Origin of the sequence: Paenarthrobacter ilicis (assembly GCF_016907545.1) — a bacterium.
Classification (GTDB): Bacteria; Actinomycetota; Actinomycetes; order Actinomycetales; family Micrococcaceae; genus Arthrobacter; species Arthrobacter ilicis.
In genome coordinates this window covers 1891901-1948470 of the sequence record NZ_JAFBCD010000001.1, presented here as the reverse complement: position 1 = coordinate 1948470, position 56570 = coordinate 1891901, and the positions used below count along the sequence as shown (strand labels likewise).

Sequence of the window (56570 nt, the reverse complement as noted above, 5' to 3'; positions counted from 1 at the left end):
CGCATTGTGCGAAGAACTCCTGGTTCCGCTGGGGGCAGAGATCGTCAGCCCGCGCGACGCCGCTGAGCGCGGCTCCCACATCACGGTGGATCATCCGCTTTTTGCGGACGTCACCGCCAAGCTATGGGAAAAGGGCGTCATCCCGGACTTCAGGCCACCGCATGGCCTGCGGATCGGCCTTTCTCCCCTGAGCACCAGTTTTGCCGAGGTGGAACTCGGGGTGTCAGCCATCCGCGACGCGTTGTCTGAACTGCTGTGAGGCGATAGTGAGTGCCGTTCTTGACGACATGGACTCCCGTCCCGGGAGTACAACATCGTTGCTGAGGACTGTCATTGGCCTCTATCTTCGGGAGGCCGGCGGGTGGATGTCCGCGAAGGACATCGTTGCCCTCATGGAGGCACTGGGCACGTCCGGCACTGTCACCCGAACCGCCCTGGGCCGCCTGAGGAAGAAAGACGTTGTACAGCAGGAGGCACGCGAGGGCGTGGCAGGTTTCATCCTCACCGAAGGAGCTGCTTCCATGCTGGCGCGGGGTGACCGCAGGATCTACAACCCCCGCAACATGTCTCCCACTGATCCGTGGTGCCTGATCTCTTTCTCCATCCCGGAAACGGAACGGGAGAAGCGGCACCAGCTACGCAGGAGGCTCCACTGGATCGGGTGCGGCACAGTGGCGGCTGGTCTGTGGATCTGCGCCGACTCGCTGCGTCCCGAAGTTGAGGAGATCCTGGCTGACCTGCAACTCAGGGATTTGACCACGATTTTCGTGACGGAAGCCCCGCTGGTAGGTGGGAGCCTGCAGGAGGCGGTGGGCGGTTGGTGGGACCTGGGTTATGTGGCCACGCTGCACCGGGACTTCATCCGTGAGCATGGCCGCGCTGTCACCCCGGGCTCCAGCGCCCCGGTGGAATCCTCCGCGGCTGCCTTCGCCACGTATGTCAGGAGTATCGACACATGGCGGATCATTCCGTACCTCGACCCCGGACTGCCCGCCGACTTCCTTCCGGCGGACTGGCCCGGAGCCGAGGCTGCCGGACTGTTTCAACAGATCATTGCTGCATATGCCGAGCCGAGCGCGGAGTTCGTCAGCAAATCCCTGCAGGGAGCTGTCACGGTTTCCTGAGTGCAACTCCGCGCCAGTACGGTTCACCGAGTTCGTCAATGGGGGTTTTTGCCGTCTCCCGTGAGAAACACACTGCCACTCCGGCAATCGCCATGCACACCACCGCAAAGCACGCTACCGGGATCCAACCGTCCTGGCCTTTGCCGAGCAGCAGGCCAGCGATCAAGGGTGCAAACCCTGCCACCACCAAACCGAGTTGGTTGCCAAGCGCCATTCCGGAGTACCGGACCGGAGCGGCAAAAAGTTCCGCAAAATACGCGGGCCAGATGCCGTTAAAGCAGGAGTACAGCAAGGTCATATTGACGAACGCAGCAATGAACACCAGGACGATGTTTCCAGTGGACAGGGCCGTGAAGTAGGCGAAAATCGTTGCCGAACACCCTATGGCGGCCGTGAGAAGCAGTGGTCGCCGCCCCACCTTGTCCGAGAGCTTTGCAGTCAAGGGCATCACGAACATGGACAGGCCAATGGCGACAGCGTTGACCGTGAGGATGGACGCCTTGTCAAAGCCTGCCGAACCCGTGGCGTAGGACAATCCGAAAACAGTGAAAATTGTTTGCATCACCGACATGACGGACATGCCCACTACGCGCGCCACATCCGCGAGCTGGAATCGAAGGACCTCCCGCAACGGCAGGGGGGCGACGGCCTGGTTCTCCTTGGCTTCCTCGAAGACGGGTGTCTCGTCCAGGTGCGTCCGGACCCAATATGCAATGGCCAACACCACAATGGACAACCAGAACGGGACACGCCAGCCCCAGCTCATCAGCGCATCGGTGGGCAAGGAAGCCACGGGTATGAACACCAAGGTGGCGAGCACCATCCCTGATGCGTAGCCCGTCATGACAAAACTCGTGAAGAAGCCACGCCTGCCCTCCGGCGAATGTTCGAGCGTCAGGGTGGAAGCGCCCGCCGACTCGGCGCCGGCGGAAAAGCCCTGTGCCAGACGGCCAATGACCAGCAGGACCGGGGCCCAAACACCGATTTGGTCGTATCCGGGCAGAAACCCGATGCCAAGGGACGACAACCCCATGACTCCAAGGGTGATGAGAAGGATTTTCTTCCTGCCGAGTTTGTCCCCGAAATGCCCCATCACCAGGCCTCCGATAGGACGGGCGACGTACGCAACTCCGAAGGTGGCGAAGGCGCCGATCAAGCCGACGGCAGAATCCTCGGAAGGGAAAAAGAGCGGCCCGAACACCAGCGCGGCGGCGGAACCGTAAATGAAAAAGTCGTAGTATTCCAGCGTGCTTCCTAGAAAGGAGGCAAACGCCGCTTTCCCGGGGGTCTTGCGCAGTGTTTCAGGCTGCTGTGCCGTGGTTGGCATGGCTATTCTCCTTTGAATGGCGCACCGTGTTGCCTTTAGAGGTGGAAATCGACGGCGATGATGGTGTCGCTGTTGGGCAATGAGTACTTCTTCAAGGGCTCATGCAAAGGGTGCGAGTTGTAAACCTCGAGGTCTTCAGCCGCATCAAAGTCGGCCACAATCGCGTAGTCGAAAGAGCGCTCGTGCTGAAAGACGTCTGCGCCGTGGGTGAGCTTCACCATGCCGGGGATGTTTCCATCCATCCGGTTCACCCCGGCTACCCAGGCAGCCTTCTCCTCAGCCGGAAAGTCCGGCTTCCACTTGAACAGGACGGTGTGGCGGATCATGCCACAACCCCCTGGGCGAGCCGCGCGCCGTCGTACCTGGCGGGCTGGCCGGATATGGTGCGGCCGGCCAGGTAGCCCATGGTCATGATCGGCCCCAGCGTGGCGCCCGCGCCGGGATAGCCCGCAGCATACGCATTCTCGGCAGTATTCCCGGCGGCAAAGAGCCCGGCAATGGGCTGTCCGTCCACGTTAAGAACCCTGGCCAGACCGTCCGTTGCCACACCGCCATTGCTGCCGAAGGCACCATTGACAACTTCCATGGCATAGAAAGGTCCTCTGTGGAGCGGGCCGAGCGACGGATTTGGCCACGGGCAGTCGTCGTCGCCCCAGTACTTGTCATAGGCGCTCTCACCGCGGCCGAAGTCCGGGTCTTCACCCTTGATCGCGTACTCATTGAAGCGGGCCACCGTTGACGTCAGTTCCTCCGCGGGGACGTCGATCCTGGCAGCAAGTTCTTCCAAGGTGGGAGCTTCCACCAGATATGCCGGAGTGGGCAAACCGGCCCGGTGCGCCAAAATCCCGTAACGCTCCAAGTAGCTGTGATCGAAAACCACGTGCGCTGGGGTGTTCAACGTCTGGTTCCTGGGCGAGTCCCACGATTGCAGGCACCTCGCGAGGTCATTGTAGTTCTGGGATTCGTTGGCGAAGCGGTGTCCGTGGCGGTTGACCATTAGGGACCCCGGCCCTTGCCGCTCGAACCGCAGCAGCGTGCCCACGGGCTCACCGTCCCGGGTATCGCCGGTGATCGACATGGGAGCCCACCAGGCCTCCCGCGTGCCCCGGGTTTGGGCGCCAATCCGTTGCGCCATCTTCAGGCCGTCTCCTGTGTTGGAGGGGGGTGAGCACATGATGTGGAGCCGGGAGGCCAGCAAGGAGTCGGCCAAGGATTTGTCCCATTCAAAGCCGCCAGTGGCAAGGACCACCCCGTCGCGGGCATGGAAGAGCTCACCGGATTCGAGCTCGACGCCGGTCACCCGGCCGTCGTCGACCAGCAGCCGCTGTGCCCGTGCGCCCACCACCAGCCCTGCGTCGTCGCGCACCAGGCTGGCCAGCAGCATTGACACCAAGGCCTGGCCTTTGGCCACAAGGCCCTCGGCCTGCCGTTGTCCGAGTTCATCCCACGGGAACTTGGTGAACGCACCCCAGGTTTCATATTCCTGCATGGTGAACGGCGCCCGGCCATCGGAGCGTACGTGGGCCGCGAGCCCACCCAGTGCTTCGCGGATGTTGTAGAGCGCGGGTTCCACTGTCCTGCCGCCCTCAACTGAGCCCGGGAGGTCCTGGCGGTAGTCGGGAAAATTGTCCAGGAAGATGAAACGGACACCGCATTCTGCTTCTGTGAAGCGGAGCATCGTGTCCCCGTACTCCAACGCGGCATCCAGCAGGTCACCACGGCCACGGCCCCTGGCCACTGCCCTGACATAACGGGCGGCTTCCTCTTTTGAGTCAGAGACACCGGCGCTCCGGGCGTAGTGATTATCAGCTACCCACAGCATGCCACCGGATACGGCCGTGGTTCCGCCGAGCAACCCGGTCTTTTCGAGAACGACGACGGACTTGCCGGCCCGGGCGGCCGTCGCCGCGGCGGTGAGGGCTCCGGCGCCGGAGCCAACAACAACGACGTCGTAGGTATCTGTGGGAGAGCCATTCAGGAATTTCATGGTCAAGCCTTTCGTGGAAGGAAAAGGGAAGGGTGGCCTCAGGCGCAGGATCAGACGGCGGTATAGCCGCCGTCGATCACCAACTCGGCTCCTGTGGTGAAACGGGATTCATCCGAGGCGAGGTACAGCACCCCATAGGCGATCTCGTCAGGTTTTCCTTGCCGCGGGAGCGGGTTCCCGCCCACCAGCTGCTGGTAGTACTCCTCGGCCCCGCCCTCGGATTGTTCCGCTGAAAGCCGGCTCATTCTGGTGTTCATGGAACCGGGATGTACGGAGTTGACCCTTATCCCGTGGATTCCATAAGCGGCAGCGTCCGACTTGCTCAGCAGCCGGACGGCGCCCTTGGTGGCGTGGTAGAGCGGTACATTGCGGCCGCCGGTCAGTCCGTGGATGGACGAGAAATTGATGATGCTGCCGGACTGTTTTTCGATCATGGCCGCTACAACATGCTTGGTCATGAGCCAGACGCCTTTGACGTTGACGTTGAAGATGAGATCGAAGTCATCGACGGAGGCCGTGTGGCTGGCCCCGGCCCGCCCGATAATGCCGGCGGCGTTGACCAATATGTCGGGGCTGCCGTGCTCTCCGGTAAGCTTGCCGACGGCAGCCGCAACGCTGGCCTCGTCGGTCACGTCCACGTCGTACTCGGTAATGCCGGGGTGTCGGAACGGGGCAGGTGTTCCTGCCCTGTCAAGGGAGGCCACTACTGCCCCGTGATCGGCCAGCAGCCGGGCCGTCGCGCTGCCGAGGTCTCCCCTTCCGCCCGTCACTATGGCTACCTTTCCGGCAACGCGTTGTGACTTTGTTTCCTGCTTTCCATCCCTTGGTGTTTCCACGGTCTGTGGCTTCATGGCAAACTCCTTCTGCCGCTTCGTCGCGGCTTTCCCTGCTCCACGTGGCTGGGGTTTGTGGTCAAACGGGGTTTGTGGTCAAACGGCGCAGGGCATCGCGGAAGAAGGCCTTTGCGACCGTCAGCGTGTTGGTGATGGGCTGTTGCCCGCAGGACTCCATGCCTGGGGGCTTACTGCCCGAAGCGGATGGTTGGTGATTGCCACCGATCCGCGATGTCTGCTCTGCGTTCCACCGTGCCAGCGCTCCTGTGAGGGGAACCACAGCATTACCGATGAACGGGAATCAGATTCTACCGTTGCTCTGCCGGAGTGCGCCCTTGAGTTCTCCCCGCCAGCCCAGAACGCGCGATATGCCCCGTGCCGCAGTCATGAGGACAGGCACCCGTGCGGCTGCGTTTTCCTCGTTGCGGGGAACCACCACACTGAGGGCCGCGACAACAGTATTTGTGCGGTCAAAAACCGGAACGGCAATACCGCTGGACTCCGGAACAATGATCCCCGGCATCGACGCAAACCCGCTTTGCCGGATAGCTGCGAGGTGGCGGCGCAGCTCAGCCGGCTGGGTGAGGGTGGCTTCAGTGAACTTCTCCAGAGTCCGGGACAGAAAATGCTCCTGGTAGACGGCTGGAGAGTAAGCCAGCAGGACCATGCCGGACGAGGTGCCATGTACCGGCAGGCGGCCGGCAACTTTGGTGATGTCCACCATGGAATCCCGGGACCCGATCCGCTCGATGTAGAGGACGTCGCCAGCATCCAAAATTCCCAGGGTGGTGGAATGCTGGACCACGGACTGGACGTCCTCCATGAATGGCAGGGCAGCTTCACGAAGGCCCACCATCCGGGAACTCCTGGACACCAGCTCCCACAGCCGGGTCCCCACCCGCACCTCTGCGTTGTTTTCGCGTTCCAGCAATCCCTCGGCCAACATCTCGTCAACAAGCCGATACGTAGTGGTCACCGGGAGGCCTGTGCGGCGGGCCAGCGCCGCGACGCTCATGGTGCGGTGCATGTCATCGAAGGCGCCCACCAAGCGAACCACGCGGTTGATGACAGACTCACCGGAGGAAGAGTTGGCCACGTCAGTTCCCGGCCTTGACGTGGGAGACGAACCTGAACCGGTCACCGCGAAAAGCACTCCGGGTCCACTCCACCGGCGTACCTGCGGTGTCACGGGCAAGCCGGTGGACCACCAGGAGCGGAGCCCCCATTTCGATGCCCAACAGCCGGACATCGCCGGGTCCGGCAAGCGCGGTTTCCACCGTGTCCTCAACGTCGGCGATCCGCACGCCGTAGACGTCGGCCAGGACGGCGTAGAGCGAACCAGACGTGGCCAGGTTGGACTCAAATTCCGGCAGGCTGCCGGGCAACCAGGCAACCTCATGGGCGAGCGGTTCCCCTTCGATGATGCGGAGGCGCTCGAGCCGGGTCACGGAGTACCCTTCGCGAAGCCCCAAGCGTCCCGCCACCACGGCATCGGAGCTGACCACTTCCAAGGAAATCGTTGTGGAGTCGGGCGTCAAACCCTGTGCCCGGGCGTCGTCTGAAAAAGAGGTCAACTGCCGCAGATGCGTGACTTTTGGTGGCGCCACAAAGGTGCCATGCCCCTGGATGCGCCCCAGCCTGCCCTCCGCCACGAGTTCGCTGATCGCTTGCCGCACAGTGGTCCGGGAAGTCTCGTATTCTTCGGCCAGGGCGCGTTCGGTGGGGATGAGGGTGCCGGGCTGGAGACCGCCAATGAGCGCCAGGATGTGGGTCTTGAGGCGGTAATACTTCGGCGCTGCGTCGGCTGGCATATTGGACATCCTACTTGTGGACAAGCGTATTGGTCTATGCCAATGTTGGAGGGTCCCGCACACCTACAGAAACGGCGGCGAACCCTTGAGCCCTGCAGTTCTTGGCCTCCACATCGGCGGCTCCAAAACCCATGCCGTCCGCTCCGTGGGATCATCGCCCAGCGACGTGGATCGGGGCAAGGCAGGGCAGGCGGCCGCCGACGTCGAAATTACTGAAACAAGCGCCAGCCTGTCGTCAGTGGGACACCAGGGTGCGGACGCCGTTCTTCGCCGCATAGCCGCAAGTGCAGGCAGCGGCGTCGAAGCCGTTTGTGCCGGCGCCGCGGGTGCCGATACCCCGGCAAGCCGCGCGGTCCTGTCAGCCCTGCTCACCGAGCACTTTCCTGGGGCCAGGATCGAAGTGGTTCACGACACCCGCATAGTCCTCGCAGCGGCCGGCCTGGACGCCGGCGCCGTCCTTGTGGCCGGAACTGGTTCGGTAGCCTGGGGCAAAAGCGGTGACGGCCGGGAGGCCCGCAGCGGCGGCTACGGATACTTGCTGGGTGACGAAGGCAGCGGCTATGCGGTGGTGCGTGACGCCGTCCGGGAAGCATTGCGCGAGTTCTACGCCGGGCTGGAACCCGGACTTCTGGTGAAGACGCTGATGGCGGCAACTGCCAGCGTTGATGCCCTTCAACTCATGGATTTCTTCTACGCAAAACCTGAGCCGGACCACTGGGCCAGGCTTGCACCACTGGTCCTTGACCTTGCTGCGGACGGGGATCCTGCAGCGGTGCGCATACAGGCCGAGGCAGCCCATGCCCTGGCCACCCTGGCCCGGCAGGTACTGGGCGAACTCGGACTTGACCTGCCACTGGTGATGGCCGGTGGCTTGTTGGTGAACCACAGCCAGCTGGCGGGTTCCGTGGCGCGGAAGGTGTCCTTGGAGGATCCGTCCGCTGTGACGATTCTGACGCAGACACCGGTCCATGGCGCGGTGGAGTTGGCCTGGCAGCTTCTGGCCGCCTGACCCCCCACTTTGTCGTAGGCTCTTCCCATGGCCAGATTCTTTGATGTGCACCCGGAAGACCCGCAACCACGCGCCATCGGCCAAGTGGTGAACATGCTCCAGGGCGGCGGCTTGATCGCCTACCCCACGGACTCCTGTTACGCGCTGGGCGCGCAGATCGGAAACAGGGAGGCCTTGGACCGGATCCGGACCATCAGGCACCTGGATGACAAACACCACTTCACCCTGGTGTGCAAGGACTTCGCCCAGATGGGTCAGTTCGTCATGCTGGACAACGATATTTTCCGCAGCATCAAGGCCGTCACGCCGGGCAGCTACACTTTCATCCTTCCCGCCACCCGCGAGGTACCCAAGCGTCTCCTGCACCCCAAGAAGAAAACCGTGGGCGTCAGGATTCCGGATCACAAGGTGGTGCAGGCAATATTGGCTGAACTGGGAGAGCCCCTGCTCTCCAGCACTCTGCTGCTGCCGGATGAGGAGGAACCCCTCACCCAGGGCTGGGAAATCAAGGAACGCCTGGACAACCAAGTTGACGGAGTGATCGATTCCGGAGATACCGGCTCCGATCCCACAACCGTTATTGATTTCTCCAGTGGCGTTGCTGAAGTTGTCCGCTACGGCACGGGCGACGCGTCGCGGTTCGAATAGCAGAGCCACTTACTCCGTGGGCTTGCGCGCCCTGCTGGGTTGGACCCGCATGGGCTCGCCGGGCATTTTGGGGAATTCAGGCGGGAACGGCATCTCGCCCTGACCATTGGCGACGTCCCTTTCCCACCATTCCAGCAACACGTCGATCCCTCCCGGGTGCTGGTGCATGTCCTTCCACGGGTCCCCGGTCTTCTTCAACCGGTCCGGCACGGTCTTGATGGTGTACGTGGCTGGGTCCGCGCCATCCAGCTCATCCCACGCCAAGGGGCAGGACACTTGTGCCAGGGGCACGGCACGTGGGCTGTAGGCTCCGGCAATGGTGCGGTCCCTGTTTGCCTGGTTGAAGTCCACAAAAATCCTCTGGCCGCGCTCTTCCTTCCACCAAGCAGTGGTGACTTGGTCCGGCATCCTGCGTTCAAGTTCCCGGCCTGCGGCTATGACGGCGTGCCGGACGTTCAGGAACTCGTGCACAGGCTTGATGGGCGCGTAGACGTGAAGGCCGCGATTTCCGGACGTTTTGATGAACGCAGTCAGCCCCGCTTCATCCAGAACAGAGCGCAACTCCACAGCCGCCCGCTTTGCATCGTCAAAATCCGTTCCGGGCTGGGGGTCAAGATCAATCCTGAGCTGGTCGGGGTTGTCCGGGTCATCGGCCCGGGATGCCCAGGGGTGGAAGACCACCGTGTTCATCTGTGCGGCCCACACGGCAGCTGCCGGTTCGTCAATGACCATCTGGGGATGCGTCCGCGCGCTGGGATAGGTCACGGGAACCGATCTGACGTACTCCGGGGCTCCCTTGGGCGGATTCTTGGAGAAGAACATATCCCCTTCAATATTGCCCGAATACCGCTGCAGGCTCACCGGCCGGTTCCCATTGGCACTGACAAAAGCCTCGCCCACGTCCACCAGGTAGGTGGCCAGGTCCAATTTGGTGATTCCCGCTTCGGGCCACATCAAGCGGCCGGGACTCGATATGCGGACTTCGCGCGGTCCATGGGGTCCGGGAACGGATACGGTGGTTGCTTCACTGGCCATGGCCCAAGCTACCATGATGGTCTCATGCAAACTTCGCTCACCATTGCCGTGGGAGACACCCGGGTGTCTGCCCTGTCCATCAGGCCCGAAAAGCCGGTAGCCACGTTGGTTCTGGCCCATGGTGCCGGAGCGGGGATGGAGCATCCTTTTATGCAGGGTTTTGCTGAAGCCCTGGCAGAGGTGGGGGTGGCTACCCTTCGCTTCAACTTTCCCTACCGTGAGGCAGGCAGGCGGTTCCCGGACCGTCCGCCCCAGGCGATCGCTGCCTGGAGAGAAGCCATGAAAACGGCCATCGCATTGGGTGATGGCGAACCGGTGTGGTCCGCGGGAAAGTCTTTCGGAGGCCGCATGGCGTCCATGGCAGTGGCTGACGGTATGGCCACCCGGGGTCTCATCTATCTCGGCTACCCTCTGCATGCCCCCGGCAAGCCCGAGAAGCTGCGGGATGAGCACCTGTATGGCATCACCGCGCCCATGCTCTTCCTGCAAGGCACCCGGGACACGTTTGCGACGCCCGGCTTGCTGGAGGCCGTGGTGTCAAAGATCGGCCCGACGGCGACCCTCCAGTGGGTTGAAGGAGGGGACCATTCGTTTGTGGTCAAGGGCGTCAAGCGCACGGCAGCTGGGATCGGAGCGTCCCTTGCACCTGCGGTGGCGGACTACATGACGGGTGCGGGCCGGGCAGCCTAGGACGATGTGACCGTCCAGAGCAGCCAACAGGACAGGGCACTGCAGGCGACGATCACCAGCGTGAAACCGGTGAGCCAGAGGAACGCAGGAGCGCCGGTGGCCCGGGCCAATATCACCGCATCCGAGGAAGCCAACCGGTCCCTGCGCCGCGTGTGCACGCCCATGACCTTCAGCAGGTCCCTGACCGCCCCTACAGTCAGGGCCAACCCGAGGCCCAGCACCACGTAGTTGCGCGTGGCCGGTGCGGCGAACAGCAACGCCTGCGCCACCCCCGCGCTGACAAGGGCCACCAGAATTCCGGTGGTGTTTCGCAAAAACACCAAGGAAGCCAGCAACACCAGTGCACCCAGAGACACTGCCAGCCCTGATTTGCCGGTAGCAAATGCGGCGATGAGGGCCAGTCCCACCACCGCGGGGGCCGGGTAGCCCCAGAAACCGGACCAGGCCGATCCGAACAGACCCCGGCCGCTGCTGACAAGTTGTCCGGAGTGGTCCAGCCCGATCCGCAATCCGTGCACAAACCTGCCTGTCATCAGCGCAGCGTAGGCATGGCCCAACTCGTGGATGAAGGTGACGTAGAGCCCGAACCATCGCCAAGTCAGACGGGGAATGCTGAGCACGGCCGCGCACGCCACAACGGCCAGGAGCCACGGCAAGGAAACTCCACTGGTATGTGTCTCCGTGAAGCCGCGGACTACGGCATCCCACCAGGATTGAGCCACTCCTGCAACGGCCTCCACTAATTGCGCGCTGTCCGTTGAAGGGTGGCCCGGAGTCCGGCCATCAGAATTTCCAGTCCGAATTCGAACGCCGCTTCGCCGCGTTCATCTGACGAACCAGCAAACGTCAAGGCCTGCGTGAGCGCTGGATAACCCTTGGCTGGAGGCGCCCAGACAACCTCCGGCGCTGCAAGATCCAAGGCAAAGCCCAGGGCGAAACTGTCAATGGTGGAGATCGCGGACATGACATCGCGGCCTTTGAAGCCCGCCTTGTCCAGTACAAGCGCCAGATTCTCGTAGAGCGACAACACGTCGTGGTGCTCCACGGTTTGGAGAACCAGTAAAGGGGCAAGTCGGGGGTGCCGTGCGAAGGCGTCCCGGTAGCTGCGCACTATGGCCCGCAGCGACGCCTCCCAGTCCATGTCCCCAGAGAGGACGAAGGGGCTTTCGGAAATGATCCGGCCCCGCATCAGTTCGATGATCGCGTCACGGCCCGAGACGTGGTTATAGATGGAGGACTGGCTGACCCCGATCTTCTTAGCCAGTTTGGGGAGGCTGAAGTCCCCGGCTTCGTCCACCAACTCCAAGGCAGCCGTAACCAGCGCATCAAGGGATATGAGTGGTACCAGCGGGCGTGCCATGGGGTGTTTCTCCGTTCGCGTTGTTATTACGACTCTAGCCAGAAGTTTCGCGTGAAGTATTATGCCCGGGATCACGTGGGCCTAAAGTTTCGTAACCCATGACTCCTGACCTCATTGTCCTCGCCGATACCATCCACACGCTGGACGGGAATTCGCAGGACCCGTCCTTGCCGATCCAAGCGGTGGCTGTGAGCAACGGGCTGATTACCGCCGTCGGGAGCCGTCAACAGGCATTGTCCTGGGAAACCCCAGGCACCACCGTGATGGACCTTGGCTCCGCCACGTTGACCCCCGGATTGGTCGATTGCCACATCCACCCGGTTTTCGGGCTGGACATGACCACCGGCGTCGACCTCTCGGCAGCGGCAACCGTGGAGGAAGTCCGCACCCTGCTGCTGGGTTCACAGGCAAAGCACGACGACGGATGGTTGCGTGGCTGGGGGCTGAACCCCAACGCTTTTGGCAGCAGGCAGCTGCACAGGAGCGTGCTGGATGACGTCAGCGGAACCAAACCCGCCCTGATCCGCCTGTTCGACGGCCACTCAGCCTTGGCCAACAGCAAGGCGCTGGACATGGCCGGCATTCGGGGACCCCAGGAGTTCAGCCAGGCCTCGGAGATTGTCTGCGACCCCGACGGTACCCCCACAGGCCTTCTCCTGGAGGCTGCCGCCATGGAACTGGTGCAACGCCACATGCCGCAGGAGTCCTTCGAGGACCGGAAACTCAGGCTGGGAAACCTCCTCAAGGACTTCGCCCGGTCCGGCCTGACCGGTGCCCACATCATGGACCACAGTGAAGAATCAGCGGCGCTCTTCCGCGCTTTGGAGGACGACGGCGACCTGCCGTTGCGTCTTCGTGCGGCACCGTGGTGCATGCCGGGAGGTACCCGGGAAACGTGGCGGGAGCTGGCCCGCTCCGTGGGGACCGGCGGCCGGCGGTGGTCCATTGAAGCCATCAAGCTCTTTGTGGACGGAACAATCGACAATGGCACAGCCTGGCTCCACGAGCCCGATGCCTATGGACAGTCCACCGCCCCCTTCTGGCCGCGGCCGGAGGAATACACCTCCGCCGTCCAATACTTTGCGGCGCACGGAATTCCCACAGCAACCCACGCCATCGGGGACGGCGGAGTCGACTACGTCCTGACAGCCCTGGAGTCCCTCAAGAGGCCCGGCGTGGACGCCATACCCGCGGATGTGCTGGCCCGGACTGTCCACAGGATTGAACACTTGGAAACAGTGCCAGACCACCTGGTTTCACGCTTCAAGGGCTCCGGAATAGTGGCCAGCATGCAGCCGACGCACTGCACGCACTACGCCCTGGCAGATCACAGCGACAACTGGTCGCTGCGGCTCGGCAAGGAGCGCGCCGACAGGGCGTGGCGGTGCCGCGACCTCAGGGACGCCGGGGTAACACTTGGCATCGGTTCAGACTGGCCGATCGCCCCGTACCAGCCCCTGCCCATCATTGCCGACGCCCAACTCCGTCGAAGGTCCGGGCACCCTGAGCAGGACCCAATCACACCCTCCCAGGCACTCACCGCCCTGCAGGCCCTGGAAGGCTACACGTCCCACGCTGCCAAGGCGGCCGGCCTCTGGGACGTCTCGGGGTCCATCACTCCAGGGAAGCGGGCGGACTTCACGGCGTTTGAACTCGACCCGCTGGCAACAGCCCCGGATGAATTCGCCGCAAGTGCCGTAGTGGCTACGTTCGTGGACGGACTCATCCAATACACGGCGCAAACACACATGGACGTCCCCGCCTGACCGTACCGGCTACATCCGCTTCTTCGTTTTGGCTGTGGCCGGTGCCGTCCAAGGATCTTCGGGCCAGGGGTGCCTGGGGTAGCGCCCACGCATCTCTGCCCGGACCTGGGCATAGGGTCCGGACCAGAACGACGCCAAATCATCAGTAACAGCCAGGGGCCGCCCTGCTGGTGACAACAGATGAAACAGCACCGGAACCCGGCCTTCCACAAGCCGCGGCGTCCGCTCCCAACCGAAGCACTCCTGCAGCTTCACTGCCACTAGCGGCCGGCCGCCATCGTCATCGGGTTCCGGGTATGCGATCCGTACCCGTGAACCGCTGGGCACTTGCAGCCGCTCCGGGACCAGGTCATCCAAGCCTGAGGCCGCCGGCCAGGGCAGGAGTCGCCGGAGAGGTTCCGTGAGGTTGATGGAACGTACAGCGGTGCCGGTGGCAATGGACTCGAGTTCAGGACCCAACCACTCCTGCACCATGGCCAGCAGCGCGGGCTCGCGGACGTCAGGCCAGGGCGCGCCAAGTTCGCGGTGAAGCAATGCCAACCGACGCCGGAGAACATCAGCAGCCTCCGGCCAGCCGATCATCGCCAACCCGGACTTCTTCACAGCCGAAGCCACCGCCCGGCGACCTGCCTCCGCGGACGGGGGAACCGGCGTCGACGACAAAACGATGGCGCCCAGTTTCCGTACCAGGCGGGCCGTCACACGGCCCTTGTCAAAAGCGGCTTCAACATGCTCCGTCAGCAGGCCCGCCGCGGCCACCGCGGCAAGCTCATGCGAGAACCGGGCAGCCAAACGAATGACGGCTCCTGTTCCCGCCGCATCACGCCCTTGGGCGCGCGAAACCTCTGCAACGGCCAGCCACTCCTCCCCCAGCAACGGGCTGCCCGCCGGCAGCCCGGCCCGGGTACCCGAGGACAGGAGATACGTGGTGGACCCCTCACCGGGAACCCTCCGGGCCACCCGATCAGGGAAGGCCAGCGCGATGACGAAACCCGGCGCATCCTGGGCTGTGACTTCCCCAGGGGACGCGGAAGGCCCGACGACGGGTGCCTCCCGGAGCGCCAGCGACTCAAACCGCTTCACTTCGTCCTTGAAACGGCGGGAACCGGGATCGGACCCCGCGCGCAAGGAGGACAGCAGACGGGCAAAGTCCGCGCCCGGCGCCCGCTGGTCACCGGCCACCACCGCGACGGCTTCCGCGGTGGCCCGAGGCCCGGCCACGGCGGAGCCCTCCAGGAGAGCCCGCGCCAACCGCGGATCTGCCGGCACCCTGGCCAGCGTCTTACCCAGCGGGGTGGCCGCCCCGGACATCGTGACCGCACCGAGTTCGTGGAGCAACTCCATGGCATCGGACATGGCAGCCTGCGGCGGGGCATCGGGAAGCTTGAGGTTGATTCCTCCCGGCGCACCCCAACATGCCAACAGCAGCGCGGCACCTGTCAGGTCCGCAACAGCGATTTCCGGTGTCTGATGGGCGGGCGCGGCTGCAAACGCCTGTGCGTCATAGCAACGGACCACCGTACCGGGCCCCTGCCGCGCCGCGCGGCCCGCGCGCTGGTCAGCGGAGGCACGCGAACAGGACACAGTCACCAGTCCGGACATCCCCCGGCCGGCATCCCGGCGCGGTTCCCTGGAAAGTCCTCCATCGATCACCAACCCCACTCCGGGCACAGTCAGTGACGACTCCGCCAAAGAGGTGGAAACAATAATTCGGGGACGACCACCGGATTCACGGCCGGAAACAGCACGGTCCTGGGCCGCAGGGCCCACCTGGCCATGAAGCTCCAGCACCTCCACGCCGTCCCCAAGACGTGAGCGCAACCGCCCCGCGACGTCGTCCACCTCCCGGGCGCCCGGGAGGAAAACCAAGGCATCCATGCCGGGGCGGCCGGCCAACGCCTCCTGGTAAACGCTCGCGGTCGTGACGGCCACATGTTCAAGGAAAGTGCGCGTCACGCCACGCCCGTCCAGCCGAGCCTCCTTGGCGGGCGCCCAGCGGACAGTCAGGGGATGCAGCGCTGAGGGGCAGTCGACGACGGGCGCCGGGCCGCCGTCGTCGCCGGTTCCCTCGCGGGACAACAGTTCCGCGAAACGTTGCGCATCCAGGGTTGCCGACATCGCAACGAGCATGAGGTCCCCGCGCAAGGCGCAGACGTCGGCCAGCATGCCCAGCAGAAGGTCGGACTCCAGTCCACGCTCGTGGACTTCGTCCAACACCACGGCATTGACGCCCACCAGGTCCGGATCGGCCAGCAAGCGGCGAAGCAGAATTCCAGGGGTAACGAACTCCACCGTGGTATTCCGCGACGTTCTGCTTTCACCCCGGACCGTGTAGCCAACCTTCTCCCCCAGGCGGCTGCCGTCGAGCGCTGCAAGCCGCGCGGCGGCCGAACGGACGGCGACGCGGCGTGGCTGGGTGACCACAACGCGGCCCGTGCCGGACGTCCGCGATTCAGCAAGATTGGCCAGTAATGGGGGAACCAGCGTGGTCTTCCCCGTTCCCGGAGGGGCCTGCACGACTGCCCTGCCGCCGTCGCCCTGTTCTTTGAGGACGTGGGCCAGCTCCGCCAGGGATTCCGCGAAAGCCAGCCCCTCACCCACGGTTTCCAGTCTGAAAGTCACCACACCATTGTCCCTGCTGCCGGACACGCAGAAGGCCACGCTCCAAGGTGCGGAACGTGGCCTGCTGCGATGGCGCTGCTGCAGCGCCGCTTGGTCAAACTTTAGCCAATAGTGGCGGTATCAATGACGAAACGGTAGCGGACGTCGGACGCAAGGACGCGCTCGTAGGCTTCGTTGATCTTGCTGGCCGGGATGACCTCGATCTCTGCACCGAAGCCGTGTTCGGCGCAGAAGTTCAACATTTCCTGGGTTTCGGGAATGCCGCCGATTGCGGAACCAGCGAAGGACCTGCGGCCTCCGATGAGGGCACCTGCCCTGACCGGCAACGGCTCAGCCGGCGCGCCGACGTTGACGAGGGTCCCGTCGAGAGCCAGGAGCTGGAGGTGGGCAGTGATGTCAATGGACGCGCTGACGGTGTTGATGATCAGGTCAAACGTGCCGGCGAGCTTCTCGAAAGTGGTGGGATCGCTGGTGGCGTAGTAGTGATCGGCACCCAACTTGAGGCCGTCTTCCATCTTCTTCAGCGACTGCGAAAGAACGGTAACCTCGGCACCCATGGCGTGGGCAATCTTGACTGCCATGTGGCCAAGTCCGCCCAAGCCAACAATGGCAACCTTTTTACCGGGGCCTGCACCCCAGTGGTGGAGCGGGGAGAACGTGGTGATGCCGGCGCACAACAGGGGTGCAGCTACGTCCAGTTCCAGGCCGTCGGGGATGGTGACGACGAACTCTTCATTCACTACCACGTTGGTGGAGTAGCCACCCTGGGTGATGGTGCCGTCGCGGTCAACGGCACCGTAGGTTCCTACGCTGCCGTTGAGGCAGTACTGCTCCTCGCCGGCGAGGCAGTTCTTGCACTCCTTGCAGGAGTTGACCATGCAGCCGACGCCCACGCGGTCGCCGACCTTGTGCTTGGTCACCTCGGGGCCAACCTCGGACACGATTCCTGCAATTTCGTGGCCCGGAACCAGCGGGTACTGCTGGGGTCCCCAATCGCCGCGGACGGTATGGATATCCGAGTGGCAGATGCCTGCAAACTTGATGTCGATCAGGACATCGTTGGGTCCAACCTCACGGCGTTCAATGGTGGTCAGGGCAAGGTCGCCGGTAGCTGATGGTGATGCGTATGCGGAAGCGGTAGGCATGTTTCTCCTGCGTTGTGAACATTCGTGGATGTTCCCATCTAACTCTCTTTTGGCCGGCCAAAGGAGTTCCTGCCGTGAGGGGTTATGGCAGTACCCCCTTAAAGTGTTCGATCGCGACCGCTTGCGAACACGCGTTGACTGACCTGAGACCGTTCTGTTTACTAGTGGGAAGCGCTTTCCTCGGAGAGTGCCACCGTACCCGATGTGTGGAGACAACCCGCGTGAATTCCCAGCAAGCTCTCAGCTACGACTACTCCCCTTGGACGTTTTGGAACTCCGCCCCGGACGCTGCCCAAGCCGCCCAGCGTGAGTACCAGGAAGAGCTGTCCGGCACGGAAGGGAGCAGCATTGGGAAAGGGGCGTTCCTCGCGCGCACCGCCAACATCGACACCGATTCACTGACCATCGGCACCAACAGTTACATTGCCGCACACGCATATGTCACCGGACGCATCAGCATCGGCAGCGATTGCTCCGTCAACGCCTTTACCGTGGTCCGTGGAGCCGTCAGCATGGGAAACGGCGTGCGGATTGGCGCGCATACCTCCATCCTTGGATTCAACCACTCCATGGATCCCGACGAACCCGTCTTCAAGCAGCCCCTGACCAGCAAAGGCATCATCATCGGTGACGATGTGTGGATAGGTTCCAATGTTGTTGTCCTGGACGGCGTCAGGGTAGGTTCCCATGCTGTCCTCGCCGCAGGAGCGGTGGTCACCAAAGACGTCCCCGAGTGGTCGGTTGTGGGCGGGAATCCTGCGCGACGCCTCCGGGACCGGAGGGATTCAACCGGCACCCGAAAGGTAGACGACGGCGGCCTGCGGGCTTCCCTTGCCGCGTTCGCCGCCCTGGCCCGCGCAGATGCCACGGCGGTACTGGCACGCACTTGGAACTCCGGCGACGGAGGCTGGTATGCAGATCAACCGGGCCGCGAACCCACCGTCCGGGCGCAGTGCGATGCCATAGAGGTGGCCGATCTCCTCCTGGGAACCGCTCCACCCCAGCTGGGTCCGGTACAGCACACTTCACGGCTGAGGTCATTGCAGGACCCCGTCAGCGGCCTTGTGCCGGGCTTCCAGGCCAGCCCTGAAACCCCGCGCTTCGGCAGCGGCGACGCCACGTACCACGTCCTTTCCGTGGGCTATGCCCTGGACCTTTTGGGCAGCGGATTCGAGCACGACATCCACGCCGTGACAGAAACATCTCCCGAATCCCTGCTCACCTCACTGGATGCCCTTCCCTGGGTGAAGGAACCCTGGGAAGCCGGCGCATGGGTGGACGCCTGGGGCACCGCTGCATACTGGAATCTTGCCCGCAAACCGTCAGCCCCATCGACTGCCTTGCAATCCCTGTTCGGCTGGCTGACCACCCACGTCAGCGCCTCATCAGGCACATGGGGAACACCCGGCCTGGACACGCGCCTGAAGGTGGTCAACGGCTATTACCGGTTGGCCCGCGGGACCTTCGCGCAGTTCGGCCTGCCTGTGCCCCATGCTGAGAGGCTCGTGGATACGGTCCTGCTGCATGCCGCTGATCAACGCTACTTCGGGCCCGGCAGGCAGAACGCATGCAACGTCCTGGACGTTATCCATCCACTGTGGCTGGCAGGCAAGCAAACCGCCCACCGTGGGGCGGAAATCCAAGCGTGGGCGAAAGAGCAGCTGGTGCAGGCCCTGACGTGGTGGCGCCCGTGTGAGGGCATGGCTTTCAGTGCAGCACCCGAGAGCGGGAACGGATTCACCCCAGGTCTTCAGGGAACGGAAATGTGGTTGGCCATCATCTGGTACCTGGCAGACGTCCTGGGCCACTCCGAGGCTTTGGGATACCGGCCACGTGGCGTGCACCGGCCCGAGCCGGCTTACCAGTTGCCAACACTTTAGGACGCGGGGGCCAGAACCCGAACGGAGACAGAAAGGGATCCCCCGGACGCATCCGGAGGATCCCTTCAGCACCGGCGTCCGCCCCAACGCCGGCAGTGATCAGCGGCCGCCGCCGCCTATGACGCCGGCATCAACAGCCTTAGTCACGGCGTCTGCCTCGGCCTGGGTGAGCTTGCCGTCGGTGACAGCCTTGTCCAGCCGTGTCTTCAAAGCAGCAGAACGCTGGGCCTGGCCCTCGGCACGGATCTCATCCAAGGCCGTGGTGACCTTGGCTTCGTCCACGCCCAAGGCTGTTGCCAGGGACTTGGCCAGGGCGGCTTCCTGCGTGGCACGGTCCGGCTTGGTTCCTTCAGTGCCTTCAGCCGGCGGTGTAGTGGGCTTGTTGGCCTCGCGGAACGCCTTCAGGGCATCCGTAACTTTAGCTTCGTCCACTCCCAGTTTGGTTGCCAGCTCGGTGGCCATTTTGCCGCCGTCACGACCCGGCCCGTGGCCGTGGACACCGGGCTTGCCGGCGGCGTCCGAAGGAGCAGCGCTTGCATCAGCGGAGGACGTAGCGCTTGGCGACGGGGTAGTGGCCGCCGTCGCCATGCTGGTCACTCCCATCCCTGCTCCCAAGGCCAACGCTCCAGCAGCAACGCCCAATGTGATTCTCTTGGTTTTCGACATGTACCTCTCCTCAATGGGCCGCCATCGGACCCGTTCCTGAGGGACGGCCATCGGCGCCGTCCTTGCTTCCACGATGAGCCGGGTACCCCTGTGCATGCTGTTGCCAACCTGTCATTCGGCTGTGAATGTGGGATCTTGAGTGCTTACGCCAAGCGATCGAACGCTTCCAGGAGGCGCTTCACCGATCCCCCAAGGTTCCATTCGGTGGCCAACCGCTCCAGTTCTGCCCGGGCGTCGCCAGCCACGGGAATCAGCGCTGCGCCGGCTTCGTCAAGGCCAGGCACCTCCAGCCCACGCGCCACCTTGACTACTGCAGGCGCCACTTTGAGGTAGTCCTCCGCAGCCGAAAGTTTGGCCCGCACCGGCCCCGACAAACCGCCGTCGGACTCCTCTGCCGCTTCGAGCAAACCCTCCAGCGAACCGTGCGCAGCGAGCAGGGATGCTGCGGTCTTCTCGCCTATCCCTGCGACGCCGGGAAGACCGTCGGATGCGTCGCCCCGCAGTGTCGCGAAATCGGCGTACTGCTGGGGCAAGACCCGGTATTTGCCCACGATCTCCACCTCGGTCAGGACATCGAGGTTCTTCATGCCCCTGGCCGTGTAGATCACCCGAACGCTCCGCTCATCATCCACCAACTGGAACAGATCACGGTCCCCGGTGACGATGTCCGTGGGCATGGTTGATTGACTCGCATAGGTTCCAATGACGTCATCGGCCTCGTAGCCATCAACACCCACCACAGCAATCCCGGCCAGTTCCAGGACGCGGCGGATCATGGGAATCTGGGCCCCCAGGGGATCTGGAACCACTTCCACATCCGGACCGTCAGGCACCGCTTCGGCCACGCGGTGGGCTTTGTAGCTGGGAATCAGGTCCACCCTCCATTGCGGCCGCCAATCGTTATCCCAGCAAGCAACAAGATGCGTGGCCTCATAGTCCGTGGTGAGCCGGGCGATCATGTCCAACAACCCACGGACAGCGTTGACCGGAGTACCGTCGGGCCGGCGGATGGTGTCGGGCACTCCGTAGAAGGCACGGAAGTACAGGGAGGCAGTGTCAAGGAGCATCAGTCGCGGCATAACTGATCCTGACACGAGCTGCCGGAATTCCGCACCACTTCGGGACCATATGTACGCCGGATGTGGCAGGCACTTGAAGACGTCTGTGAGCTGCCTTACGCTTATGTGAGCGATATTAGAACGTACTGTTCTATTATCGAACATATCTGGCCCAGCAGCCCACAAAGAAGTGAGGACCCCCGTGCAGTTTCACCACCACGGCTACGTATCCGGTGACCCGAGGGTCGAACCCGCAGCAGGTGTGGGACTCGACCGGCCGGAAGAACTCCCCGACCACATGGATGTCCTGATTGTTGGGAGCGGTCCGGCCGGCATGCTGGCTGCCGCCCAACTGTCCCAGTTCCCGGGCGTCACCACCCGGATCATTGAACGTCGTCCAGGCAGGCTTGCCATCGGCCAGGCCGACGGCATCCAAGCGCGGAGTGTGGAAACTTTCCAGGCTTTTGGCTTCGCCGAACGCATCATCGCCGAGGCGTACCGCATCACCGAGATGTCGTTCTGGAAGCCGGACCCTGCAGACCACTCACGGATTGTCCGGGCCGCCCGCGCGGTGGACGATCCCGCCGGAATCAGCGAATTCCCGCACTTGATTGTCAACCAGGCCCGGGTGCTGGACTACTTCGCTGAATTCATGGCCAACTCCCCCACCCGGATGACGCCGGACTACGGCTATGAATTCGTTGGTTTGGAGGTCACAGCCGACAACGAGTATCCGGTCAAGGTGACCCTCGCCCACACCTCCGGACCGGAGGAGGGCACGGAGAAGACCATCCACGCCAAATATGTGGTGGGTGCTGATGGGGCCCGCAGCAAGGTCCGCCAGGCCATCGGCTGTCATCTGGCCGGCGACCAGGCCAACCACGCCTGGGGTGTCATGGATGTACTGGCTGTGACCGACTTCCCGGACATCCGCACCAAGTGCGCCATCCAGTCCGGCAGCGGCGGCAGCATTCTTCTGATCCCGCGTGAGGGCGGACACCTGTTCCGGATGTACGTGGATCTTGGTGAGGTCAACCCCGCGGACAAGGGCGCGGTCCGGAACACCACCATTGAGCAGATCATCCAGAAGGCCAACGACATCATCCATCCCTACACCCTGGACGTCCGCAATGTGGCGTGGCACAGCGTTTACGAGGTAGGCCACAGGCTGACAGACCGGTTCGACGACGTTCTTCCGGAGGAACACGGCCAGCGTGCGCCGCGGGTGTTCATTACCGGCGATGCCTGCCACACGCACAGTGCCAAGGCCGGCCAGGGTATGAATGTTTCCATGCAGGACGGCTTCAATATCGGGTGGAAACTGGGGCACGTGCTGGAAGGCCGCAGTCCGGAGAGCCTTTTGGACACCTATTCCGCCGAACGCCAAGTGGTGGCCAGGAACCTCATCGACTTCGACAAGCAATGGTCCACGCTGATGGCAAAGAAGCCCGAAGAATTCGAAGACCCGGCGGAACTGGAAACCTTCTACACCAGCACTGCGGAGTTCCCGGCAGGTTTCATGACACAGTACGCACCCTCCATGCTGGTTGCAGAAGCGCACCATCAAGAGCTTGCCACGGGTTTCCCTGTTGGTAAACGCTTCAAATCGGCTCCCGTGCTGCGCGTATGCGACACCAACCCCATGCACCTTGGCCACCACGCAAAGGCCGATGGCCGGTGGCGGATCTATGTCTTTGCGGACACTGCGCAGGCAGGCGCCCCGGGCCGGGTGGCGGATTTTGCCGAGTGGCTCGCGGACTCGCCCCAATCACCGTTGGCCGCGACGCCGTCGGGCCTGGACCAGGACGCATGGTTCGACGTAAAGGTGATTTACCAGCAGGACCACACGGCCATTGATATCAATGCGGTACCTGCGGTGTTCAAACCCACGGTTGGACCGTTCAAACTCACGTACCTTGAGAAGGTCTTTGGTACCGACCCTGCCAACGATATTTTCGAAGCACGGGGGCTCAGCCGTGACGGCGCCGTGGTGGTGGTCCGGCCCGATCAGTATGTGGCCAACGTGCTGCCGCTGTCTGCGACAGACGAACTTGCCGGGTTCTTCGCGCCCCAACTCTTGGCGGGGCACAGCAGCGCGTTGTCCTGATACATACGCACGTAAGGAACACTGGTGGTACCTACCAGTGAAAGCACGGTTCCGCATGATCTCCCTGCACCAGGACGCCCAAGGCTATATCCGCATGAAACGGCATTTTCCCGCCACCACCGAGGTGTCAGTGGTTTTTGCCGATGGCGCGGAGGAGGTCTTTAGTGGCAAGCGGCTCAACGAGATCTACGACCAAGCCCTGGCGGATTTCCGTGCCGCGAATCATCTTGATGCCAAGGGCTATGACCGTGGTCCACAAAAGAAGGTCCAGCAGGGCATCGAATTCGTTCCGGTGTCACCGGGGATGTCCTGCTGAACCAACTTTTTCAGTTACTGCCAACGCCGCCCTGATGCGTGATTGACGCAAAAGGGAGTCCAGGGCCTGGCCTCCATCCTGCCTTCCGGAATCTCCACGCCGCACACCGCGCACTGCCCAAAGGTTCCGTCCGCGATCCTGGCCAACGCCGCCTCGATGTGTTCCAGGCCCGCTTGGCTTTGGCCCATGAGGGCAGACGCCTGGGACAGCTCGAACGCGATGGTGCTGCCCTCGGGGTCGTGCTCGTCATCAACATTGGAGTCCTGGCGGGCTAAGCTGACCGAGGCGATGTCCCCTCGCAGCGCTTTCAGTAACGCCAGTTTGCGTTCCCGCTCGCCTTCCAGAAGAAGCCGGAACCGCTCGGCGTCAACCATGATGGATCACAGGTCCACGGTGCCGCTTTCGCCCACGCTGAAGCGCGAGTTGGTGACCTTGGACTTGACCCACTGGAGAACCGTTGCAGCGGTGCCTCCCGGGCTGGTCCAGTATTCTGCCGAGTCCGAGTCGACGCGCAGCAGGCAGACTTCGGGAGTGTCGGGGCCGTCCGGGTACCACGCTTCCACCACCTGGTTCCACATGTCGTGGATCTTCTGGCGGTCCGTGACAATCTCGGCCGTTCCGGCCACGGAGACCCACTCGGTGTTCTTGCCGAAGGAGACGTTGACGCGGGGGTCCTTGCGCACGTGGGCTACCTGCGAGGTCCCCAGGCCGGTGAAGAACCACATGTCGCCGTCTTCCTGGACTTCCTGGACTGCCAGCGGACGGCTGACCAACGCCCCGTCCTCATTGAGGGTGGTCAGCATCCCGATCTTGGAATCGTTGATGATGTCAGTGACTTTGCTGATGGCGTGCTCTTCAGTCATGCGGGCCTCACTTCTGGTCGTAGCTGGACTCAAAACCGTGTCCGGGGCTTATCCCCACAAACACCATATTAGTAAGGATACTGATTTGCTAGACAGTCAAGCAAACAGCACCGAAGGGCCTTACTGGAACAGCAGCAGGACAAACCCACCCAAGGTGCTGAGGATGCCCAGTCCCGTCAATATCCAGCCCAGAATGAGGACCGTGTTGTCGTGCCGGGGAGGCTCAAGGGAGCATTGGGAGGGATGGCACAGATCGTAGTGGACCAGCACCGCCCCTGACGCCACAGTGTCCTGGTGGGCGGGAATATCCAACAGGACTTTTTGCTCTTGGTGGGCTTGATCCTGCCACTGCACCCCGAGGAATCCACCAGCAGCAAAACGGATTCCGTCAGCAGTAGCCCATACGCAACGGCGCCGGGAAATGACCCACGCACTCACCAGCAAGGGCACGCCGGGAACAAACCCCACCCACGTCATCACTTCGAGGACCGGGCCAAGAACATCCACCGCATTGGCCATAACCTGATCCTAAGTCCACCAGTCCCCCGCATCAGCCTGATGCAGGTGCGCCTGGGCAAGCGCCGGGCATGAGAAACTGGGACCCATGGACTTGCAGGTGACCCCGGCGCTGGTCATCCCCGCCTCCGAACTCGGTTGGCGGTTCTCCCGCTCGTCCGGCCCGGGCGGTCAGCATGTGAACACCACGGACACCCGGGCAGAACTCCTGTGGGACATTGCCGGGTCCACTGCGGTGTCCGACACCCAGCGCCAAATCCTGCTCACCCACCTGGAAAAACGCCTGGTCAATGGAGTCGTCAGCGTGACGGCCTCGGAGGAACGGTCCCAATTGCGCAACCGCGAAATGGCTCTGGCCAAGCTGAAGACACTGGTCTTCACGGCCCTGGTCCCGGAGCCCGTCCGCCGCCCATCAAAGCCCACCCGGGGATCTGCCCGCCGCCACAGAGTGGCCAAAGAACAGCGTTCCGCGACAAAACAACAACGACGACGGCCTGCCGCCGAGTGATCCCGCATGCGCAGTGATCGGGCGGCAGCTAGAGTCGACTAAATGGACAGTAACCTGACTACATATGATGCGCCCTCTTTCGACACACCCGGCATGCAGGGTCCTGTGGCCGAGGACGGGTTTGTCAGGGTTCGTGGCGCCCAAGAAAACAACCTGCAAAACGTCAACGTTGACGTCCCCCGGGACGCCATCGTGGCCTTCACGGGAGTCTCAGGTTCAGGCAAGTCCTCCCTGGCGTTCGGCACCATCTATGCCGAAGCCCAACGCCGCTACTTTGAATCTGTGGCCCCTTACGCGCGGCGGCTGATCCAACAGGGCCACAATCCAAAGGTGGAGTCGATCACCGGCCTGCCGCCCGCCGTCGCCCTCCAACAGCGGCGGGGCACCGCTTCCTCCCGCTCCAGTGTTGGCACGGTCACCACGCTCTCCAACTCACTGCGCATGCTTTACTCCCGGGCCGGCACCTATCCGGCAGGCTCTGCACAGCTGGACTCGGACTCCTTCTCCCCCAACACAGCGGCCGGCGCGTGCCCTGAATGCCACGGCCTGGGTACCGCCCACACCGTGACCGAAGCTTCCCTGGTTCCGGATCAAAATCTCAGCATCCGCGACGGCGCCATAGCGGCCTGGCCTGGCGCATGGCAGGGCAAGAACCTGCGCGACATCCTCACGCATTTGGGCTATGACGTTGACACTCCGTGGCGGAAGCTGCCCAAGGACCAGCGGGATTGGATCCTGTTTACCGAAGAGCAGCCCGTGGTGGAAGTTACGCCGCAGCGGGACAGGGTAGCCAAGCCCTACAAGGGCAGGTTCTGGAGTGCCAGAAGCTACGTCCGGCATACCTTGGCGGACTCGAAGAGCGCGGCCATGCGGGACCGCGCCCTGCGCTTCATGGAGTCCGGACGCTGCCCCCGATGCGATGGCAGCGGATTGCGCCCCGAGGCGCTGGCGGTAACATTCGCGGGCCGTACCATTGCCGAACTGAACCACCTGCCCATGAGTGAACTGGCTGACGTCATCCGGCCGACCACCCGGCACAAAGATGCCGAGACAGCCTCACGCAGCCGGACCTCCGGCGAGCACAACGGGATAGCGGTAGCGATCACCACCGATCTTCTTCAGCGGATCACCGTGCTCACGGACCTGGGGCTGGGCTATTTGGCCCTCGGCAGGCAGACACCCACCCTCTCGCCGGGCGAGATGCAAAGGCTGAGGATCGCCACTCAGTTGCGTTCGGGGCTGTTCGGCGTCATCTATGTCCTGGATGAGCCATCAGCGGGCCTGCATCCGGCCGACGCCGAATCACTCCTTGAAGTGCTTCACCAGTTGAAGGCATCCGGGAACACGGTGTTTGTGGTGGAGCACAACATGGACGTGGTGCGGGCAGCGGATTGGCTGGTGGATGTGGGTCCCGATGCCGGAGCCGGAGGCGGACAAATTCTGTACAGCGGCCCGATCGACGGCCTCACTGACATACCGGGCTCGTTGACCCGGCCCTTCCTTTTCCCGGGCACCGCTTCACCTGACGCCGAAACATCCGGCGTCGCAGCACCCCAGGGACGTCGTGCCGGGAACCCTCCCCGGGAAGCGAACGAGTGGCTGGAACTTCGGAACATCACCCAGCACAATTTGCGGGATGTCCAGGCACGCTTTCCCCTGGGTATGCTGACAGCCGTCACGGGAGTCTCCGGTTCGGGCAAGTCCACTTTGGTGGGGAGGGTGCTGGGCGGGACGGTGGAAGCCGCGCTCCGTGGATCACAGGGCGGAAACCGCGATCGCGATGCCCCGGAAAAGCAAGCCAGTGCCGCCATCGTCACCGGCAAGGACCATGTGAACCGTTTGGTCACGGTGGACCAGAAGCCCATCGGGCGTACTCCGCGATCCAACCTTGCCACCTACACAGGCCTGTTTGATGGTGTGCGGAAGGAATTTGCTGCAACAGAGGACGCCAAGACGCGCGGATTCGGTGCCGGCCGGTTTTCCTTCAACGTGGCGGGCGGACGTTGCGAAACCTGCCAGGGCGAGGGATTCGTCGCAGTGGAGCTGCTGTTCCTGCCCGGCAGCTACGGGCCGTGCCCGGAATGCCATGGATCGCGATTCAACCCGGAAACCCTGGAGGTTAAGTATCGGGACAAGACAATCGCTGACGTCCTGGGCATGACGGTCCAGGAGGCACTGGACTTCTTCGCCGACCTCCCCGGGGTGCACCGGAGCCTGCTGACCCTGAACGACGTCGGACTGGGGTACCTCAGGTTGGGGCAACCCGCCACGGAGCTCTCCGGGGGCGAAGCCCAACGCATCAAGCTGGCTACCGAACTGCAGCGCCTCCAACACGGCAACACGCTCTACCTGCTGGACGAGCCCACCACCGGGCTGCATCCCGCTGACGTTCTGCGCCTGATGGCGCAGCTTCACAAGCTGGTGGACGCCGGCAACACGGTGGTCATCGTGGAGCACCAGATGGATGTGGTGGCGGGAGCTGACTGGGTCATCGATCTGGGGCCCGGCGGCGGCGACGCCGGCGGCAAGGTCATTGCCGCCGGACCGCCCGCCGTCGTCGCCTCCTCCACGGACAGCAGGACTGCACCCTACCTGGCGTCAGCCCTCACCCAGGACTAACGCCGGGGGATATTCCGCAGGTTGCTGCGCGCCATGCTGACAGCCTCGCCGGCACCACGGTTCAGGACCACCTTGGACATCGCAGTGGCGAACCCGATGACCTGGGAACCGGAAATCTTGGGCGGGATGGACAACGCGTTCGGATCGGTGATGAGTTCCACCAAGGAGGGACCCGGGTGGGCGAAGGCCTCACGGTAAGCGGATTCAACCAGGGCAGGATCCGTCACCCGGACAGCATGGAAGCCAAGCGCCTTCGCCACACCGGCGTAGTTGGCATCCGGAACATCCACGCCGAAGTCCGGCAGGCCGTCAACCAGCATCTCCAGCTTCACCATTCCCAGCGTGGAGTTGTTGAAAACCACGACGTTCACGGGCAATTTGTGGGCGGCCGCTGTGACCAGCTCCCCAAGGAGCATGGACAGGCCGCCGTCACCCGAAACCGAGATCACTTGGCGCCCCGGGAAGGCCAGTTGGGCACCAATGGCGTGCGGCAGGGCGTTGGCCATTGAGCCGTGAAGGAATGAACCGATCAGCCTCCGCGTCCCCAGTGGATTGATGTAGCGCGCTGTCCAGACATTGCACATGCCCGTATCAGCCGTGAAGATCGCATCGTCTGCGGCCACCTGGTCCAGCAAGGATGCCGCGTACTCGGGATGTATGGGCTGCTTCTTCTCCACCTTGCGGGTGTAGGCGCCCACTGCCTTGTTCATGAGACGGTCATGCTTTTTCAGCATTTGATCCAGGAACCGCCGGCTTTTCTTCGCTTTAACCAGCGGCAGCAGGGCCTTCAGGGTGGGAAGCACGTCACCGTGGACAGCAATGTCGACGTCGGTCCGGCGCCCAAGCCGCTGCGCGGCACGGTCCACCTGCGCAGTGCGGGTGTCCGGAAGGAACTGGTCGTAAGGAAAATCGGTGCCCAGGAGAATCAAGAGATCAGCGTCTTCAATGCCCTCGGCCGCAGCACCGTAACCCAGCAAGCCGGTCATGCCAATGTCAAAAGGATTGTTGTACTGGACAAAATCCTTGCCACGCAAGGAGTGGCCTATGGGTGCGTTGATCAGTTCCGCCAAGGACATCAGCTCGGCATGGGCACCTTCGACGCCCACGCCGGCAAAGATGGCTACCTTTCCAGCGTCGTTGATGGCCTGCGCCAGTTCTTGAACGCTGACAGGGTCCGGCACCAGGCTCGCGGGGCGGAACGCGGCGGGCGCCGGGGTGGCTGCGGTGGCTTCCAGCCCGGCGATATCTCCCGGAAGTGTTACAACAGCAACCCCTCTGAGTGCCACAGAATTTTGAATGGCGCTGTGCATGACCCGGGGAGCCTGATCGGTGGTGCTGATCATCTCGGAGTACACGGAACACTCGTTGAAGAGCCGGTCCGGATGCGTCTCCTGGAAGAATCCACTGCCAATCTGCTTGCTGGGTATATGGGAGGCAATGGCCAGGACCGGAGCGCCTGTCCGGTTGGCGTCGTAGAGCCCGTTGATCAGGTGCAGGTTTCCCGGCCCACAGGATCCTGCACACACAGCGAGCTTACCCGTCAATTGCGCTTCAGCCGCGGCCGCAAAAGCAGCTGCTTCCTCGTGACGGACATGGATCCAGTCAATGCCGCCATTGGCCGAACCCCCCGTCTGCCGGACGGCGTCCACCAGTGGATTGAGGCTGTCACCCACAATCCCGTAGATACGCTGCACCCCGGCAGCCTGGAGTTGTTCAATGAGTTGGGTGGCAAGTTCTTTGGCCATGGCGTGCAGGCTCCCGCAGTTGTGGTGGTGGGCTGACATGGCCAAATATAGTCCGCCAGGCTCCGTCCAAGCTGGTGGTGCCCGGCTCCGGGGGTTTTTACGCAGCCAACTGCAAGCCAAGGAGGTCCTGCGCCAGCCGAAGCAAGTACTCAGGAACGTCAGCTTCCCCGCCGTCCGGCCCGTCTCCCAAAAACACCGCGTTTCCCTTGACTGTATCCACGCCAATACCCGCCTCACGGATCAGCACTTCGGCGCGGACGTTTGGTGGCAACGGAATGTAATCCGCTTCATCATTCAGATAAACATGCCAACCGAAGCAGTTCATCGATTCCACGGGTCCCTGCACCAATTTCCGGTATTTCTCCAATTCGGCATTCATCACCTCAACCCGCACCGGAATATTCAAGTCTGCAGGGACAATGAGTGCAGCAAAACGCCTGCCCATGGCCTTCTCCACGCTCCAACCTGATCTAGCGCTGGTTCTTCCGGGGTTTTGAAAAGATGCCATCAGCACTCTCCGCCTTGGCCCTCTTTTGCGCACGCTTCTCCAGAACCGTTTTTCCCGTCTTTTTTACATTGGCGTTTCCACGCAATTTTGCAGACATGTTTTTCTCCTCCCAAACCGTTGATAACAACACCATACCCACTTTAAATATTTAAGCCAGCCGGTAATTTCAGGACAAATTCACTGACGGCGGCAACGACTTTTTACGGGACTCTGGTGGGGGCACGCATTGATTGCTAGCGTGGCCGCATGAGCCCGTCAAAATCCCCGGTGCAGATCCTGGACATCGCCGGCCATGAGGTGCGTGTTTCCAACCCCGACAAAGTGGTTTTTCCTGAACCCGGCATCACAAAGATGGATCTGGTCCGCTACTACCTGGAGGTTGCAGAGGGAGCTCTCAGAGGCGCAGCCGGACGGCCCATGGTCCTCAAACGATTTCCCAAAGGCATCGACCAGGAGCCCTTCTTCCAAAAGCGTGTGCCGGAGAACCATCCGGAGTTCATAGACACAGCCACCCTCCACTACTCGTCGGGTACCTCAGCCGAGGAGGCAGTCATCCGCGATGCCGCAGGACTGGCCTGGGTGGTCAACCTGGGCTGCCTTGACCTGAATCCGCACCCGGTGCGGGCGGAGGACCTGGACCACCCCGATGAGCTGCGCGTTGACCTGGACCCCATGCCCGGCGTCGGGTGGTCACAGATTGTGGACACCGCCTGGATCGCACGCGACGTTCTGGCCGACGTCGGCCTTAAAGGGTGGCCCAAGACCAGTGGTTCCAGGGGGTTGCACATCCTCACCCGCATCTCCCCCGAGTGGACCTACAAGGATGTACGCCTCGCCGCAGAAACACTGGCCCGGGAAGTGGAAAACCGTGCGCCGGGCCTGGCGACTGCCCGGTGGTGGAAAGAGGAACGCGGGGAAAGCGTCTTTGTTGACTTCAACCAGAATGCCAAAGACCGCACAGTAGCCTCGGCATACTCCGTGCGTTCGCTGCCCGACGCGCGCGTCTCGACTCCGCTGGACTGGGAGGAACTGGCCACGGCCAGTCCGGAGCAATTCACGGTGCTTACCGTGCCTGGGCGTTTCGCGGACATGGGCGACCCCCACTCCGGAATTGACGATTCTGCAGGATCACTGGAAGGTTTGCTTGCCCTGGCAACCGAGCTGGGACCGGCGGAAAAAGCACCCAGGACCGGAGACGGTTCGGGACGCCGGGTCTCCACCGTGCCGTTGATTGAGGTGGCGCGCACCAGAACCAAACCCGAAGCGTTGGCCGCCGTTGAGGAGTGGAAGTCCAAACACAGGGAGATCGTGGAGGCGCTCCACCCCGCCGACATCCTTATTGACGGCATGCGGGGATCGAGTTCCCTCTGGTACCGGGTGCGCGTCAACTTACAGCACGTCCCCGAGGCGCTGCGCATCGGGCAAGAGCCCCTGCTGGCCGACTATGATCCTTGGGCAGGAAGGGAATGGCCCGGCAGGCAATAACGCGGAGCCATCCAAGCAACGGCCGGGCTGCCATAGGCGTGGCCCACAGACGCAGGAGCACCCATGCCACACATTGTTGATTTTTCCGAGGTTTCCACTGAAGGATTGGAGTCCTCCCCCGTGGCGGAGGCCCTGGCCGGGCTGCGTGCCAATGAGGCCAGGTATTTCCGCAACAAGTATCAGCATGTTTTTGAAGTAAGTCCGGCAGCTGAGGTCCCGGAGGTAGTTGGGCGGGTCAGCCAAATCCTCCGCGAGGAGCGGAACATCGTGATCGAGTCCCCGCCGTTGGAAGCCACTGCATTCCAGGTTGAGGACCTGGACATGTCCTACGTCTTCTATCAGTCCGGGCTTTCCATCAACGTCATGTACAGCACTGCCGGCGGCAAAAGGGCGGTGGGCTTCAAGCTTTCCGACGGTATGGAGGTCCCGGAGGAACTGGCCGGCACGTTCAAGTTCGCCCGGCAAAAATCCAGGTTGGCCGGCGTGATCCGCGGATCCTATTTCGTCATCAAAGGCGAGTACTGAACGGCGGTGGGTGCCGCCGTCGTCATGCCCGTCCCTTGAGAATCAGGCGCCAATAGACCTGGGGAAACATCACACGGTCCACCACCCATGACAGCTTGCTCTCTTTCCACGTGGGCACTCCGGGAAGGCTGGGCATCTGGTTGTAGTCCTGATCGAATTCGGCAAAAACCACCGTGTCCCTGGAGACAGTGAAAGGGCATACCGAATAGCCGTTGTACCTCTCAGGAAGAGCGGCTCCTCTTTGTGCTGCCACCAGGTTCTTCGCCAGGACTTTGACCTGTTTCCGCAAGGCACCTCCTGACTTGGAATTGGTTGTTGCCGCCGCGTCACCCAACGACCAGACTTCCGGATAACGGGGGTGTCGCAATGTCCCGGGGTCCACCTCCACGAAGCCGCCGTCATCTCCGGCCGCCGGCAGATCCGTACCCTTCAACCAATCAGGAGCACTTTGTGGAGGTACAGCGTTGAGGACGTCGTACTGCAGTTTCTCCACTTCGCCGGTGGGGTTGTGCCGGATGCTGGCCGTTCTGTTGGATGCGTCCACCGAGACCAACTCGCTGTTGGTGCGAAGCTCGATGCCGTACTCCGCCATCTTCCTCTCCAGCTCCTGGTCCACGTGCGGGACACCGAACACAGACGGATACGGCTGAACCATGACAACCCGGATGCTGTCCAGGACTCCGGCTTGCTTCCAGTGATCGCACGCAAGATACATGGGTTTCTGGCTCGCTCCAGCGCATGTGACCGGCTCTGACGGCATGGTGAAGATCGCCGTACCGACGTCCAGGCTGCTCAGGAGGGACCATGTTTTGGGCGCGAGCTCAAACTCGTAGTGCGAGGTGCCGTAGGGGGAATGAACCGCCTCAGCCAGGCCGGGGACAGCTTCCCACTGGAACTGGATCCCCGGACACACCACCAAGTTTCCATAGGACACTGATTCGCCGGAACCCAGAGTTACGGTCCGTGCCTGTGCGTCCACATCAGTGGCCGTGTCCTGGATCCAGTGGATCCCCCGGGGGATGACGGAACGCTGACTGCGGACAGCTTCTTTGACCGATGCTCGACCACCGGCAATATGTGAGAACAGGGGCTGGTAGAAGTGCTGGTCCCTGGGCTCAATCAGGCCGATGTCCTTGACGCCGTAGCGTTTGAGGCGCGCGGCAAGTGAAATGCCCGCATTGCCGCCCCCGATCACCAGGACGTCGTGGCGGCGGGCCATGACGCTACTTCTTTTCGGATGGTTTGCCGGATGCTTCCTTCAAGGCCGAGGCCTTGTGTGCCGCCCGCGCGCCGGTATTCTCCGACTCCACCACATACTGCGGCTCGTCGTCGCTGGCGCGGTGGGTGTTTCCCTCGAGCTCAAAGTCACTGGTCTTCTTTTCCACGATCTTGCCGTGGGTTTTGCCTTGCGGGGTGTTCCATTCCACCCTGGTTCCCTTGCTCAGTGCCATGTCCGCTCCCGGTGTGGTTGTTGGGCTCTTGGGCCGATCCCCAATAGTAAGCATGATGATGATTTTCTGGGTACCCTGGCCGCGGTGCAGGGCACTCCCACTTTTCTGTCATGCTTAAGGGTCTCCATTTTTCCGCGCAGCGAATGCCGCGGAACATAGAGGCAAGCCAAACCCGCCAGCGCACACAGCGCAGCCGGGCTTGGAACTGCGCTAAAGGGGTACAGTCACCGCATGCATGTGGGACAGAAACGAACAGGGGCTTGAATTGGCAGGGAACGCAACCTTCAGGCACAGCAACACCGCTCTGCTGTCGGTTAGTAGCGTCGAGGCTCCGCGGGTGGTCAGCTCATCGGACTTTGACCGGACGTTGGCTTCAACCCTTAAACGGCTGAAGTTCCCTCCCCGACTCCTGGAGCGGGTTGCAGGCGTGACACACCGCCGCTGGTGGGCCGCAGGGACGTCCTTTGACGACGCCGCCGTTGAGGCCGGCGCAAAAGCCCTGGCCGACGCCGGCATCGAGCCTTCCGAGGTGGGTCTGCTGATCAACACCTCGGTGACCCGCAGGAACCTTGAACCGTCTGTTGCGGTGAAGATCCACCACGACCTTGGCCTGCCGTCGTCGGCCATGAACTTTGACTTGGCCAACGCCTGCCTGGGCTTTGTCAATGGCCTGATCCTGGCCGCCAACATGATTGACTCCGGGCAGATCAAATACGCCGTGATTGTCAACGGAGAGGACGCCCAGGTCACCCAGGAAGCCACTCTGGCCAGGCTCCAACGCCCCGAAACAACACGGGAAGATTTCAACCGCGAGTTTGCGACGCTCACACTGGGCTCGGGAGCAGCAGCGGCCGTCCTGGGACCAGCCGACGAGCACAGCGGCGCGCACCGCCTGGTTGGCGGCGTCATGAGGGCCGGAACCGAACACCACGAATTGTGTGTTGGCGGCATTGACGGCATGACCACGGACACCAAAGGGTTGCTGGATGGCGGCCTGGAACTGGTGGTGGATGCTTGGCACGAGGCGCAGCCGGAATGGAACTGGGGCGCCATGGACAGGTATGTCACCCATCAGGTCAGCAACGCCTACACCCAGGCCATCATCAGCGCCGTGGGGCTTGACCCGGAAAAGGTACCCATCACGTTCCCGCACTGGGGCAACGTGGGCCCGGCTTCGCTGCCCATGACCCTCGCCGAAGAGGCCCAGTCCCTGAATGCCGGTGACAGGGTGCTCTGCATGGGGGTTGGTTCCGGCCTCAACGCCGGCATGTTGGAAATCATATGGTGAACGGCCCCTGGCCCGGAGTGGATCCGCGCTGGCCGCGGACCCTCAATGTCCCCTCCACGTCCGGCGTTGACGCTCCCGGAACGGTACACCGCTGGCACTTCCTGGACAATGGTCCCGAACTGGCCGAGCGTGGCCTCACACCCGTTGGAACGTTGCTGTGCGTCCACGGAAACCCTACGTGGTCCTATCTTTGGCGCAGCCTGCTGGCCGCCGGAGTGCAGGAGTCCCAGCCGTGGCGGGTAGTGGCCGTGGACCAGCTGGACATGGGTTTCTCCGAGCGTACAGGTACTTTCCGCCGTTTGGCCGATCGGATCAACGATCTTGGCGACCTCACCAGTGCGCTTAATATTGACGGGCCCGTGATCACCGTGGGCCACGATTGGGGAGGCGTGATCAGCCTCGGGTGGGCTTTGGCCCACCAGGACCAGCTTGCCGGCACAATCCTCACCAACACGGCCGTCCACCAACCTGCGGACTCCCGCATCCCCGCAGCCCTGCGGCTGGCACTCCACCCCGCCGTCCACCGATGGGGTACCACCACAACAGATTCCTTCCTGCGGGTAACCCACGCGTTGGCTCACCCGCCGTTGCCTTCGACGATCCGCGAAGCGTACATGGCACCGTATCTGCGCACTTCGCAACGCGGCGGAGTAGGGAACTTTGTGGCTGACATTCCCGCCGACCCCACCCATCCGAGCTTCCCTGCTTTGGACGCAGTGGCAGAAGGAATCCGCAGCCTGAAACTGCCGGCGCTGATGCTCTGGGGCCCCCGGGATCCCATCTTCTCCGACCGGTATCTCAAAGACCTGGTAGGCCGTCTCCCCCACGCCGATGTCCACCGCTTTGAAGGTGCAGGCCACCTCGTTGCCGAAGACAGGGACATCGCGGGACCCATCTTCCAATGGCTGCGAATCAACGCGTTTTCCGGAGAGTCCCCCAAGGCCGCGGCGGCAACTGGCGAGCGTCTCAATCATGCTGTGCCCTTCCGTCCCCTCTGGCATCTGCTCGACCAGCAGGCTGCCGGTCCCATGGGCCCTGAGACTGCTGTTGCAGAAATGGCGGACGACGGAACCCTGGGCCGTTCACGGACGTGGAGAGAGCTGCAGAGCGAGATCGCCAACCTCGCCGCAGGTCTGCAGGATGTGGGCGTGGTCCGCGGCAACCGGGTGAGCCTCATGGTTCCGCCTGGCGTGGATCTCACCGTTGCGCTGTACGCCTGCCTGCGTGTGGGAGCAGTCGTGGTGGTGGCCGACGCCGGATTGGGAACCAAAGGTTTGAGTCGCGCCGTCAAAGGGGCTGCTCCGGATTTCATCATTGGAATCGATAAGGCACTCATGGCAGCTTCCCTTCTTGGCTGGCCAGGCCGGAAGATCAGCGTCAAGGATCTCCCGGCCAGCCGCCGTCGAATGCTCGGTGCAGTGGCGTCCCTGGCCGAATTGTCCCGCCGCGGCGCCGGCCGGGGTGCCACTGCCGGACATGACACGGACCCTTCCGCGCCCGCTGCTGTGCTGTTTACGTCCGGATCCACAGGTCCGGCCAAGGGTGTTCTCTACACCCACGGGCAGTTGGCGTCGACGCGGGATACGCTGGCCGAGACCTTCGGCATCAGGCCGGGCGCGCGGTTGGTTGCCGGATTCGCACCTTTCGCACTTCTGGGGCCAGCACTGGGAGCGGTCTCGGTGACACCCGCAATGGATGTGACCGCGCCGCGGACGTTGACTGCCTCTGCCTTGGCCGAGGCCGCCGCCGCCATTGAAGCCACCGTGGTGTTTGCCTCGCCGGCTGCGCTCCGCAATGTGCTGGCCACCAGGGACACCCTTGGTCCTGATTCCACAAACGCCTTGGGCACAGTGGAGATGCTTCTGTCCGCGGGCGCGCCCATCTCCTCGTCCCTGCTGGAGGAAGTTCAGGACCTGCTTCCCCTGGCCCGGCTTCACACCCCGTACGGCATGACTGAAGCCTTGCCGGTGACCGACATCAACCTGGCAGACATCCACAAAGCAGAAGCAGACGCTGCCGCCGGAGCCGTCCGTGGAGCTGGTCACGGCGTGTGCGTTGGCATGGCGGTGCACGGTGCGCAGATCGCCATCGCCCCCTTGGCCCACGATGGCACGGCGGCGGATAATGCCCTGGTCACCGCGGCAGGCGTCTCTGGGGAAATCCTTGTCAATGCGCCTCACGTCAAAGACTCCTATGACAGGCTCTGGTTGACCCAGCAAGCCGGGAGCGGCCCCACAGGCTGGCACCGTACCGGCGATGTGGGGCATCTGGATGATCTGGGCAGACTCTGGGTTGAGGGCCGCATGCAGCACGTGGTGACCACTCCGGATGGCGCACTGACACCAGTTGGGGTGGAACAGGCCATTGAACGGGTCGAAGGCGTAGGTCTGGCAGCGGTGGCCGGTGTCGGACCAGCCGGCACGCAAGCCGCGGTGGCGATCGTCGAAACCGTCCCCGCAACCCGCACCGCGGGCCCCGCACCTGCGGGCCTGGCCCATAAGGTGCGGGAAGCCGCAGCAGGAGCGGGAGCAGCTGTTGCTGCGGTCCTGGTGGTGCCTGCCCAGCCGACGGACATCCGGCACAACGCGAAGATTGACAGGACCCGCCTGTCAAGTTGGGCAGCCAAGGTATTGGCCGGCGGGCGCGTGGGCAAGCCGTGAAGGTCCTTGTTACCGGCGCCAGCGGAATGCTGGGCCGGGAAGTTGCCCGGCTGTTTGTGGAGCACGGCCATGAGGTGGCCACCTTCCAACGGCGTTCCTCCGGAGTGGACGGAGCAACCGATATTCGTGGCTCCATCAGCGAGGACCAGCCTGTCCGGAATGCCGTGGCCGGAGTTGAAGCGATCATCCACTTGGCTGCCAAGGTTTCCTTCACCGGAAAAGCGGCGGAGTTCCACAAAGTAAACGTTCAGGGAACCCGTCGTTTGCTGGCACATGCACGCTCAGCCGGCGTGCGGGACGTGGTGTTTGTTTCCTCTCCTTCGGTGGCCAATTCCGGGCGGGCAATCATCGGGCTTGGGGCAGAACCTGCAGACCCATCGAAGGCGCATGGTCATTACTCCCGGACCAAGGCAGAAGCCGAGGTTTTGGCCTTGGCCGCGGATTCACCTGAATTGCGAGTGGCCGCCGTGCGTCCCCACATCGTGTGGGGACCGGGCGATACACAGTTGGTGGAAAGGGTCATGGCCCGCGCCTCCCAGGGGCGCCTTCCGCTGCTGGATGCCGGTGCCGCACTGATCGACACCACCTATATAGACAACGCGGCCTCGGCGATTGCCGCAGCCCTGGTCCGGATGGAGCATATCCACGGCAAGGCGGTGGTAGTGACCAACGGTGAACCCAGGCCTATCGGCGAATTGCTGGCCGGGATCTGCGAAGCCGGAGGAGTTCCGGCTCCGGCTTGGTCCGTTCCGGGCAAGCTCGCCAGGGCAGTGGGATCCGTGGTGGAACGGCTGTGGATCACGGCGGGCCGGAACGACGAACCGCCGATGACCAGATTCCTTGCCGAACAACTCTCCACCGCACATTGGTTCGACCAGCGCGAAACACAGGAGCTTCTGGCGTGGAAGCCCGAAGTATCGCTGGATGAGGGCCTGGTGAAGTTGGCCGAGCACTACCAGCCAAGGAGCTAGGGAGTGCAGGCTGATTCCGGTCCGTAGCGGAACCAGCCAGGAAGGGCTGCGGTGAAGGCATCCCGAACTGCCGGTGTATTGGTCACCGTCCAATCCACCCGTCCCTTGACTTCACTTTCGTTCTTGTCCCACTCAAACCAGTTGATCATTTTCAGCTGGGGAAACCGCTGCGGGATGGACGGGTCAAAAAGCTGCTCCCACCAGGCTTCCTTGATCTCCAGCTCGGCGGGTTGTTCAGCACCCGGAGTGGGCTTCACAGCTCCCGGAGCAAAAAGCGCTGCAGTCTCGGGCACGGCCACAGGCTTTCCATGAAGTTCGCCATAAACGCCATAGAAATCGGGCAGAAGGGTATCGTCCCCGTTCGCGCCCGCGTAGTGACCGGTCAACTGATCTGCGAACTTGTTGGGCTCCGGACGCTCATTCTCGCCCCACGGATAGCTGTTGCCCCAGTGGTAGAGCGACATGCCTACCCAATCCACGGCGTCGTCCCCCGGGTAGTACGGTGCATAGGGATCATCGGCCATGGTCAGGACGCCATCGCCGTTGGTGTCCAACGCGGAGAAACCGATCGTGCCGGGCTTGGCTTCATACTGTCCGCCGGCAAAAGGGTATCCGCCACCGTAGTTGGGGGCCCACATGGTGGCTGAACCGGGAGCAATAGCATGGATGGCTTTGGCCATGGTTTGAAATGCAGAGACGTATTTCTGCGGCTGCTGGGACCAGGCGTACCAGGAGCCGTTCATCTCATGGGCAAACCGCACAATCACAGGCACGCCCTGGCTGTTGTAGCCTGCCAGGTCCCTTGCCAGTGCAGCAGCGGTCTCGTCAGTGACACCCTCCAGGCCTCCAGTGGGCTCAAGAGTCAAAAGCATCATCTGACCATCTGCGCGGATCTGCTCCACTGCCCGCCCAAGATCTTCTTCATCTTTGGACGTCAGGGGGAATCCGGTGAAGGAAACACTCACGGCGGGCTTATGGCCAAGATCGGCGGCAAATGTTTCCAAGGACTTGGAATGCCAATCCAGGTTCACGCCGAACAGGGCGCCCGTGTCCGGAACAAGTCGCTCCCTGGGCAGGACCTGACAAGCGGCCGCTGCTTCGCTGTCATTGTGCTTCTGCGCCAGGCCGCCTGCGAAGTTCACTCCCGCAACACCCAGCACCGCCAGGCCGACAACCACGGGGAGGGCGAAAGCACGCCATAACTCCGTACGGTTCGCATTTTTCGCCCCGCGATCGCTTTCGTGTTGCTCCCCCACAACGGACACCAGACCCTTCCTGAGCAGCGGCTCCGTCCCATCATAGGTTGGTGCCGGTCAAACAGTTCACGGCTCGCCTGCCCGACGTGATGACTTGGCAATCGGTGAACGGGATGACTACTCTGGAATCCATCAGTATGCTTATTAGATAGGTTCATGGCCTCGCCGCAGGAGGCGGTTACCCGCTACCGGAAGCATCGGAGGCCCGAAGCCGGATGGATGACGTGAAGGAGCTTGCAGATTCTTTCGACCAGACGCCAGACTCACAGACCCACGCCACACCTGCGAACCAGCCCGGGTGCTCCCATGACCACTCCTGACGTGGGACGGTGGCCCAATACGCGCCTGCTCTCCGCCGCTGCCCGGCTGGTGGAGCAGCACTGGACAGAACGACTCAGGGCTTTGGGGCTGGGAATGCAGGCTGTGACGGTTTTGGACGCGTTGGACGCCGGCGGCCCAGCGAGCCAGGATGATCTGGCCACCGCACTGAGGCTCCAACCCCGGCTCATTAACGCATCCCTGCTCAGGCTGGAGCTCAGGGGTTGCGTGACCCGAAGGATGTCGGAACCGGAGCGGAGCAGCCAGGCGATAGACATTACGACGGCGGGCAAGGAACTTTTGCAGGAATGCCGGGATCTGGAGGGGCAGGTCCTCGAGGGACTGGCCGTGGACATGGACGGGCTCCGCGGGGACCTTGCGGCCATCATCAGGAAGGCCTCAGGAGCTCCCGAATAGGATTTTGTCCTAGTTGTCGAACACCGTCCGCGGACTCGTGTCGCCCACGGTCTTGGCTGAAATGATGTCCTCGGCAACACCATGCAATTTCTGGTTGCGGTTTTGGGAAGCTTTCAGCAGGAAATCGAACGCCTCCTCCTGCGAACAATTGCTTTGGGCCATGATGACTCCGCAGGCCAAATCAATGACGGTCCTCCGGACCATGGCTGCCTTGAGGTCTTCGGCGAGCAAATCCGCCGTCGCGATCCGCAGGGCGAGCCTGAGCGCCTGCGCGGCGATATCTGCAAAGACCATGGCCTCTTGGACAGCCACCTTCGAAAAGGCGTTCCTGGCGGGAGAAAAGAAATTGAGGGCCGCAGCGGCGTCATTTCCCAAAACCAAGGGAACTCCCAAGGCGCTGTGAACCCCTGCCACCACGAGGTCCTTGGCGTACTTGGGCCATCTGTCGTCGGCGCCGGCGTCAGCAAGCAATATCGGCGCCTCAGTGGACAGGGCTGCCTGCGCTGGACCTTCTCCTATGCTTTGTTCAACACCGTCAAGAAGGATGGCTTCATCGCTGCTGCCCGCAACGGTCAAGGCGCGCTTGCGCCGCCAGAGGGTAACTGCACACTCCACCGTGGCGCCGGTGGCCCGGCTCATGGTGGTGGCAGCGTAACGGGTCATGCCGTCCAGGAAGCCCTTGACATCGTCAGTGCTGGTGATCAGGTGGTGAAGCCGCTGAAAGTCGTCGGCTTGCTCGTCAGTGGGCACGGTGAGCGACCCTCCGGATGAAGGATGGATCGCCGGGCTTCTTCAGCGTGAATTTTCTTCTTTACTATGCGTGATTTGCCGGCATTTTTACAAGTTGCCACAAGGGCGCCTTGGTAAGAATTGGGGTCTACGCCCCGCTTGCACTAGGTTCCGCAGAAGGTCCGGTAAGGGCCCAAGGCCTCCGGGGCGGGGGTGGCGTACTTTTCCCATCCCGGCCGTTCCTCGAAAGGGCTCGCCAAAACGTCCAGCAAGAGTTCCGTGGGCGCCATATCGCCCTCCGTCGCCGCTTCCAACGCCTCTTCCACCAGATGGTTTCTAGGGATGTAGGCCGGGTTGATCGAATCCATGGCGTCGGCATCGGGACCGAGGGCACGCCATCGCACGAGCCATTCGTCAAATGCGGCCAGGTCCACAACTGCTCCGCGGGCCGGCTCAAGGTGGCCCCGCGCAGCTTTGGCCAGGCTGCGGAAGAAGGAGGTGTAATCGACGCGCGACTCCCGCATGAGGTCAACCAAACCGTCCACCAGGGCCGAGGCCTCCCCAGGATCACTGTCCGCGCGCAGACCGATCTTGGCTTTCATGCCGTCAAACCATGCGGCGCTGTACTGGACCCGGAACTCGCCCAGTGCGTCCACCGCCAAGGACACCGCCTGCTCCTCGTCATCGTGGAGCAAGGGGGCCAGGGCTTCAGCGAAGCGTGCCAGGTTCCATTCCGCCACCAGCGGCTGGTTCCTGTAGGCGTACCGCCCCGCTTCGTCAATGGAGCTGTACACCGCTGCCGGGTCGAAGCCGTCCATGAATGCGCAGGGACCGTAGTCGATGGTCTCGCCGGAGATGGTCATGTTGTCCGTGTTCATGACGCCGTGCACAAAACCGACCAGCATCCACTGCGCCACCAGCGTGGCCTGGACCCTGATGACACCCTTCAGGAGTCCGAGGTAGCGGTTGCCGTCTCCTGCCGCCGGCCGGTGGTGGCGGTCAATTGCGAAATCGGCCAGGCGACGGAGCAAGTCCATGTCATTGGTGGCCCGGGCATATTGGAAACTGCCCACCCGAAGATGGCTGCCGGCCACTCGTGTCAGAACGGCGCCGGGGAGCATCACCTCCCGCTGAACAGGGCGCCCGGTCCCCACCACCGCGAGGGACCTGGTGGTGGGGATTGCCAAAGCATGCATGGCTTCGCTGATGATGTACTCGCGAACCATTGGTCCCACAACCGCAAGCCCATCACCGTTTCTGGCAAAGGGCGTCCGGCCGGAGCCCTTGAGGTGAATGTCCCGGATCGCGCCATCGGTGCCGGCGACCTCACCCAGCAGAAGCGCCCTTCCGTCCCCCAGCCGTGGTGAGTACCAACCAAACTGGTGCCCTGCATATGCCTGGGCCACCGGCGTCGTACCTTCCGGCAGGCGGTCTCCAATCAAAAGCCGCACGCCCTCCGGGCTGCCCAGGAAGTCCACATCAATACCAAGCTCGACGGCGAGTGGCTGGTTCAGCATCAGAAGCTGCGGTTCAGGAGCTTCCGCAGCCTGCCACGGGACCGACAGTTCCGGAAATGCCGTGGCAAACCGGGCCTCGAACGTGATGGTTTCCCGCGCGGTGTCACTCATCTTCAAAGACTACCGGCTGCGAAAAAACCCTTGGCTGCCCAACCGGCCCCACGTCATGAAACGGCCAGCCCCCGTATACTCCGATCATGCCGATCACGCATTCCCGCCATAAACCCAGCGCCCCCATCCACAACCTCCAGCAGCAGGAGTGTGCCCGATGAGTGGCGGCCTGGTTGCCCTCTTGGACGATGTCGCGGCACTGGCCCGCATAGCTGCCGCTTCGGTGGACGACATCGCCGCCGGCGCCGCAAAAGCGGGAGCGAAGGCTGCCGGCGTCGTCATTGACGATGCCGCCGTCACCCCGCAGTACGTCTCCGGCGCGGACCCTTCCCGCGAACTGCCCATGATCAAAAAGATCTTCTGGGGTTCCCTGCGCAACAAACTGATCATCATCCTGCCTGCCCTCCTGTTGGTGAGCGCCTTCATTCCCGGCATCATCCCGTTCATCCTGATGTTGGGCGGCACATACCTCTGCTATGAGGGCGCAGAAAAGGTGTGGCACAAACTACGCGGCCATTCCTCCGCCGGAACGGCTCCTGCAGTCCAAAGAGGCCCCGAGGCCGAGGCCAAGGTCACCAAGGGTGCCATCACCACCGACTTCATCCTTTCCTGCGAGATCATGGTCATTGCCATGAACGAAGTAGCCACCGAATCCCTGTGGGTCCGGGCTTTCATCCTGGTGGTGGTGGCGATCGCCATCACTGTGCTGGTGTACGGAGCGGTTGGGCTGATCGTCAAGATGGACGACATCGGCCTCCACCTGACCACCAAGGATTCTGCCGGATCCAAGCGCTTCGGCCACCTGTTGGTCAAGGGAATGCCCAAGGTTTTGGCCGTCATTACCCTGGTGGGAACCATCGCCATGCTGTGGGTAGGTGGACACATCATGCTGCAGGGCGCGCATGACCTTGGCTGGTATGGCCCCTACGACCTGGTCCACGCCTTGGAGTCACCTTTCGCGGCAATTCCGGTAGCCGGCGGCTTCCTAGCCTGGCTGGTAAACACGCTGTGCTCGGCAGTTCTGGGTGCTGCATGGGGGTTGCTGGTCATGGTGATCATCCACCCACTGCTCAAGCTGCTGCCGTTTGCCAAGAAGAACGACCACCACGAAGAAGGCGACGTACGCGCCGCCATGGCCGGACATCGAACCGGCGTGCCGGACAAAGACCCTGAAGCATAAGGCTGGTAAATGTACATCTCCATTCCTGCCGCGGACGGCACAGCGGAGGCCTTTGTTGCCCGCCCCTCCAGCGGCGCGGGCACATCGCCCGGAGTCATTTTTTACATGGATGCGTTCGGCATCCGGCCCCGCATCGAGGACATGGCCCAGAGAATCGCCGACTGGGGCTATGTGGTCCTGGTGCCCAACGTTTTCTACCGTGAAGGGTCGATCTCCAGCCTTGCACCGGCCGCTGATATGTCCACTCCGGAAGGCAGGGAAGCAGCCGGCAAAGCTGCCTTTCCGCGCGTCGGCCGGCTGACGTCGGACAAGGCCCTGCCGGACATCCAGGCATGGGTCTCCGCGCTGGCGGAGCTGGACGGCGTGGACTCCGGACCCATGGGAACTACGGGTTACTGCATGGGAGCCCGGTTGGCTGTGCGCACCGCGACGTCATTTCCCCACAAGGTTGCGGCCTGTGGCGGCTTCCACGGCGGTGGCCTGGCCGGCGACGCACCCGACAGCCCGCACCGCGAACTCGGCAAAGCGCGGGCCCGCTTCGTCTTTGGTCACGCGGACCATGACCCCAGCATGGATCCCAAGGCCGTCGAGGTCCTGGGCGCGGCCCTGGCAGAGGCGGGTCTTAACGCAACCAATGTGATCTATAGCGGTGCACCGCACGGGTACACCATGGCGGACACCTCGGCCTATCATCACGAGGCCACGGAACGGCACTTCCGTGAGCTGCGGGCACTGCTGGACGGCACGCTCAAGAGCTAAGCATCGCTGCCATGCTTTGTCCGGTGTGACTTTCGACCCTGTTGCTCCCCCTCCAGCAGCGTGACGCTGGAGGGGTGAACAGGAGGCCGTCCATGGAACTTTCACCTTCCGATAAACAGGCATTGGACACTATCGCCGCAGGACTGGAGGCGGACGATCCCGCATTCGCAGTCCTCATGAGCACCAAAGACCTGAAGCGCGCCCGCAGGAGGATCTATCTCCGTGGGGTGGTGGTGGCCTTCTGGGGCCTGGGACTTCTCCTGACCAGCTTTCCCTTGGGCAGCCTGCCCCTGGGCGTCCTCGGTTTCATGATGATGGGCGGCGGAAGCTACTGGGCAACATTGTTCATTGACGACGTATTTGCCCGGCTTCGGTGACGGCGATCCTGAACACCCCCAGGCCGTCCATCTCTCAATAGCGTCGGAGTGCAACCGGCTGTTGACATTCCCCAAGTAACGCGCGTAACCTGAATCACATGTTCCGGTAACGCGCGTTACCCACAAGGTTGGCGAAGCACCGGGACTCTTTCAGAGCCCACCTATTCTGGCTAGCCCAGTGTCGAAGAAGACCCGGAGCATTCGATGGCGAAAAGTACTCCTTCCCCCGCTGCAGCACCCGTGCGGCAGCGGGGAGTCACCATGAATGACGTTGCCAAACACGCCGGCGTTTCCCGCACTGCGGTTTCCTTTGTCCTCAGCAACCGTGAAAACGCGAGCATCTCCGAGGAGACCAGGGCGCGCATCAACCACGCCGTCCAGGAACTGGGCTACCGCCCCAACGCCGGAGCCAGGGCCCTGGCATCCCAGCGAAGCGACTGGTATGGGATAGTCACCGAGATCGTGACTGCACCCTTCGCCGTCGACATCATCAAAGGAGCCCAGGACCAAGCATGGCTTGACCGTAAGTTCCTGCTCATCGCGCCCTCCGACCAGGCCGATGCTGTAGGACCGAACAAAGGTTTGGAGGACGCCGCCACGGAGAAACTCCTGGAACAACGGGTGGAAGGACTCCTGTACGCGGCCACCTTCCACCGCGCGGTCCACGTTCCGGCCAGCGCCAACGAGGTACCAACCGTCCTCATCAACTGCTTCGATGCTGACGGGAAGTTGCCTTCAATCGTCCCGGACGAGCGAGCAGGCGGCAGGATCGCCGTCGAACGTTTGCTCCGGGCCGGCCACCGCCGGATCGGAATCATCAACCTGGACCCGAACATACCCGCCGCCGTCGGGCGGTTGCAGGGTGCACGGGACGCGCTGGAAGCCTCCGGGCTGACACTTGATCCTGAGCTGGTGGTTTCCGGAAATGCCACCGCAGACGGTGGCTATGAGGCAGCATGCCGGATACTTGACCGCTATCCGGCAGGCGCGGGCCGGCCAACAGCCCTCTTCTGCCTCAACGACCGCATGGCGATGGGCGCCTATGACGCCATCAAGGAGCGGGGACTGACCATCCCTGCCGACATCGCAGTGATCGGCTTCGACAACCAGGAACTGATTGCTGCCTACCTCAGGCCCAAACTGACCACGGTTGCGTTGCCCTTTGAAAAAATGGGTGCCCTGGGAGTCCAGACACTCGCCGCTCTAACAGCAGGACAGCCGATCCTTGCCGACCAGCAATTGGTCGACTGTCCGCTGCTAGAACGCTCTTCGGTCTGACCGCTAAATCATTACCCGAAGAGCAAACCCCTTACCCACCCCTTCACCTTGGACGATGAAGATAGGAAAGAGATAACCATCATGACACAACCCCGATTCCTGAGGGCTGCCCGCGTCACAGCGGCCAGCCTGGCAGTTGGCGCGATGCTGCTGACCGGCTGCGCGGCAACGGTCAACAAGACCAGCGGCACAGACGCCGCTGCCAACGCCAACGCGTTCCTCACCATCCCCCGCGAAGACATGGGAACGTTCGTCCAGAACTTCAATCCTTTCGCACCAACCGTGAACCCGATGGTTCAACAGTCCATTTATGAGTCGCTCCTGATCTTCAATCCGGCCAAGGGAGATACGGTTCCGTGGCTCGCCACCGAATGGAAAGCCGCGGACGACGGCAAGTCGATCACCTTCACCCTGCGTGACGGAGTGAAGTGGTCCGATGGGCAGCCACTGGTGGCGGACGATGTCGCGTACACCTTCGAGCTCCAAAAGAAGTTCAAGGGCGGCTACGAGTACCTGGATACCGTGACCGCCGACGGCAACAAGGTCACGTTCACTTTCAACAAACCCTGGTCCCCCGCCCTCTATGATGTGGGCCAGCTAAGCATTCTGCCCAAGCACATCTGGTCTGCACTGCCTGACCCGGAAAAGGATGCGAACGCCAAGCCCGTTGGCACCGGTCCGTACACCGAGGTGGACAGCTTCCAGGCCCAGTCCTTCGTGCTCAAGAAGAATCCGAACTACTGGCAGCCGGACAAGCAGAAGATCGCCGGCATCAAGATGCTCGCGTTCGCCGGGAACGACGGCGCCAACCTGGCCGCCGCCAACGGCGATGTTGACTGGGCGCCCCAGTACATCCCCAACATCGAGAAGACCTTCGTCTCCAAGGACAAAGAGCACCGCCAGTACTGGTTCCCTGCCACCGGGTCCATGATCAATTGGCAGCTGAACACGGCCAAGGCACCTTTCAACGATGTCGATGTCCGCAAGGCGCTCAGCATGGCTGTGGATCGGGACCAGGTCACCAAGATCGGCATGAGCGGCTACGCCCAACCGGCCGACTGCACGGGCCTGTCCGGCAATTACGAGAAGTGGAAGAACGCCTCGATCAAGGACAACTGCACGTGGACCAACCACGATGTCCAGAAGGCCAATGAGCTCCTGGACAAGGCCGGGTACACCAAGGGCGCTGACGGTAAGCGGACCCTCAAGGACGGCAAGCCCTTCGAATTCAAGATCTCCGTGGGGGCGACGTCATCGGACTGGCTTTCTGTGGCCAACGTGATCTCCCAGAACCTGGCCGACGTGGGCGTCACCGCGAAGGTGGACTCCCCCGATTGGGCTGCCGTGGTTGCGGGATACGAGTCAGGCGATTTTGATTCCGGCATTGTCTGGTCCGCCAACGACCCCAGCCCTTACAAGTACTTCAATACCTCCATGGGCTCAGCCACGGTGAAACCGGTGGGTACCAAGACGTTCGACAACTACCACCGCTTCGGTGACCCCAAGGCAGACGCCCTGCTGGCGGAGTTCGCTGCCGAGGCTGACGAGTCCCGGCAGAAGGACCTCGCCAACAAGCTCCAGGAAGAGTACAACGACGTCGCGCCGCTGGTGCCGCTGTTCTCCGGCCCGGAATGGGGCGCGTTCAACGACACCCGCTTCACCGGTTGGCCCACCCAGGACAACGCGTATGCCACCCTTTCGGTCCGCGCTCCCACCACGGTCCTGGTGCTGACAACGCTCGAACCGCGCAAGTAACGCGCCTCTGACTGCGCGCCCGGCGGGCACCACCCGCCGGGCGCTGCACCCACACTTATCCCCACTTCCCGAATGGAGGGAACCGTGCGCTTCATCCTGCGCCGTCTGGGTTTCTATCTGATCGCCTTCTGGGCATCGATCACCCTGAACTTTATGCTCCCGCGCTTCATGCCGGGCGACCCCGTCTCACGCATGTTTGCCCGCTCCCAGGACAGAATGCAGCCCGAACAGATCGAGGCGCTCCGCAAGCTTCTGGGGGTGGACGATCGCCCTTTGTGGGCGCAATACGTCGACTACATGCACAACATCTTTACTGGCCAGATGGGCGTCTCCATCTCCCGGTTCCCCACCCCTGTCACCGAAGTGATCTCGTCGCAGATCGGCTGGACCCTCCTCCTGGGCGGAACAGCACTTGTCATTGCCGCCGTGGTTGGCAACCTCTTGGGCATCCTTGCCGCGTGGAGGAGGGGCGGGGCGATCGACTCCGCGCTTCCACCGTTGCTGGTGTTCATCGGCTCCTTCCCCTACTTTTGGCTCGCCATGGGGGCGCTGTACCTGTTCGGCGTCGTCCTGGGCTGGTTTCCCATCCGCCATGCGTTCACCGACGGCCTGGAGCCGGCTTTCACTTGGGAGTTCATCGGCGACGTCGGAGCGCACCTTGTGCTGCCGGCGTTGACGATCGTCCTGGTCTCCATCGGTGGCTGGATGCTGGGCATGAGGAACACCATGATCGCCACCAACTCCGAGGACTACATCACCATGGCCGAAGCCAAAGGGCTGCGACCAGGCCGCATCATGCTCCGCTACGCCGCCCGCAACGCCATGCTCCCCTCAGTGACCAGCTTTGGTATGGGCCTGGGCTTCGTGGTCGGTGGCGCCCTGCTCACCGAAGTGGTGTTCGCCTACCCAGGGGTTGGCTACCAACTCCTCAACGCCGTCCAAGGCCTGGATTACCCGTTGATGCAGGGACTGTTCCTGACCATCACCGCCGCGGTTCTCCTGGCCAACTTCCTGGTGGACATCCTTTACGTCCGCCTCGACCCGCGCGTGCGCAGCAACTAGGGGCCACCATGACTACTTTCATTGAAGAAACCGCCGCTGCACCTGCGGGCGGGCCGGTAAAGGCCCAGCGTCCCGGAGGAACCCGGCGCAAACCCAACCGCAGCTTTGTCCATGGCCTTGTCACCAACAAAAAAGCCTTGGTGGGAATGACGGTGATGGTGCTTTTCATCGCCATCGCACTGCTGGCACCCATCCTGTTCCCCGGCGATCCATCAAGAATCACTGCGATGTCCTCTTTGGAACCGTCTCCTGAACACTGGCTGGGTACAACCGCCAAAGGCCAGGATGTCCTTGCCCTGACGGTTCACGGATCCCGGAGTTCCTTGTTCGTCGGGCTCACTGTCGGCCTGGCGTCCACGTTCATCGGCATCCTCGTGGGGCTCGCCTCGGCCTACTTCGGCAAGTTCATCGACGAGGCATTGTCCCTGCTGACGAACATCTTCCTGCTCCTTCCCGGCCTGCCGCTGCTGGTCATCCTGGCCGCCTTCCTTCCGCCTGGACTGGGCACGGTCATCCTCGTCCTTGTCATCACAGGCTGGGCCGGTTCAGCCCGCGTCCTGCGATCCCAGGCCCTGTCCATCCGATCCAAGGACTTCGTAGCCGCAGCCGTGGTCTCCGGCGAGCGCGCTGGCCGGATCATGTTCCGCGAGATCCTCCCCAACATGGCCTCGATCGTCATGGGGACCCTGCTGGCCTGTGTCATCTACGGCATCGGCGCGCAGGCGGGGCTGGAATTCCTGGGCTTGGGAGACGTCAGCACGGTCTCATGGGGCAACAACCTCTTCTGGGCCGGCAACGAAGGTGCACTCCTCACGGGCAGTTGGTGGGTCTTTGTTCCCTCCGGCGTCTGCATCGCACTGGTGGCCTTCGCCCTGGCCCTGATCAACTACGCCGTGGATGAAGTCACCAATCCCCGTTTGCGGAAAATCAAGGCACCAAAAACCAACGAACGGAGCGCCGCCAAATGACTGTTTCCCAAGTCTCCTTCGGTTCCCATGAGCCGGTCCTGGAAGTCAAGAACCTTACAGTCAAGTACATCGGCGACACCCGCTCCACCACCGCCGTCGATCGTGTTTCCTTCAGCATCGGCACCGGCGAAGTCTTTGGCCTGGCCGGAGAATCCGGGTGCGGGAAGTCCACCATCGCCAACTCGATCATGCGCCTGCTGAAAGACCCGGCCAAAATAGCCGGAGGCAGCATCTCCTTCGGCGGCAAGGACGTCCTGGCCATGAGCCCGGAGGAACTGCGCCGGTTCCGCTGGCAGGACGTTGCCATGGTGTTCCAGTCGGCCATGAATTCACTGAATCCGGTGTTGACCATTGGCGAACAGATCGTGGACATCTTTACTACGCATGCAGGGTACTCACGCAGGGAATCACTGCGGCGGGCCGGGGAGCTCCTGGAGATCGTCAGGATCGATTCCGCGCGGCTGAAGTCCTACCCCCACCAGCTTTCCGGGGGCATGCGGCAGCGGGCGGTGATCGCCATGGCCGTTGCACTGAAGCCCTCGCTGCTGATCCTGGACGAGCCCACCACCGCCCTGGACGTGGTGGTGCAGCAGGAAATCATGGCCCAAATCAAGGAACTGCAACGCGAACTGGGCTTCTCCGTCCTGTTCATCACCCATGACATGTCCCTCATGGTGGAGCTCTCCCACCGTATGGCCGTCATGTACGGAGGGAGGATCGTGGAAACGGCCAAGGCACAGGACGTCTATTCGCAGCCCCGCCACCCTTACACCAAGGCCTTGATGGGTGCTTTCCCGCCCTTGAGCGGGCCCCGCGTTCCCCTGACCGGCTTGCCGGAGGGCGTGAAGTTCCTGGACATCCCGGATCTCACGGAAGTGGCGCCGGGTCACCTGGTGGCCCCTGTGCATGCCGGGGCATCCGCCAATCCCACCCACCTCCCCTTGCCCTTGGAAGGAGCCACCCCATGAGCACCCTCGCAGCACAACCATCAACCACCTCCGCAGGCGGGCTGGGTCCCGCCTTGGAAATCCGGGGCCTGGGTAAAAGCTTCCCCATCGGCGGGTTGTTCTCCCGGCAATCCGTCCGTGCCCTTCACAATGTGGATCTGAGCATCGGCCGCGGCCAAATCGTGGCCTTGGTGGGTGAATCCGGTTCCGGGAAGAGCACTCTGGCCCGGTGCGTGGCCCGCTTGGAAAAGCCAAGCACAGGTTCCATCCTGCTGGACGGGACAGACGTCCTCAAACGGGACCGCTTCCAGGCCTCGCGCTCCTATCGCTCCAAGCTGCAGATGGTCTTCCAGGACCCCTTCGGTTCGCTCAACCCCGCACACCGGATCGAGCACTTCCTGCGGAGGTCCTTGGCGATCCATCACAAGGGTGGTGCGTCCGAGGAAGCAATCCAGCGGCGGCTCGAAGAGCTGATGACAACCGTTGGCCTGCAAAGCGACATGCTTAACTCCTACCCGCATGAGCTCTCAGGAGGTCAGCGCCAACGCGTCGCGATCGCCCGGGCACTGGCCGTGGAGCCCCAGGTGATCCTGGCGGATGAACCCACCTCCATGCTGGACGTCTCCGTTCGGATCGGAGTCCTGAACCTGATGGCCAAACTCCGGGACGAACAGGGCATCTCCATGCTTTACATCACCCACGACCTCGCCTCGGCCCGCTACCTGGCAGACCGGATTGCCGTGATGTTTGCCGGCGAAATCGTTGAAGAGGGCGAGTCGCTGGATCTCTTGGCCAACCCCGCGCACCCGTATACACAGCTTTTGGTCTCCGCCGTTCCGGACCCGGCCCGGGCAGGTTCCTATGACCCGATCCGCCGGGCGGAACTGCGCCAGGCGGTGATGGCGTCCACGCACTGCGCTTTCGACGGCGACCCGCACCAGCAGTGTTCAGCGTCCGGGCCTGTCCGGCACCACGTGGGCGAAGCCGAAAACGGTCACTGGGTGCGCTGCCACCTGTACCGGCCCCAGCCCGGCAGCAGCGGCCACGCCCTGGCTACGGAGCCTTTGACCACCGAACCGCAGGCGATCGAATCAACAGAGAGCAAGGCCTCCGCATGACTGAGCAGATCCATCCCCTTGCCACCGTTCCCCGCGACGAGCTCGTGTCCCGCGCAGAGGCCGATCCCCTGCGTCCGCGATTCCATTTTGTGTCACCGGGCGGATGGCTCAACGATCCCAACGGTGTCAGCCACTGGGACGGCACCTATCACCTGTTCTACCAATACAATCCTGAGGGCGCCTTCCATCACAGCATCCATTGGGGCCACGCCACCAGCACTGACTTGGTGACCTGGACGGACCAGCCGGTCGCTCTCAGCCCGTCGGAAGGTCCCGATGCAGAGGGTTGCTGGTCCGGTGTGGTCGTCAACGACGGCGGCGTACCCACCGTGGTCTATTCGGGCCGATCCAACGGAAGGGAACTGCCTTGCGTGGCGGTGGGCTCCCCCGATCTCTTGGTCTGGACCAAAGATCCCGGCAATCCCGTCATCGCAGCCCCTCCGGCCGGCGTCGACATCACCGCCTACCGGGACCACTGCGTCTGGCGCGAGGGCACCACCTGGCGTCACCTGGTGGGCTCCGGTATCCGAGGCCGGGGTGGTACGGCCTTCCTGTACGAATCCGGGGACCTGCGGTCCTGGAACTATGTGGGGCCGCTGTTCATCGGCGACGCATCCCAGGGGGACCCCGCCGGCACGGACTGGACCGGAACCATGTGGGAATGCGTGGACCTTTTCCGGGCCGACGGTGCTTCCTTGGGCTCCGTCCCAGCCAGCGGCGCACCGGATGTGCTGGTCTTCTCAGCATGGGACGACGGCGACACCCGCCACCCGCTGTACTGGACAGGACGCTACTCCGGGGATAGTTACACCCCCGCGGAACTCCATCGCCTGGACTACGGAGGACGGTTCTTTTACGCCCCGCAATCCTTCCTTGACGACTCCGGACGCCGGATCATGTTCGGGTGGCTGCAGGAAGGCCGGTCCGATTCTGCCATGGTGGAGGCCGGTTGGTCGGGGGTCATGAGCCTCCCCCGCGTCGCCACACCGGCCCACGATGGAACCCTGGCTTTCGCACCGGTTCCGGAACTGGAGAATCTGCGCACCAGGCACGTGAACGTCAGCGGGAGGGTCCTGGTGGCTGGCGGAACACCGTCAGTGACGGGGGTATGCGGCAACCAGCTTGACCTTGAACTGGACCTCCAACTGGCCCCGGGTTCGACACTGCAACTCGGAGTGCTGGGAACTGCCGACGGCACCGAGACCACGCTCATTGAACTCATCCGAGCACAAGATGACTCCCCCGGCACCCTCAGGCTGGACCGCAGCCGCAGCAGCCTGGACCTGTCAACGGATGCCGAAGAGAAGACCGGACCGGTCCCCCTGCCGGATGGGCGTGTTCACCTAAGGGTCCTCATTGACCGCTCGGCGATCGAGATCTTCGCCAATGGCAAGCCCCTCACGGCCCGCGTTTATCCCACTCTGGGTGGCCAGCATGTCAGTCTGGCAGCCTCGACGGGCACGGTCCGCTTGGTCTCCATGGACGCTTGGGCAATGCGGGACGTCTTCAACGGTCCGCGGCCCCTCTTTCCATAGATATGCCCCACCACCATCCACCCGGCAGGCACTGTGCTGCCACACAACAAAAGGGAACCAATGAAGGACTCACCCTCTGTATCCCGTCGTTCACTCCTGACCGGTGCGGGCGCCGTCGCCTTGGCCGCCCCTCTGGCCGTTTCAGACGCCGGCGCCGCTTTGGCCGCTCCGGCCTCACCTGACAACGCCCCAAGCGGACAATCCCCGAAAGGACGGACCCGCATGCGCCCCGAATACCACTTCAGCGTGCCCGACAACTGGAAGAACGATCCGCAGCGCCCCATCTACCTCGACGGGGAATATCACTACTACTACCTCTACAACGCCGACTACATCAGCGGCGGCGGCGGCACCTCCTGGCGCCGTGCCACCACCACCGACCACGTCACGTTCCGGGACCGTGGAGTCGCCATTCCGAAGTTCAGCAACAGCAATGGGGACTGCTGGTCCGGTTCCTTGGTGGTGGATGACCGGAACACTGCCGGCTACGGGGCCGGCGCGGTCATCGCCATCCTCACCCAGGCGCCCGGGGGCCGTCAGGCACAATATCTCTGGTATTCCACGGACCGCGGCGCCACTTTCAAGCCCGGAGGAACTGCCCCGGTGCTCCCCAACCCCGGTACGGCAGACTTCCGGGATCCCAAGGTGATCCGGGACCAGGACCGGAACCGGTGGCTTATGATCAACGCCGAGGGCCAGAAACTTGGCTTCTACGCCTCGTCTGACCTCCGGTCCTGGCAGCGGGTGGGTGAGTTCGTCCGGGCCGACCTGGGTGTGCTCGAATGTCCGGACATCTTCAAGATGACCGCCGACGACGGTACCTCCCATTGGGTCTTGGGCACCAGTGCCAACGGCAAAGGCCGCGGGTTGCCCGCCACCTATGCGTACTGGACAGGTACCTTCGACGGCAGCACCTTCACGTCCGACCGGCCGGAGCCGGAATGGATCGACTACGGCTTCGACTTCTACGGGGCGGTGACGTACCCCCACCACAATGCTGCGGGAGCCGAGGACCCGACGCTTCGCCGCGCCATCGGCTGGGCGAACTTCTGGGACTACCCCCACAACACTCCCACGCTGGCAACAGACGGATACAACGGCGACGACATGATCGTGCGCGATCTGCGATTGAAACGCGGAACCGGCGGATACTACCTCGCCTCCGCTCCCACCGCCGCCCTGGCCAACCACGTCAAGCGCACCCACGAGCCGGGTGATGTGACGGTCACAGGGACGCGCGACCTTGACCTCCGTTTGCGGGCCTACGATCTTTCCTGCGAACTGGTGTGGGATCCCGCTGCCCCGCCGGCCAACATCGGATTGGAGGTTTGCCGCGCCCCGGGCGGCGGCAGGCATGTGGCCGCAGGGGTCTTCCTGCGGGGCCCGTTCGCCTATGTCAACCGTCGGCCAACGATCAACCCCACCGCCGGAGAAACCCAGACGCCGGTAGACCCTCAGTCCGGTCGCCTCTTGCTCCGGCTCCTGGTGGACAGCACCAGCGTCGAGCTGTTCCTGGGCGACGGTCGTGTTGTGCACTCGCACCGCGTGTTCCCCCTTGAAGGCGACGACGGGATCCGGCTGTACGCCAATGAAGGCACGGCGACGTTCCGGAACCTCCACATCAACGAGATCAAAGCAACCCCGTAGGAGCCGGTAAGAATGGGACCCGAAACAACCAGCGAGACCGAATCTGCCCTTGACGTGCTCGTCATAGGCGAGTCCCTGATCGACGTGGTCATCAGCCCGTCCGGCCAGGTAGAGCATGCCGGAGGATCTCCAGCCAATGTGGCCTACGGCCTGGGCCGCCTCGGCATCTCCACCGGGTTGCTGACCGCTATCGGCGATGACGACCGCGGCACCGCCATCGAAGCCCATCTACGCAGCGCCGGCGTTACGGTTTTGCCGGGGTCCCGTTCACTGGCCCGGACATCCACGGCGAGGGTCACCCTTGCCGCGGATGGTTCGGCCGATTACGACTTCGACGTCGCCTGGGACATGCCCGTCACTGCGCTGGCGTCCCTTCCCAAGCTCCTGCATACCGGTTCCATCGCGGCGTTCCTCGCCCCGGGCGCCGGGACCGTCAAATCCATCCTCGAACGGGTGCATCACCACTGCACCGTCACCTACGATCCGAACATCCGGCCGGCCCTGCTGGGAAGCCATTCTGAAGCGGTGGCCAGCTTCGAAGACGTGGTTCCCGCCACGAACCTGGTGAAACTCAGCGACGAAGACGCACGATGGCTCTACCCCCTAAAGAGCCTTCAGGAAACAGCCGCGTATGTTCTTGGGCTTGGGGCAAAGCTTGCCGTTGTGACGATGGGCGCCGGTGGCTCCCACCTTGCCTCCGCCGACGCGACCATGGACATCCCGGCCACGAAAACGACGGTGGCTGACACCATCGGGGCCGGTGATTCGTTCATGTCTGCCTTGATTCTGGGGTACCTCAACGAGGACAACGTTAGCCCGGAGGCCATGAGGAGGATGGGTGAGGCGGCCACTGCGGCGGCCGCAATCACCGTGGGCCGGGCGGGAGCGAATCCGCCCAGTGCGACGGAGCTGAACGAGGCCCTGCGCCGGAATCATCCTTATCAGCGGCGAATTCGACCCAGAATGAGCAGCAGCGCAGGTAACCCAGGCAAGTCGGAGAATTGCCCCGTCCATGCGGCACCGTCCCACCATTGAAGCCTCATCGTTCCTGCCGGGTCCGCGTACCAGCCAGG

General features: G+C 63.0%; 53 protein-coding genes and 1 pseudogene (1 of these 54 cut by a window edge). 29 read left to right on the top strand and 25 right to left on the bottom strand.

Annotation, left to right across the window (positions count from 1 at the left end):
• Positions 1-259: the end of a kynureninase gene (gene kynU, locus JOE60_RS08875; protein ID WP_167266785.1), read on the top strand. The gene continues 980 nt to the left of window position 1, outside the view; 259 of the gene's 1239 nt are visible here — the last part of the coding sequence; its start codon lies beyond the left edge, outside the window; its stop codon occupies positions 257-259.
• 7 nt (positions 260-266) lie between these two features.
• Entirely contained in the window at positions 267-1124 is an 858-nt protein-coding gene (locus JOE60_RS08870) for a PaaX family transcriptional regulator (protein ID WP_204814893.1), read from the top strand.
• On the opposite strand, the gene JOE60_RS08865 is transcribed toward JOE60_RS08870, so the two are convergent.
• The 6 genes from JOE60_RS08865 to JOE60_RS08840 all read right to left on the bottom strand — a co-directional run bounded on the left by JOE60_RS08865 (position 1111) and on the right by JOE60_RS08840 (position 7091).
• Complete coding sequence (locus tag JOE60_RS08865; RefSeq protein ID WP_167266787.1) at positions 1111-2451, bottom strand: MFS transporter; 1341 nt, start codon at positions 2449-2451, stop codon at positions 1111-1113. The two genes, JOE60_RS08870 and JOE60_RS08865, sit on opposite strands and share 14 nt — an antisense overlap.
• Positions 2452-2486: 35 nt before the next feature.
• Positions 2487-2777 (bottom strand): Dabb family protein, encoded by a 291-nt coding sequence (locus JOE60_RS08860; protein ID WP_167266789.1) that lies wholly within the window; start codon positions 2775-2777, stop codon positions 2487-2489.
• Positions 2774-4438, bottom strand: coding sequence for a 4-oxocyclohexanecarboxylate 2-dehydrogenase (gene chcC1, locus JOE60_RS08855; RefSeq protein WP_167266791.1), 1665 nt, complete (start codon positions 4436-4438; stop codon positions 2774-2776). The genes JOE60_RS08860 and chcC1 overlap by 4 nt, the downstream gene beginning before the upstream one ends.
• Positions 4439-4488: 50 nt before the next feature.
• Positions 4489-5289, bottom strand: a complete 801-nt coding sequence (locus tag JOE60_RS08850) for an SDR family NAD(P)-dependent oxidoreductase (protein ID WP_167266793.1) — start codon at positions 5287-5289, stop codon at positions 4489-4491.
• A gap of 283 nt (positions 5290-5572) precedes the next feature.
• Entirely contained in the window at positions 5573-6367 is a 795-nt protein-coding gene (locus JOE60_RS08845; RefSeq protein WP_167266795.1) for an IclR family transcriptional regulator domain-containing protein, read from the bottom strand.
• Position 6368: 1 nt separating this feature from the next.
• On the bottom strand, positions 6369-7091 hold the full coding sequence (locus tag JOE60_RS08840) for a GntR family transcriptional regulator (RefSeq protein ID WP_167266797.1): 723 nt from the start codon (positions 7089-7091) through the stop codon (positions 6369-6371).
• Between the two features lie 76 nt (positions 7092-7167).
• Here JOE60_RS08840 and JOE60_RS08835 point away from each other — a divergent pair, with 76 nt between their 5' ends.
• Together JOE60_RS08835 and JOE60_RS08830 are read left to right on the top strand one after the other, a co-directional pair.
• On the top strand, positions 7168-8091 hold the full coding sequence (locus JOE60_RS08835) for an N-acetylglucosamine kinase (protein ID WP_167266799.1): 924 nt from the start codon (positions 7168-7170) through the stop codon (positions 8089-8091).
• A 27-nt stretch (positions 8092-8118) separates the two neighbouring features.
• Positions 8119-8739 carry an L-threonylcarbamoyladenylate synthase gene (locus JOE60_RS08830; RefSeq protein ID WP_167266801.1) on the top strand — a complete coding sequence of 207 codons (621 nt, stop codon included), beginning with the start codon at positions 8119-8121 and terminating at the stop codon, positions 8737-8739.
• Between the two features lie 9 nt (positions 8740-8748).
• Here JOE60_RS08830 and ligD (JOE60_RS08825) read toward each other — a convergent pair whose 3' ends face one another.
• Positions 8749-9774, bottom strand: coding sequence for a non-homologous end-joining DNA ligase (ligD, locus tag JOE60_RS08825; RefSeq protein WP_167266803.1), 1026 nt, complete (start codon positions 9772-9774; stop codon positions 8749-8751).
• A 24-nt stretch (positions 9775-9798) separates the two neighbouring features.
• Here ligD (JOE60_RS08825) and JOE60_RS08820 point away from each other — a divergent pair, with 24 nt between their 5' ends.
• The gene (locus JOE60_RS08820; protein WP_167266805.1) at positions 9799-10464 is read left to right on the top strand and encodes an alpha/beta hydrolase family protein; all 666 of its coding nucleotides are present in this window, start codon (positions 9799-9801) and stop codon (positions 10462-10464) included.
• Here JOE60_RS08820 and JOE60_RS08815 read toward each other — a convergent pair.
• Entirely contained in the window at positions 10461-11204 is a 744-nt protein-coding gene (locus JOE60_RS08815) for a M50 family metallopeptidase (RefSeq protein ID WP_167266807.1), read from the bottom strand. The genes JOE60_RS08820 and JOE60_RS08815 overlap by 4 nt on opposite strands.
• Complete coding sequence (locus JOE60_RS08810; protein WP_167266809.1) at positions 11204-11824, bottom strand: TetR/AcrR family transcriptional regulator C-terminal domain-containing protein; 621 nt, start codon at positions 11822-11824, stop codon at positions 11204-11206. Before JOE60_RS08810 ends, JOE60_RS08815 begins: the two co-directional genes overlap by 1 nt.
• A 98-nt stretch (positions 11825-11922) precedes the next feature.
• Between JOE60_RS08810 and JOE60_RS08805 the strand changes: the two genes are divergently transcribed.
• The gene (locus JOE60_RS08805) at positions 11923-13590 is read left to right on the top strand and encodes an amidohydrolase (RefSeq protein ID WP_167266811.1); all 1668 of its coding nucleotides are present in this window, start codon (positions 11923-11925) and stop codon (positions 13588-13590) included.
• Between the two features lie 9 nt (positions 13591-13599).
• Here the strand turns inward: JOE60_RS08805 and hrpB are convergent, their stop codons facing one another.
• Positions 13600-16215, bottom strand: a complete 2616-nt coding sequence (hrpB, locus tag JOE60_RS08800) for an ATP-dependent helicase HrpB (protein WP_420851379.1) — start codon at positions 16213-16215, stop codon at positions 13600-13602.
• A 98-nt stretch (positions 16216-16313) separates the two neighbouring features.
• Positions 16314-17357: an NAD(P)-dependent alcohol dehydrogenase gene (locus tag JOE60_RS08795; protein ID WP_167266815.1), complete on the bottom strand. Its 1044-nt coding sequence runs from the start codon at positions 17355-17357 to the stop codon at positions 16314-16316.
• Between the two features lie 221 nt (positions 17358-17578).
• Between JOE60_RS08795 and JOE60_RS08790 the strand changes: the two genes are divergently transcribed.
• The gene (locus tag JOE60_RS08790) at positions 17579-19237 is read left to right on the top strand and encodes a DapH/DapD/GlmU-related protein (protein WP_167266817.1); all 1659 of its coding nucleotides are present in this window, start codon (positions 17579-17581) and stop codon (positions 19235-19237) included.
• A gap of 99 nt (positions 19238-19336) precedes the next feature.
• On the opposite strand, the gene JOE60_RS08785 is transcribed toward JOE60_RS08790, so the two are convergent.
• Positions 19337-19903: a hypothetical protein gene (locus tag JOE60_RS08785; RefSeq protein WP_167266819.1), complete on the bottom strand. Its 567-nt coding sequence runs from the start codon at positions 19901-19903 to the stop codon at positions 19337-19339.
• A 143-nt stretch (positions 19904-20046) separates the two neighbouring features.
• Complete coding sequence (locus JOE60_RS08780) at positions 20047-20982, bottom strand: 5'-3' exonuclease (RefSeq protein WP_204814891.1); 936 nt, start codon at positions 20980-20982, stop codon at positions 20047-20049.
• A gap of 181 nt (positions 20983-21163) precedes the next feature.
• Between JOE60_RS08780 and JOE60_RS08775 the strand changes: the two genes are divergently transcribed.
• Entirely contained in the window at positions 21164-23068 is a 1905-nt protein-coding gene (locus JOE60_RS08775; RefSeq protein WP_167266823.1) for an FAD-dependent monooxygenase, read from the top strand.
• 55 nt (positions 23069-23123) lie between these two features.
• A complete protein-coding gene (locus JOE60_RS08770) occupies positions 23124-23384 on the top strand; it encodes a hypothetical protein (RefSeq protein ID WP_167267086.1) in 261 nt (86 codons plus the stop codon).
• 14 nt (positions 23385-23398) lie between these two features.
• On the opposite strand, the gene JOE60_RS08765 is transcribed toward JOE60_RS08770, so the two are convergent.
• From JOE60_RS08765 to JOE60_RS08755, 3 genes are all read right to left on the bottom strand, one after another.
• Positions 23399-23758, bottom strand: a complete 360-nt coding sequence (locus JOE60_RS08765; RefSeq protein WP_167266825.1) for a TraR/DksA family transcriptional regulator — start codon at positions 23756-23758, stop codon at positions 23399-23401.
• Between the two features lie 6 nt (positions 23759-23764).
• Entirely contained in the window at positions 23765-24247 is a 483-nt protein-coding gene (locus JOE60_RS08760; RefSeq protein WP_167266827.1) for a pyridoxamine 5'-phosphate oxidase family protein, read from the bottom strand.
• Between the two features lie 120 nt (positions 24248-24367).
• On the bottom strand, positions 24368-24766 hold the full coding sequence (locus JOE60_RS08755; protein ID WP_167266829.1) for a hypothetical protein: 399 nt from the start codon (positions 24764-24766) through the stop codon (positions 24368-24370).
• A gap of 85 nt (positions 24767-24851) precedes the next feature.
• On the opposite strand from JOE60_RS08755, the gene arfB reads away from it, so the two are divergent.
• Both arfB and uvrA read left to right on the top strand, forming a co-directional pair.
• Positions 24852-25271: an alternative ribosome rescue aminoacyl-tRNA hydrolase ArfB gene (gene arfB / locus JOE60_RS08750; RefSeq protein ID WP_167266831.1), complete on the top strand. Its 420-nt coding sequence runs from the start codon at positions 24852-24854 to the stop codon at positions 25269-25271.
• A gap of 93 nt (positions 25272-25364) precedes the next feature.
• Entirely contained in the window at positions 25365-27890 is a 2526-nt protein-coding gene (gene uvrA / locus JOE60_RS08745) for an excinuclease ABC subunit UvrA (protein ID WP_239529023.1), read from the top strand.
• On the opposite strand, the gene JOE60_RS08740 is transcribed toward uvrA, so the two are convergent.
• The 3 genes from JOE60_RS08740 to JOE60_RS18485 form a co-directional block, all read right to left on the bottom strand.
• Positions 27887-29635 (bottom strand): pyruvate dehydrogenase, encoded by a 1749-nt coding sequence (locus JOE60_RS08740; RefSeq protein ID WP_167266835.1) that lies wholly within the window; start codon positions 29633-29635, stop codon positions 27887-27889. The genes uvrA and JOE60_RS08740 overlap by 4 nt on opposite strands.
• A gap of 97 nt (positions 29636-29732) precedes the next feature.
• Positions 29733-30092 (bottom strand): DUF3846 domain-containing protein, encoded by a 360-nt coding sequence (locus JOE60_RS08735; protein ID WP_314323644.1) that lies wholly within the window; start codon positions 30090-30092, stop codon positions 29733-29735.
• 13 nt (positions 30093-30105) lie between these two features.
• The gene (locus JOE60_RS18485; protein WP_275588128.1) at positions 30106-30240 is read right to left on the bottom strand and encodes a hypothetical protein; all 135 of its coding nucleotides are present in this window, start codon (positions 30238-30240) and stop codon (positions 30106-30108) included.
• 149 nt (positions 30241-30389) lie between these two features.
• Between JOE60_RS18485 and ligD (JOE60_RS08730) the strand changes: the two genes are divergently transcribed.
• Both ligD (JOE60_RS08730) and JOE60_RS08725 read left to right on the top strand, forming a co-directional pair.
• Positions 30390-31628, top strand: a complete 1239-nt coding sequence (ligD, locus tag JOE60_RS08730; protein WP_167266837.1) for a non-homologous end-joining DNA ligase — start codon at positions 30390-30392, stop codon at positions 31626-31628.
• Positions 31629-31691: 63 nt separating this feature from the next.
• Complete coding sequence (locus JOE60_RS08725) at positions 31692-32153, top strand: phage tail protein (RefSeq protein WP_167266839.1); 462 nt, start codon at positions 31692-31694, stop codon at positions 32151-32153.
• Positions 32154-32175: 22 nt separating this feature from the next.
• On the opposite strand, the gene JOE60_RS08720 is transcribed toward JOE60_RS08725, so the two are convergent.
• Entirely contained in the window at positions 32176-33372 is a 1197-nt protein-coding gene (locus JOE60_RS08720) for an NAD(P)/FAD-dependent oxidoreductase (RefSeq protein ID WP_167266841.1), read from the bottom strand.
• Between the two features lie 4 nt (positions 33373-33376).
• Positions 33377-33604 (bottom strand): hypervirulence associated TUDOR domain-containing protein, encoded by a 228-nt coding sequence (locus tag JOE60_RS08715; protein WP_167267092.1) that lies wholly within the window; start codon positions 33602-33604, stop codon positions 33377-33379.
• 235 nt (positions 33605-33839) lie between these two features.
• On the opposite strand from JOE60_RS08715, the gene JOE60_RS08710 reads away from it, so the two are divergent.
• Genes JOE60_RS08710 through JOE60_RS08700 form a run of 3 tightly spaced genes read left to right on the top strand, consistent with a single transcriptional unit; the run spans position 33840 to position 38523 of the window.
• Entirely contained in the window at positions 33840-34892 is a 1053-nt protein-coding gene (locus JOE60_RS08710; protein ID WP_167266843.1) for a 3-oxoacyl-ACP synthase III, read from the top strand.
• Positions 34886-37552: an alpha/beta fold hydrolase gene (locus tag JOE60_RS08705; RefSeq protein ID WP_167266845.1), complete on the top strand. Its 2667-nt coding sequence runs from the start codon at positions 34886-34888 to the stop codon at positions 37550-37552. The genes JOE60_RS08710 and JOE60_RS08705 overlap by 7 nt, the downstream gene beginning before the upstream one ends.
• Entirely contained in the window at positions 37549-38523 is a 975-nt protein-coding gene (locus JOE60_RS08700; protein ID WP_167266847.1) for an NAD-dependent epimerase/dehydratase family protein, read from the top strand. Before JOE60_RS08705 ends, JOE60_RS08700 begins: the two co-directional genes overlap by 4 nt.
• Here JOE60_RS08700 and JOE60_RS08695 read toward each other — a convergent pair.
• Positions 38520-39788, bottom strand: a complete 1269-nt coding sequence (locus JOE60_RS08695) for a glycoside hydrolase family 26 protein (protein WP_338112567.1) — start codon at positions 39786-39788, stop codon at positions 38520-38522. The genes JOE60_RS08700 and JOE60_RS08695 overlap by 4 nt on opposite strands.
• A gap of 297 nt (positions 39789-40085) precedes the next feature.
• On the opposite strand from JOE60_RS08695, the gene JOE60_RS08690 reads away from it, so the two are divergent.
• On the top strand, positions 40086-40514 hold the full coding sequence (locus tag JOE60_RS08690; RefSeq protein ID WP_204814889.1) for a MarR family winged helix-turn-helix transcriptional regulator: 429 nt from the start codon (positions 40086-40088) through the stop codon (positions 40512-40514).
• A gap of 9 nt (positions 40515-40523) precedes the next feature.
• Here JOE60_RS08690 and JOE60_RS08685 read toward each other — a convergent pair whose 3' ends face one another.
• Positions 40524-41264 (bottom strand): ANTAR domain-containing protein, encoded by a 741-nt coding sequence (locus JOE60_RS08685; RefSeq protein ID WP_336109355.1) that lies wholly within the window; start codon positions 41262-41264, stop codon positions 40524-40526.
• Positions 41265-41407: 143 nt separating this feature from the next.
• Positions 41408-42871 carry a protein adenylyltransferase SelO gene (locus JOE60_RS08680; RefSeq protein ID WP_167266849.1) on the bottom strand — a complete coding sequence of 488 codons (1464 nt, stop codon included), beginning with the start codon at positions 42869-42871 and terminating at the stop codon, positions 41408-41410.
• A gap of 157 nt (positions 42872-43028) precedes the next feature.
• Between JOE60_RS08680 and JOE60_RS08675 the strand changes: the two genes are divergently transcribed.
• The 12 genes and pseudogenes from JOE60_RS08675 to JOE60_RS08620 all read left to right on the top strand — a co-directional run.
• Positions 43029-44051 (top strand): DUF808 domain-containing protein, encoded by a 1023-nt coding sequence (locus JOE60_RS08675; RefSeq protein ID WP_167266851.1) that lies wholly within the window; start codon positions 43029-43031, stop codon positions 44049-44051.
• Positions 44052-44060: 9 nt separating this feature from the next.
• Complete coding sequence (locus tag JOE60_RS08670; RefSeq protein WP_167266854.1) at positions 44061-44810, top strand: dienelactone hydrolase family protein; 750 nt, start codon at positions 44061-44063, stop codon at positions 44808-44810.
• A 92-nt stretch (positions 44811-44902) separates the two neighbouring features.
• The gene (locus tag JOE60_RS08665; RefSeq protein ID WP_167266857.1) at positions 44903-45187 is read left to right on the top strand and encodes a DUF3040 domain-containing protein; all 285 of its coding nucleotides are present in this window, start codon (positions 44903-44905) and stop codon (positions 45185-45187) included.
• Positions 45188-45391: 204 nt separating this feature from the next.
• Positions 45392-46465, top strand: coding sequence for a LacI family DNA-binding transcriptional regulator (locus JOE60_RS08660; RefSeq protein WP_167266860.1), 1074 nt, complete (start codon positions 45392-45394; stop codon positions 46463-46465).
• A gap of 81 nt (positions 46466-46546) precedes the next feature.
• Positions 46547-48220 (top strand): ABC transporter substrate-binding protein, encoded by a 1674-nt coding sequence (locus tag JOE60_RS08655; protein ID WP_167266863.1) that lies wholly within the window; start codon positions 46547-46549, stop codon positions 48218-48220.
• Positions 48221-48304: 84 nt separating this feature from the next.
• Positions 48305-49282: an ABC transporter permease gene (locus tag JOE60_RS08650; protein WP_167267100.1), complete on the top strand. Its 978-nt coding sequence runs from the start codon at positions 48305-48307 to the stop codon at positions 49280-49282.
• Positions 49283-49290: 8 nt separating this feature from the next.
• Complete coding sequence (locus JOE60_RS08645) at positions 49291-50250, top strand: ABC transporter permease (protein WP_167266866.1); 960 nt, start codon at positions 49291-49293, stop codon at positions 50248-50250.
• Positions 50247-51218: an ABC transporter ATP-binding protein gene (locus JOE60_RS08640; RefSeq protein ID WP_167266869.1), complete on the top strand. Its 972-nt coding sequence runs from the start codon at positions 50247-50249 to the stop codon at positions 51216-51218. Before JOE60_RS08645 ends, JOE60_RS08640 begins: the two co-directional genes overlap by 4 nt.
• Positions 51215-52315 (top strand): ABC transporter ATP-binding protein, encoded by a 1101-nt coding sequence (locus JOE60_RS08635; RefSeq protein ID WP_167266872.1) that lies wholly within the window; start codon positions 51215-51217, stop codon positions 52313-52315. The genes JOE60_RS08640 and JOE60_RS08635 overlap by 4 nt, the downstream gene beginning before the upstream one ends.
• Positions 52312-53850, top strand: coding sequence for a glycoside hydrolase family 32 protein (locus tag JOE60_RS08630; protein ID WP_167266875.1), 1539 nt, complete (start codon positions 52312-52314; stop codon positions 53848-53850). The genes JOE60_RS08635 and JOE60_RS08630 overlap by 4 nt, the downstream gene beginning before the upstream one ends.
• A gap of 60 nt (positions 53851-53910) precedes the next feature.
• Positions 53911-55497 (top strand): glycoside hydrolase family 32 protein, encoded by a 1587-nt coding sequence (locus tag JOE60_RS08625; RefSeq protein WP_239528843.1) that lies wholly within the window; start codon positions 53911-53913, stop codon positions 55495-55497.
• Positions 55498-55509: 12 nt separating this feature from the next.
• A pseudogene (locus JOE60_RS08620) lies at positions 55510-56421 on the top strand (carbohydrate kinase family protein); the annotation flags it as partial.
• A 17-nt stretch (positions 56422-56438) separates the two neighbouring features.
• Here the strand turns inward: JOE60_RS08620 and JOE60_RS18340 are convergent.
• Positions 56439-56540, bottom strand: a complete 102-nt coding sequence (locus tag JOE60_RS18340) for a hypothetical protein (protein ID WP_239528842.1) — start codon at positions 56538-56540, stop codon at positions 56439-56441.
• Positions 56541-56570: the final 30 nt, after the last annotated feature.

What these genes read in the sequence shown, in the direction of transcription:
- JOE60_RS08680 (WP_167266849.1), bottom strand. Translation starts at nt 42,871, where the DNA reads ATGAGTGACACCGCGCGGGAAACCATCACGTTCGAGGCCCGGTTTGCC.
- JOE60_RS08810 (WP_167266809.1), bottom strand. Translation starts at nt 11,824, where the DNA reads ATGGCACGCCCGCTGGTACCACTCATATCCCTTGATGCGCTGGTTACG.
- JOE60_RS08690 (WP_204814889.1), top strand. Translation starts at nt 40,086, where the DNA reads ATGACCACTCCTGACGTGGGACGGTGGCCCAATACGCGCCTGCTCTCC.
- JOE60_RS08630 (WP_167266875.1), top strand. Translation starts at nt 52,312, where the DNA reads ATGACTGAGCAGATCCATCCCCTTGCCACCGTTCCCCGCGACGAGCTC.
- JOE60_RS08710 (WP_167266843.1), top strand. Translation starts at nt 33,840, where the DNA reads ATGTGGGACAGAAACGAACAGGGGCTTGAATTGGCAGGGAACGCAACC.
- uvrA (WP_239529023.1), top strand. Translation starts at nt 25,365, where the DNA reads ATGCAGGGTCCTGTGGCCGAGGACGGGTTTGTCAGGGTTCGTGGCGCC.
- JOE60_RS08795 (WP_167266815.1), bottom strand. Translation starts at nt 17,357, where the DNA reads ATGCCTACCGCTTCCGCATACGCATCACCATCAGCTACCGGCGACCTT.
- JOE60_RS08755 (WP_167266829.1), bottom strand. Translation starts at nt 24,766, where the DNA reads ATGGCCAATGCGGTGGATGTTCTTGGCCCGGTCCTCGAAGTGATGACG.
- JOE60_RS08785 (WP_167266819.1), bottom strand. Translation starts at nt 19,903, where the DNA reads ATGTCGAAAACCAAGAGAATCACATTGGGCGTTGCTGCTGGAGCGTTG.
- JOE60_RS08720 (WP_167266841.1), bottom strand. Translation starts at nt 33,372, where the DNA reads ATGGCCCGCCGCCACGACGTCCTGGTGATCGGGGGCGGCAATGCGGGC.
- JOE60_RS08865 (WP_167266787.1), bottom strand. Translation starts at nt 2,451, where the DNA reads ATGCCAACCACGGCACAGCAGCCTGAAACACTGCGCAAGACCCCCGGG.
- JOE60_RS08640 (WP_167266869.1), top strand. Translation starts at nt 50,247, where the DNA reads ATGACTGTTTCCCAAGTCTCCTTCGGTTCCCATGAGCCGGTCCTGGAA.
- JOE60_RS08805 (WP_167266811.1), top strand. Translation starts at nt 11,923, where the DNA reads ATGACTCCTGACCTCATTGTCCTCGCCGATACCATCCACACGCTGGAC.
- JOE60_RS08740 (WP_167266835.1), bottom strand. Translation starts at nt 29,635, where the DNA reads ATGGCCAAAGAACTTGCCACCCAACTCATTGAACAACTCCAGGCTGCC.
- JOE60_RS08625 (WP_239528843.1), top strand. Translation starts at nt 53,911, where the DNA reads ATGAAGGACTCACCCTCTGTATCCCGTCGTTCACTCCTGACCGGTGCG.
- JOE60_RS08840 (WP_167266797.1), bottom strand. Translation starts at nt 7,091, where the DNA reads ATGTCCAATATGCCAGCCGACGCAGCGCCGAAGTATTACCGCCTCAAG.
- arfB (WP_167266831.1), top strand. Translation starts at nt 24,852, where the DNA reads ATGGACTTGCAGGTGACCCCGGCGCTGGTCATCCCCGCCTCCGAACTC.
- JOE60_RS08850 (WP_167266793.1), bottom strand. Translation starts at nt 5,289, where the DNA reads ATGAAGCCACAGACCGTGGAAACACCAAGGGATGGAAAGCAGGAAACA.
- JOE60_RS08860 (WP_167266789.1), bottom strand. Translation starts at nt 2,777, where the DNA reads ATGATCCGCCACACCGTCCTGTTCAAGTGGAAGCCGGACTTTCCGGCT.
- JOE60_RS08770 (WP_167267086.1), top strand. Translation starts at nt 23,124, where the DNA reads ATGATCTCCCTGCACCAGGACGCCCAAGGCTATATCCGCATGAAACGG.
- JOE60_RS08725 (WP_167266839.1), top strand. Translation starts at nt 31,692, where the DNA reads ATGCCACACATTGTTGATTTTTCCGAGGTTTCCACTGAAGGATTGGAG.
- JOE60_RS08660 (WP_167266860.1), top strand. Translation starts at nt 45,392, where the DNA reads ATGGCGAAAAGTACTCCTTCCCCCGCTGCAGCACCCGTGCGGCAGCGG.
- JOE60_RS18340 (WP_239528842.1), bottom strand. Translation starts at nt 56,540, where the DNA reads ATGAGGCTTCAATGGTGGGACGGTGCCGCATGGACGGGGCAATTCTCC.
- ligD (WP_167266837.1), top strand. Translation starts at nt 30,390, where the DNA reads ATGAGCCCGTCAAAATCCCCGGTGCAGATCCTGGACATCGCCGGCCAT.
- JOE60_RS08830 (WP_167266801.1), top strand. Translation starts at nt 8,119, where the DNA reads ATGGCCAGATTCTTTGATGTGCACCCGGAAGACCCGCAACCACGCGCC.
- JOE60_RS18485 (WP_275588128.1), bottom strand. Translation starts at nt 30,240, where the DNA reads ATGTCTGCAAAATTGCGTGGAAACGCCAATGTAAAAAAGACGGGAAAA.
- JOE60_RS08820 (WP_167266805.1), top strand. Translation starts at nt 9,799, where the DNA reads ATGCAAACTTCGCTCACCATTGCCGTGGGAGACACCCGGGTGTCTGCC.
- JOE60_RS08675 (WP_167266851.1), top strand. Translation starts at nt 43,029, where the DNA reads ATGAGTGGCGGCCTGGTTGCCCTCTTGGACGATGTCGCGGCACTGGCC.
- JOE60_RS08665 (WP_167266857.1), top strand. Translation starts at nt 44,903, where the DNA reads ATGGAACTTTCACCTTCCGATAAACAGGCATTGGACACTATCGCCGCA.
- JOE60_RS08635 (WP_167266872.1), top strand. Translation starts at nt 51,215, where the DNA reads ATGAGCACCCTCGCAGCACAACCATCAACCACCTCCGCAGGCGGGCTG.
- JOE60_RS08715 (WP_167267092.1), bottom strand. Translation starts at nt 33,604, where the DNA reads ATGGCACTGAGCAAGGGAACCAGGGTGGAATGGAACACCCCGCAAGGC.
- JOE60_RS08655 (WP_167266863.1), top strand. Translation starts at nt 46,547, where the DNA reads ATGACACAACCCCGATTCCTGAGGGCTGCCCGCGTCACAGCGGCCAGC.
- JOE60_RS08765 (WP_167266825.1), bottom strand. Translation starts at nt 23,758, where the DNA reads ATGGTTGACGCCGAGCGGTTCCGGCTTCTTCTGGAAGGCGAGCGGGAA.
- JOE60_RS08760 (WP_167266827.1), bottom strand. Translation starts at nt 24,247, where the DNA reads ATGACTGAAGAGCACGCCATCAGCAAAGTCACTGACATCATCAACGAT.
- JOE60_RS08705 (WP_167266845.1), top strand. Translation starts at nt 34,886, where the DNA reads ATGGTGAACGGCCCCTGGCCCGGAGTGGATCCGCGCTGGCCGCGGACC.
- ligD (WP_167266803.1), bottom strand. Translation starts at nt 9,774, where the DNA reads ATGGCCAGTGAAGCAACCACCGTATCCGTTCCCGGACCCCATGGACCG.
- JOE60_RS08780 (WP_204814891.1), bottom strand. Translation starts at nt 20,982, where the DNA reads ATGCCGCGACTGATGCTCCTTGACACTGCCTCCCTGTACTTCCGTGCC.
- chcC1 (WP_167266791.1), bottom strand. Translation starts at nt 4,438, where the DNA reads ATGAAATTCCTGAATGGCTCTCCCACAGATACCTACGACGTCGTTGTT.
- JOE60_RS08670 (WP_167266854.1), top strand. Translation starts at nt 44,061, where the DNA reads ATGTACATCTCCATTCCTGCCGCGGACGGCACAGCGGAGGCCTTTGTT.
- JOE60_RS08645 (WP_167266866.1), top strand. Translation starts at nt 49,291, where the DNA reads ATGACTACTTTCATTGAAGAAACCGCCGCTGCACCTGCGGGCGGGCCG.